Here is a 48,939-nt window from a genome sequence, read left to right as displayed (position 1 = left end):
GGTGGGCGCCGGGCCTCCGGCGAGCCCGGCGCCGCCTGGGCGCCCGGCGCGCGGGGCGGTGCGCGGTACGGCCGCCCCGCGCGCCGGTCCGGCCCTAGGTGTTCTGACCACGGAGGTTGGTGACGGGGTTCACGGCCTGGCGATCTTGAAATGAGTGAGGGCCTTCTGGCTCGGTGTGGATTGCGACATCTGCACCGGCTCCCAGAAAGGCCCTCATGCCACACCGTAACGCACCGCTGACCGAGACCGGACGCCTGCCTCTGGCCCGCTGCGTGGTCGAGGACGGCTGGCCGCTGCGGCGGGCCGCCGAGCGCTTCCAGGTCTCGCCGACCACGGCCAAGCGCTGGGCCGACCGCTACCGCGCGCTCGGCGAGGCCGGCATGAGCGACCGCTCCAGCCGCCCGCACCACAGCCCGCGCCGGCTGCCGTCCCGCACCGAGCGGCGGATCGTCAAGGTCCGCGTCCTGCGCCGCTGGGGACCGGCCCGCATCGCCTACCTGCTGCGACTCAACCCGGCCACCGTCCACCGGGTCCTGGTCCGCTACCGCCTCGCCCGACTCGCGCACCTCGACCGCGCCACCGGACGCCCGGTGCGGCGCTACGAACGCGCCGCACCGGGCGAACTGGTCCACGTCGACATCAAGAAGCTCGGCAACATCCCCGACGGCGGCGGCCACAAGAGCCTGGGCCGCCAGGCCGGCCGCAGGACCCGCTCCGGCGCCGGATACAGCTACCTGCACAACGCCGTGGACGACCACTCCCGCCTGGCCTACAGCGAGATCCTGACCGACGAACGCAAGGAGACCGCCGCCGCGTTCTGGGCCCGGGCGAACGCGTTCTTCGCCCGGGCCGGGATCACCGTCCAGCGCGTCATGACCGACAACGGCGCCTGCTACAAGTCACACGCCTGGCGCGACGCCCTCGCCACCGAGGGCATCGCACACAAACGCACCCGCCCCTACCGACCCCAGACCAACGGCAAGGTCGAACGCTTCAACCGCACCCTGCTCGACGAATGGGCCTACGCCAGGCCCTACCGCACCGAACAGGAACGCCGAGACGCCTACCCCACCTGGCTCCACACCTACAATCACCACCGCGGACACACCGCACTCGCAGGCAAACCACCCGCCAGCCGCATCCCCAACCTCACGGGACAGAACACCTAGGAGCCGAATCGGCCCTCGGGGCCGGATCGGCCCTCGGTGCCGGCTCAGCCCTCGGTGCCGGCCAGGTAGACCCCGAACGCCGCGCCCTGCGGATCGCGCAGCACCGCGATCCGCGGGCCCTCCGGTACGTCGGTGGCGGGCATCAGCACGTCCGCGCCGAGGCCGCTCGCCCGGGTGACGGTGTTGTCGACGTCCGCGACCGAGAAGTACGGCAGCCAGTGCGGCGGCACCTCCGGCGGGAAGCGGTCGTCCATCACCAGCATGCCGCCGAAGTCCCCACCGTGCACGCCCCATTGGGTGTACTGGTCGGAGCGGCTCACGGACCAGCCGAACACCTCCGGGTAGAACGCCGCGGAGGTCACCGGATCGCGGGTGAGCAGCTCCACCCAGCCGAGCGCACCGGGCTCGTTGAGCACCCCGGCGCCCTGGAAGGCGCGGGCCTGCCAGAGCGAGAAGACCGCCCCGGACGGGTCCGCTGCCACCGCGAACCGGCCCAGGTCGAACACCTCGGCCGGCTCCATCAGGACCCGGCCGCCCGCGTCCTTGACCAGGGCGACGACGACGTCGGTGTCGGGCACGGCGAAGGACACCGTCCAGGCGGTGGGCTGGTCCGGCGTGAACAGCGGGGTGAGTCCGGCGGCCGGGGCGTCGCCGAGGAACATCTGGGTGTAGCCGCCGGCCTCGGGCCGGGGGTCGGTCTCGGCACGCCAGCCGAACAGCTCGCGGTAGAAGGCCTTGGCGGCGGCCGGGTCCGAGGTGCCCAGCTCGACCCAGCAGGGGCCGTCCATGGTCACTGAATTCTGCTTCATGGCCTCTACTCTCGACTCTCTCTGAACGTTCTTCGACGGGATCTGATGAATCGTCACGAATCTTGTTTTTCAAGCGATTTCAAGAACGACCTTGCCCCGGGCGTGCCCGGATTCGACGGCGGAGACCGCCTCGACCGCCCGGTCCAGCGGATAGCGGCCGGTGACGTGCGGGTCCAGCTCGCCGGCGGCGACCAGGGCGGCCAGATCGGCGAGGGTCTCCGGGGTGGTCGAGCGGGTGACGTAACGGCCGCCGAGCTCCGCGACGGTGACCGGGTCGGCCGTACTGACCAGCTCCACCCGGCCCTTGAGCGGGCCGGCGGCCTCCCGGAGGGCGACACCGCCGACCAGGTCCAGGACGCCGTCGACGCCGTCGGGCGCGGCAGCGGCGATCCGCTCGGCGACACCCTCGCCGTAGCGCACCTGGACCGCACCGAGGGACTCCACGTGCTGCCGGTTGGCGTCGCTCGCCGTGCCGATGACGGTCAGGCCGCGACTGCGGGCGATCTGGGCGGCCGCGCTGCCGACGCCACCGGCGATGCCGAGGATGAGCACCGTCCGGCCCGCCCCGAGGCCGAGGTCGCGCACGGCGTCGTCCGCCGTGGCCACCGAGACGGACAGTACGGCGGCCCGGTCGAAGCCGACGCCGCCGGGTTTGAGCGCGCTCGCGTCGGCGCGCAGCAGCGTCTGCTCGGCGAACGCGCCGGCGGCCGCGAGGCCGAACACCTCGTCGCCGGGGGTGAACCCGGTGACGCCCGGGCCGACCTGTTGCACCACCCCGGAGGCCTCCTGGCCCATGACGGCCGGAAGGGTCCGCTCCCGGCCGAGCAGGCCGCGGCGGATCTTCCAGTCCACCGGGTTCACGCCCGCGGCGCGGACCGCGATCGCCAGCTGTCCGGGGCCGGCCTCCAGGACCGGGCGCTCCATGAACTCCTGTGTCTCCGGCCCGCCGTAGTCGACGAAGCCGAACGCCTTGGCCATCGCTGATCCCATTCCTCGGTCGCGGCTCCTGCTCCCCCGGGGCCCCAGGCCAGCATGCGGGGACGGGCGGGGCGGGGGCGGGCGCTGGTGGGCCGAACGGGGGCCGCGGGTGCGAGCCGGGGGCAGGGGCCGAGACGGCGAACAGATGACAGCAGACAGATAACAGATTTCGAAATCTGTCATCTGTCCGCTGTCTGCTGTCATCTGTTACCTGTTATCCGTCGGCTGTCGGCCGACCCGCACCCGCACCCGCACCCGCACCCGCCGGCCGTCAGCTCCGTACGGCCCGGGCCACGGGGATCCACAGCTCCGCCTCGGCGTCGGGCGACCCCGGGACGAAACGGGTCTGCAGGATCTCCGGGCCCGGCCGGGCCTCGTACGGGTTGGACGGGAACCACTGCGCGGCCACGTCCCCCCACATCTCCTGCAGGGCCTGCGGGAACGGCCCGCTGTTGGTGAACACGGCCCACATCCCGGCCGGGACGTGCAGGACGTCCAGGTCGTCCGGGACGACGGCGTCCTCGCGCGCCACCACCGCGTGCCAGTAGTCGAGTTCGGAGCCCTCCTCCCGGTTGGCGGAGAAGTCGTCGCTCACCGACACGATGCCGACCGGATCCCGGCCGGTGAGCTCCGCGATCCGCTCGACGGTGTCCTTGCCGAGCCCCCTGATGAACTCGGCGATCCCCGGGTTGACGCCCTGGTAGATCAGGGTGACCCGGGCCTTCCTGCCGACGATCCGGAAGTCCGGCTTCTCGACGATCCGGTATTCCATGCTGCTGCTTCCCTCCACGACGAGTCGGAAGGACATCCGGGGCTGGGAGGTGAGCACCGCACCGCTGCGCCGGGCCTCGCCGGGGCCGACCCCGTGCATCGCCCGGAAGGCCCGGGCGAACGCCTCGCCCGAGGTGTAGCCGTACCTGACCGCGATGTCGAGCAACGTCCTTTCGCCGTCGAGGACTTCCGCCCCGGCGACGGTGAGTCGCCGACGGCGGACGTACTCCGACAGCGGCATCCCGGCGAGCATCGAGAACAGCCGCCGGAAGTGGTACTCCGACGTCATCGCGATCCGCGCCAGGGCGGCCACGTCGATCTCGCGGTCCAGGTTCCGGTCGATCTCGTCCATCGCCCGGTTGAGGTGTTCGAGCACTCCTGCCCCCGTCCTTCCCTTGCTGATCTCCACCGTAGGAAGGACCCACCCTGCCGTACCCGACGATCGGTGCCCGCTCCGGTCGGGTACGGCAGGACCCGACCGGAGCGGCAGCAGTGCGGCGGGGTGGCTCAGACCAGGCCCTGGGCCAGCATCGCGTCCGCGACCAGCTCGAAGCCGGCGATGTTGGCGCCCACCACGTAGTCGCCCGGGTGGCCGTAGCGCTCGGCGGTGGTGAAGCAGGAGTCGTGGATGTGCTTCATGATCCCGGCGAGCCGCTCCTCCGTGGCGGCGAAGGTCCAGGAGTCGCGCGACGCGTTCTGCTGCATCTCCAGCGCGCTGGTCGCCACGCCGCCCGCGTTGGCCGCCTTGCCGGGGCCGAAGGCCACTCCGGCCGCCTGGAACACCCGCACCGCCTCCGGCGTGGTGGGCATGTTGGCGCCCTCGGCGACCGCCTGCACGCCGTTGCGGACCAGGGCCAGCGCGTCCGCCTCGGTCAGCTCGTTCTGGGTGGCGCAGGGCAGCGCGACGTCGCAGGGCACGCTCCACACGCCCGGGCCCTCGACGAACCGGACGTGCCCGCCGCGCAGCCGGGCGTAGTCGGCGACACGGCCGCGCCGGACCTCCTTGACCTCCTTGAGCAGGTCGAGGTCGATGCCCTTCTCGTCCACCACGTAGCCGGAGGAATCGGAGCAGGTGAGCACCGTCGCGCCGAGCTGCTGGGCCTTCTCGATGGCGTAGACGGCCACGTTGCCGGAGCCGGAGACGGCGACCCGCCGCCCGTCCAGGCCCTCGCCGCGGCTGCGCAGCATCTCGGCGGTGAACATCACGCAGCCGTAGCCGGTCGCCTCGGTCCGGACCTGTGCGCCGCCCCAGCCGAGGCCCTTGCCGGTGAGGACGCCGCTCTCGTAACGGTTGGTGATCCGCTTGTACTGGCCGAAGAGGTAGCCGATCTCCCGGCCGCCGACGCCGATGTCCCCCGCCGGGACGTCGGTGTGCTCGCCCAGGTGGCGGTGCAGCTCGGTCATGAAGGACTGGCAGAACCGCATGATCTCGGCGTCCGAGCGGCCCTTGGGGTCGAAGTCGGAGCCGCCCTTGCCGCCGCCGATGGCGAGCCCGGTGAGCGCGTTCTTGAAGATCTGCTCGAAGCCCAGGAACTTGACGATGCCGAGGTTCACGGAGGCGTGGAAGCGCAGCCCGCCCTTGTAGGGGCCGAGGGCGCTGCTGAACTCGACCCGGAAGCCGCGGTTGACGTGGACGGCGCCGGAGTCGTCCGTCCACGGCACCCGGAACATGAGCTGCCGCTCGGGTTCGCAGATCCGCTCGATGATCCGGGCGTCGACGAGCTCGGGGCGCTGGGCGAGGACCGGGCCGAGGGTCTCCAGGACCTCGTGGACGGCCTGGTGGAACTCCGCTTCGCCCCTGTTCCGGCGGACGACCTCCGCGTAGAGCGCCTCGATGACGCGCTGTTCGGCGTCGAAGGGGTGCGGGGAGGCGGCGGCGTGAGGGTTGGTGGGCATCAGATCAGGACCTTCCGTGGTCGTCGGTGGTCGTGCGCGAGGCGTTCCCGTGCCCAGGAAACGGGGGAAGTCTCGCAGTGTCCAGGACCCGGCTCCCGGGACATCCACATGCTGAAACCCCCTCACCTCGCGGACCGTACGATCCGGCAGCGCCCTCGGGTCCGCATGGAGCCCGGCTGAACCCCCGCGTCCGGGAAGGGCTCACGCCGACGGGAACGGGTCGCGAACAGGTCGGGAACAGGTGGGGCGCGGGCGCTGTTGTGCGCCTGCGTGCACCCGGTGGGCACGGACGGTACCCAGTTGTTCAAATTGGAACGACCGAGTACGGTCGACACCCGGCTCACCCGGAGCCGCCCGGTCCACCCCTCATCGACGGAGGCCCACCCATGCCGCAGCCCGGCCCCGCCACGGTGCGCTCGCGCGTGCGCATCCCGCTGTCCTTCCCCGACGGCTACCGCGCCGAGGCGGAGGTCTTCACCTTCCACGGCCTCGCCGACGGCGCCGAGCACCTGGCGCTCGCGTTCGGCGAGGTGCCGGAGGGCGGCACCCCGCTGGTGCGCCTGCACTCGGAGTGCCTGACCGGGGACGTCTTCGGCTCCGACCGCTGCGACTGCGGCCCGCAGCTGCGCGAGTCCGTCGAGCGGATCGCCGAGGCGGGCGGGTTCCTGCTGTACCTGCGGCAGGAGGGCCGGGGCATCGGCCTCTACAACAAGCTCGACGCCTACGCCCTGCAGGACTCCGGCCTGGACACCTACGACGCCAACACCGCGCTCGGCCTGCCCGAGGACGGCCGTGACTACACCGCGGCGGCCCAGATGCTCGCCGCGCTCGGCGCCGCAACCGTCGACCTGCTGAGCAACAACCCGGACAAGGCCGCCCAGCTGGCCGACCTCGGCGTCACCGTCCGGCACCGGGTGCCGACCGGCGTGCACCAGAACGCCAGCAACGTCCGCTACCTGCGGGCCAAGGCGGAGCGGACCGGGCACTCGATCGAGCTCTCCCTGCTGGTCGGCTGAGCCCGCGGCCCCGCCCGGACCCGACCCGCCCGGACCCCGCCCGGACCCGCCCCCCGCCCAACCCGTCCGGACTCCCACCCGGGAAGCGTCCCCGGGAAGCACCCCCGCAGCGGCGCCGGCCCGAGGACCGCAACCGCCGTCAGCGCCCCGTGCGCAGCACCGCCCGCTGGATGCCGAGGCAGGCGAGCGGGAGCGCGACCAGGACGGCCGCCCAGAACGCGCCGTGCCCCCAGAGCTCCGCGACGGACCGGTACAGCGGCCCGGCCACCGGGATGCGCAGGGCCTCCATCGGTCCGAGCGGCGGGGGCAGCGCCCCGAGCAGCAGCGTGCCGAGCACCCAGAGGGCGAAGAGCCAACGGGCCGTCCGGGCGCGGGCGAGGGTGGACGCGATCGACACCGCGGCCAGCAGCAGGGTGAAGCCGGCCTGGTAGGCGGCGCCGACCTGGCCGGTTCCCCAGGACGCCGGGGTGGTGTGGTGCCCGACGGCGGCCAGCCGCACCTCGACGGCCGACCCGAGCAGGAGCACCAGGACCACCGTGCCGCCGAGCGCGAACCGGACGCGGTCGCGCACCCCCGCCGGGCCGGGCCGCCAGTCCCGGGAGGCCGCCGGCCGGCCGGCGGTGCCCCCGCCGCCACCCCCCGCGCCGCGAGGCGCGCCACTCGCCGCCCCGCCCGACGCCCGTCCCGTCGCCCCGCCCGTCGCGCCGGACGGACGGGGGGCCCGCCCCGGCGCCCGCCCGGCGCCGTCGTCCCGGGCGGTCCGGGCCGCCCGCATCAGCCGGGTGGCACGTTCGGCCAGCACCAGCGCCAGCACGACGCCGACGGTGGCCGCCACCCCGGCCCAGCTCCCCATCCCGCCCTCGAAGGTCACCACCCGGTCGACCACCGCCGGCGGCGGCTTGAGCACCGTCATCGGCGGCCCCAACCGCAGGTAGCCGATCGCCGCGGCCCCGGCGGCGACCAGCGCGACCGTGCCCCGGCCGACCCGGGCGGGGAAGGCGACCAGGATGAGGGCCGCGGCGAGCGCCGCGCCCAGCTGCGGGGCCACCGACCGGGCCGCGTGGTCGCCGGCGGTGCGCAGGTGGCCGCCGAAGAGGCTGTTCGGGAAGACCTTCAGCTGGTTCCCGGCGTCCACGCTGAGCCGTGCCAGCGCGCCCGCCCAGAGCAGCAGGGCGAGGGCGACGAGCAGCAGCAGGGCCGCGGCGGCCCGGCGGGGCAGGCCGGAGCGGGCGTCCGCCCACCAGGCGCGGACCCGCGGGGCCGCCCGGTCTCGGAGCCGGCGGGCGGCGGCCGCCGCCCGGTCGGTCCGGGTCGCTCCGCCCGTGCGGGTCGCCGCTGCGCCGCGTTCGGTCGCGCCGGCCGGCCCGGGCGCGCCCGCCCCGACCGTGCCGCGCCGGGCCCGCAGCGCCTCGGCGGCGACCAGGGCCGCGCATCCGGACACCTCCCCCGGGTCCGCCGCCACGGCGCGCCGGCGCAGCAGCGACCAGCGGCGCCGCACGTCGTCCGCCCGCCCGCCGCGCACCGCCGTCCAGGCGGCCAGCACGGCGTCCGCCACGGCGGCCGCGACCACGGCCAGCAGCACGGAGAGCCGGCCCGGCAGGGGCAGCCGGTGCAGCGCGCCGGGCAGCGGGGAGAGCCGGGCCAGCAGCCGGGCGTGCTCCTGGGGCTGGACGGTCAGCCAGACGGCGAGCCGGTACGCCTCGGCCCGCTCGTCCGCGCCGAGGCCGTCGCCGCTGCGCCGGCCGCCGCCGAGCTCGTGGGCGGCGCGGTCCGCCTCGGCCACCACCTGAGGGACCCGGCCGAGCCCGAGCAGCCGCCCGCAGTGCTCGCCGGAGCACTCGGCGTGGTCGCAGTCGTAGCGGGCGGCGACGGCCGGCACCGAGGCGGCGAGCAGCTCGTCGACGAAGGCGACGCCGTCGGGCCCGGCGGCGATCCGGGTGAGGCCGTCCGCGTCGACCGGCCGCTCGCGGTAGACCGGGACGGCGGACGGCGCGAAGGCGGCGCCGAAGGCGAGGACGGCGAGCGCGGCCGCCGCCGCCCGGCGCGCACCGCGGGCGGTGTCGACCGCCCGCAGGTAGTGCAGGTCGAAGAGGGTGTCCCGGACCTCGTCGCGCAGCCAGGCCAGCAGCTGCTGCGCGCCGCCGTCGACGAGCCACTCCGCCGCCTCCCCGGAGCGGTTCAGCATGCTCCGGGCCAGGACGGACGGGGCGTGGTACGGGTCGCCGAGGAAGGTCACCGGGCGGTGCGCGGGGCCGCCGCCGGGGCCCGGGGCGGGCCGCTGGGGCCGCACCACCACCGGGCTCTCGCCCGCCAGCCAGCGGGTGACCTGCGGGGCCCGCCAGCGGTGCGCCGGGTTCCTGGTCAGCAGGCCCTGGAGCAGCAGCAGCCGGCGCGGATCGGCGACGGCGGACAGGTCCGTCCCCTCGCCGAAGACCAGGTCGTACTGGAGCACCTCGTCGCTCACCAGCAGGCCGTCCGCGTCGAGGTAGTGGGGCCGGCCGGAGTACAGCTCGTACAGCACGTTGCCCAGGCCCCACCAGGGCCCGGCGGGGTGGTTGGCGCCGGCGAGCTGTTCGGGCGCCATGTAGGCGACGGTCACCTGCATCTCGGGGGTGAAGCTGCGGCTGGCGGTGAGCCGGGCGATGCCGCCGAAGTCCGCGATCACGAACTCCCCGGGGCCCGCGCCGCCGGGCCGGACCAGGATGTTGGAGGGCTTGAAGTCCACCGGGTTGCGCTCGATCCGGCGCTGCCAGAAGTCCAGCATGTCCACGAGCTCGCGGACGATGCGGTCGGTCTCCCGCCCGTCGGTGTGCCGGCCCTGCCGGTGCAGCTCGGCGACGTGGTCGGCCAGGGTGACCGGCAGGTACTCCATGGCCACCCAGGCGCAGCCCACCCCGGCGTGCTCGACCTGGCCGTAGTCGACGATCTCGGGCACGTGCCGCCGGTGGGCCGGGTCGCGCAGGTGCTCCAGCAGCTCGGCGTCCATGCCCTGCCCGGCCCGGGTGACCTTCACCGCGGCGTCGCCGCCGCCGTCGGTGCGCCGTACGTGCCAGACCGTCCCCTCGGTGCCCGATCCGGCGACCTCGTAGGGCTCGTAGCGGTTGAGCAGGGCCGCGGGGAAGGCCCCGCCGAAGTGGCCGCCGCGGGCGGGGGCCGGGCGCCGGGTGACGGTCGGCGGGGTGGCGCCGCGTGGCGGGGTGACCCTGGTCGGCGCGTCGGGCGGGGTGCGGAAGCGTCCGAGCCTGGTCGGCGGGTCCGGTGCGCCGTCCTCCCGGCCGCCCCAGGGCCGCCGGTCCACCCTCGTCCGCGGGCCCGTCCCCGTCCCCGTCGGCACGCCATCGGCCATCCGCCACTCTCCCGCCCGCCGCCGCAACCTTGACGCATCATCATGTCGCGGCTTCGGGACAGCGGTTACCGCTTTTCACCGGGCCTGTGGCCAAGCCGTTACGCGCCGCCGTGGCGCCAGACGTCGCCGATGGGGGCGGTGGCCGCGGCGGCGCCGGTCGGCGGCAGGCCGTAGGCGTCCTCCAGCGTGCGCAGCAGCCGGTAGTGGTCGATCCGCTCGCCGTAGTGCCCGGGGGCGACCGGCCCGCCCACCACGACGGTGGGGATGCGGTTGGCCGGGCTCCCGTCGTCCTCGTCCCAGGTGACCACCAGCAGGCTGTTGTGGGTGGCGGCCCAGTCGGCGTAGCCGGCCAGGTTCTCCCGGAGCCAGTCGTCGCCCTGCCGGACGGTGCCGTCGTGCATGTCGTGGGTGAGGTCCGGGACGACGAAGGACACCGTCGGCAGCGCCGCGTAGTCGTGCGGGAACGCGGAGAACGGCTGGTTGACCTCGGACGGCAGGTCGGCGAAGTCCACCCACGGGTTGTGCCTGCGGGCGTAGCCGCCGCTGTCGCAGACGGTGGAGCCGTCGGCCGGCAGGCCCTCGGAGTAGCCGGCGAAGGACAGTCCGGCGGTGCGCAGCGCGGAACCGAGGTTCGCGCCGCCGAAGGTCTGCGGGCAGGAGTCGTCGGTGACGCCCTGCACCGAACCGGAGAAGAGCGCCAGGTAGTTGGGCTGGCTGGGGTGCGCCACGGCGAAGGAGCCGGTGAACAGGGCGCCGCGGTCGGCGAGCGCGTTGATGAAGGGCGCCTGGTCGGTCCGGCCGATGACGTCGGGGTAGGACCGGTTCTCCTCCATCACGACCACGACGTGGTCGGGGCGGGGCACCGCGCCCCCGGCGCCCGACGAGGAGACGGTGGCCGGCGAGGAGACGGTGGCCGCGCAGCCCGCCAGCAGCAGGGCGGCGGCGGCCGCGCCGACGGCCCCGCCCGTTCGGCGGCGCCGGTCGGCGGCCCGCGGCACCGCCCGGATCACCTCTCCAGCCTGGTCGCCCCCGACGGGCGCGGCAAGCGCTGCCGCCCGGCGGAGCTGCTCCGGCACCGCCGAACCGCCCGGGCCTCAGGCGTCCCTGAAGCCGATGACGCGCTTGACCGCGCCGCGCACCCGCCGGTCGGCCGCCGTCAGCGGCAGGCGCTCGCGGTAGTACGCCGGGTTGCGCACCGCGCGGGCGCCGAAGCTCTCCTTGAACTCGGCCAGCGAGGAGTCCGGCCGGGCGTCGCCCATGTCGTAGCAGCGGCTCCCGGCCGCGCAGGCGTCCTCGACGGCGAGGCGGTGCAGCAGGTGGTTGGCGCGGACCGGGTTGGCCAGGGCCCGGTCCATCGCGCCCCGCCAGTACTTGGTGTGGTCCCCGTGCCGCAGGACGACGATCGCGGCGGCCGGCTCCCCGCCGCAGCGCGCCAGCCAGATCGCGCAGGAGGGGCCGAAGCGTTCGGCGACCGCCTCCAGCAGGCGCGGCGGCTCCTCCCGGCGGTGGCGCCACCGGGCCAGGGCGGGCGGCTCGTGCTGCTGCGCCGCCCACCGCTCGACCGACTCCCGGTAGAGGCGCTGGAAGAGCGGAACCAGCCGGCCGGTCCGGTCGACCTCCACCTCCACCCCCGCGCGCTCGGCCTGCCGCACGCCCCGGCGGACCCGGGCGTGGAAGCGGCGGGCCCAGACCTCCTCGAACCCGCCGTCGAGGTCGAGCAGGAAGGTGGTGCGGTCGTAGGCCGCGAAGGCGCCGGGGGCGGCCTCGCCCCAGACCGGGGAGGCCCGGGGGCTGAACCGCACGGCGACCCGGACGGCCGGCCGGTGCGCGAGGTCCTCCAGGACGGCCCTGGCCTCCCGCAGGTCCGGTGCCCCGTCCGGCACGAGGGCCCCGCCGACGCCCCAGCCGGGCCAGGACTCCTCCGCCAGCAGCCGGGTGCCCCGGCGCCGGTGACGCACCAGCGGGACGAGGATCCGGCGGCCGCCGTCGAAGCGGTACAGCCGGCTCGCGTCCTCCAGCGGCCAGGCCTCGCAGAGGCAGTCGAGCCACGTCGGGGTCTGCGTCACCAGTGCGCCGCCGTCCCGCCCGAGCAGCTCCCACCACAGGGCGCGCGGCACCGGGCTGGTCACCCGCACACCGGCGGGCGGATTCCTGGGCATGGCACGGGGGCTCCTCTCCGGTCGTCGGGCCGGGGTCCCGCCTCCCAGGCTAGGGACGTCCGGGCGTTCCCGCCGGTCCGCCCGCTCCTCGCCCCCGAACCCGCCCCCGGGGGAGCACGGTGGCCGGGCGGCGGCCGGGCGGCGGCCGGGCCCCCGGTCATAGGATGGGCAGGCCGGCCGTACCGGCAGAGCGCCGCGACCGGGCCGGGGAGGCCGAGGACGGGAGCTGCTGGTGGTGAGCAACGGATCCGGCGGCCCGCCCGCCGCCACCCGGTCCCTGCGGTCGCGGGGCAGGGCCGTCCTCACCGCCGCCAGGAACTACGACCCGCTGCTGCGCAACGCCCATCTGCTGACCGTCAGTTCACTCCTGACCTCGGCCTTCGGCGCCCTGTACTGGGCGCTGGCCGCCCACTGGTACGACGCGGCCACCGTCGGCCGCAACGTCGCCGCCGTCTCGGCCATGATGTTCCTCGGCGGAATCGGCCAACTGAACCTCGCCAACGCGATGGTGCGCTTCGTGCCCTCCGCCGGCCGGCGCGCCGGGCGCCTCGTGGGGCTGGCCTACGCCGTGGCCTCGTCGGTCACCCTGGTGCTCGCCGCCGGGTTCGTGCTGCTGATCCCCTGGCTCTCGCCCGGGCTGGACTTCCTGCACAGCTGGGGCCTGGGGCTGTTCTTCGTCGTGGCGACCGCCGGCTACGCCGTGTTCAACCTGCAGGACGGCGTCCTGACCGGCCTGCGGCGGGCGGACTGGGTGGCCCTGGAGAACGGGCTGTTCGCGGTCGAGAAGATCGGACTGCTGGCCGTCCTCGTCGCCTTCGGCGCGGAGAACGGGATCCTGGTGTCCTGGATGGCCGGCCTCGCGCTCGCCCTCGTGGTGACGAACGCCTTCGTCTTCCGCCGCGCCCTGCCCCGGCACCAGCGCGCCGCACCGCAGGCCGCCGCGGACACCTCGAGACCGACCTTCGGCTACCTGGCCGCGGACTACGCCGGTGCGATGTGCTGGCTGGCGGCGGTCAACCTGCCGCCCGTGATGGTGCTCAACCACCTCGGCGCCGCCGACAGCGCGTACTTCTCGCTGGCCTGGACGGCGCCCTTCGCGCTGTACTGCTTCAGCTCCAACATGGGCTACTCGCTGGTCGTGGAGTCCGCCCGGGACATCACCCGGCTCGACGACTACCGGCGGGTGCTGCGCCACTCCGGTCGGGTGCTGGTGGCGGCGGTGGTGCTGCTGATCGCCGTCGGGCCGTGGGCGCTGCGGGTGTTCGGCGCGGACTACGCCCGCCACGGCACGGTCGTGCTCTGGCTGCTCGCGCTCTCCGCGCTGCCGAACCTGCTCACCACCACCGTCGTCGCCCTGTCCCGGGCCCGGCGCCGGATGGGCGTGGTGGTGGGCGTGCTGGCGTCGCTCTCGGTCACGGTGCTGGCGCTGACCGCGCTGCTGCTGCCGGTGCTCGGCATCGACGGCGCGGGCGCGGCCTGGCTGATCGGGCAGACCCTGGTGGCGGCCGTGCTGCTGTGGCGGCGCTCCTGGTGGCTCCCCGCTCCGCCGCCCGGGGGCGGGGGCGCCCCGACCGGTCCGGCGGCGGCCGCGCGCGGCCGCGAGGGGTGACTGAGGGGGCAGCCTGGACGCCTGGTGCCTAGAGTGGATAGGCACAGCGCCTGCACGGTCCCGAGGGCGCTTCCCCGCTTTCGGGAGCTTACGGGAGTCCACGAATGAACGATGTGCGGACCGCGGCGGCCGACGGTGCACCGGCACCGGTGGACCTGCACCTGACGGTGCCGGAGCTGACCGGCCGTCTCCTCGTATGCGCCGCCGACGGGCAGTGGCTCGACGCCTTCCTGCTGAGCGCCGGTGTGGTCCAGGTGGTCGAGGACGTGCTGGAGGGCACCGCGTGGCGGCCCCGCCGGCTGCTGGACCACCTGGCGAAGGGCGCCCGGCCGGGCGCGGTCGGGGCGGCCCGGGCCGGACTGCGCGGGGCCACGGGGCTCTGGCTGGCCGTACCGCCCGCCCGTGGACTGCGCGCCTGGTGCGGGCGGTTCGCGACGCTGCGCGACCGGCTCGCCGAACTGGCGCTCCAGGACGGGGCGGCCACCGGCCGGCCGCACGGGGAGGGCCCGGACGGCGCCGACCCCGGCCCCACCCGCCCGGACACCGCCGGCCCGGACACCACCCGCCCGGACGCCGTCGACCCGGACGCCGTCGACCTGGTGGCGGAACTGCGCGCCGCGGTGGCCGCGTTGGGCCGGCTGCCCGGCGCCCGGCGGCTGCTCGCCGGGGCGGTGCAGCGCCCGCCCGCCTGCTTCCGCAGCTTCGACCAGCACCCGCAGGACTGCGTCGCCCTGGCCCGGCTGGTCACCGCACGTCACCCGGACCGTCACCGCCCCCTGCTCGTCCTGGGCGTACGCACCTCCGGCAGTCACCTGGCTCCGCTGCTCGCGGCGGCGCTGCGCGGCCTCGGCCACCGGGAGGTGGTGGTCGGCACCACCCGTCCGGGCGCAGCCCTGCTGCCGGGCCGGGCGGCGCTGGTGCGCGAGCTGCGCCGCAGGTCGGGGCTGGTGCTGCTGGTCGACGACCCGCCGGTGACCGGCGGCTCCCTGGCGGGCCTCGCCGGTCTGGCCGTCCGCGGCGGTTTCGCACCGGACTCGGTCGTCCCCGTCCTGGCGTCCTTCGACGACGCGGGCGCCCTTCCGCCCGCCCTGCGCCGCCTGCCCTGCGTGACCCTCCCGGGCCGCGACTGGCACGTCCGGACGCTGCTCGGGCCCACCGCACTGGCCGCGGCGGTCGCCCGGCTGCTGCCGCCCGGCCGGCGCCTGCTGGACCTGACGGCCGACGCCCCGGGGCCGCTCTCCCGCCGCGCGCACCTGGCGGTGCCCTGCTCGGCCAGCGTGGTCGACCCGGACGGCGGTGTGCGCAGCCTGCCGCTGCTCGCCGAGTGGGCCGGGGTCGGCTACTTCGGGTCGTACGCGGCGACGGTGGCCGGTGCGCTCGCCGGACTGGTCCCGGAGCCGCTCGGGATCGCCGACGGCGTGCTGGTCCGCCCCCGGCCGGAGCACCGGCCGGCCGACCGGCACGGCGTGCCGCCCGCCGAGGTCGCCCGCTACGTCGCCGCCCGGCAGCGGCTGCTGGCCGTACCCGCCGACCGGAGCCTGCTGCTGGCCGGTCGCGACCCGGTCTGGGAGGCCTCCGCCCGCCAGCTGGCGCCGGTGGTCGGCCGGCTGCACACGCTGCTCCGTCCGCTGCTGCTGGACCGGCTGACCCGCACCCTGCTGACCCCGGCCCGCCCCTGCGTGACCGACGGCCTGACCGCGCGCCACCGCTGGACGGCGGACGGCGCGGACGGCGCGGGCAGCGGAGGTGGCAGCAGCGGGCACGGGAGCGGCGGCGGCTGGCGCAAGACCGCCTACGCCGACGGCGCCTTCGGCCACCTCAACCTGGCGAGCTACGACGCCGTCTACGACCTCGCCGGCGCCGCGCGCCGCCCCGCGCCCGGCACCACGGACCCCGCCCCGGCCCCGGACCCCGCCCCGGCCCCGGACCCCGCCCCGGCCCCGGGCCCCGCCCGGGAAACCGCCCCGGACACCCCCGCGGACGCCACGAGGGACACCACGACGGACACCGCCGCGGACCAGGCCCCCGACCGCCCCGCGGACGACGACGCCGAGCTGCTCGCCGAGTACCGCCGCCTCACCGGAGAGGACGTGTCGGACGCCCGCTGGTGCCTGCTGCGGCTGGTCCAGGCCCGGCACGCCGCCGTGCAGGACGGCCTGCCGCCCTCCGAACGGACCCGGGCCGACGCCCGGCGGGCCCAGGCGCGCGCCGTGCAGCGCTTCCTCTCCGCCGTCTACCTGGCGGACCTGGACACCGAGCCGCGGGGGCCGTGCTGCGTCCTCGACGTGGACGGGGTGCTGGAGTCCGACGTGCTCGGCTTCCCCGCCTCCTCCCCCGCCGGCGCGCTGGCGCTGCGCGCGCTGCGGGCGCACGGCTACCGCACGGTGCTCGCCACCGGGCGCTCCGGCCCCGAAGTCGCCGACCGCTGCGCCGCCTACCGGCTGGACGGCGGGGTGGCCGAGTACGGGGCGGTCCTGGTGGACGCGGTGTCCGGCAGCACCGAGGTCCTGCTCGACCACGAGCGCCGCCGGGCCGGCGACGGCGGGCTGCGCGCCCGGCTGGCCGCCCTCGACCAGCCCGCCGCCGCCGACCCGCTCTCCCGCTGGTGCGTCCGGGCCTCCGTCCGCTCGCCCCGGGACGGCCGGCGGCACGCGCCGGCGCCGCAGGCCGTCGCGGCCCTGCTCGCCGAGGAGCCGTTCGGCCGGCTGTTCACGACGGTGCCCGGCCAGGCCCAGACCGACTTCGTCCCGCGCGGCTGCGGGAAGGCCCCCGGGGCGCGGGCCCTGCTGGCCCGGCTCGGGGCGGACGGGCCGCCCGCGCTGGCGGTCGGCGACGGCGTCGCCGACGTGGAGCTGCTGGGCTGGGCGGGGCGCGGCGCGGCCCCGGCGAACGCGGAGCGGGCCGTCCGGGCGGCCGGCGTCCCGGTGACGCGGCGCGCCTACCAGGCCGGCCTCGCCGAGGCGGTGGGCCGGCTGATCGGGCACCGGCCCGGCGGCTGCCCGCTGTGCCGGGCACCGCGCCCGCCCGCCGACGCCCGCGCCCTGCTGGCGGTGCTCGCCGTGCCGGAGGCGGGCCGCTCCGGCGCGCCGCTGCGGCTGGCCCGGCTGGCCGTGGCGGCCGCGCGCACGACGCCGGCCACCCGGACCCCCCGGGCCGCCGGGGCCCCCCGGACCACCCGCACCGCGCCGCCCGCCCGGGCCGGCCGGACCGCACCCCCTGCCGCGGCCGCACCGGCCGCGCCGAACCGCCCGGGCCGGGCCGGATGAGCCCGGCGGTCCAGCGCCTGCGCCGCGCCCCGCAGCCGTACCGGGCACGGGCCCGGTCCGTGCTGGCCGCGCAGTGCGCACTCGCCGCGGAACTGGTGCTGCGCCGGGCCCGCCGACTGCCGCCCGGGCACCCGGGCGCGGGCGGGCACGCCCCCCGGCTACGGTCCTCCCCCCGGGCGCTGCTGCCGCTGCGCCGGGCCCGGCTGGTCTACCGCGTCACCGACCACTGGAAGTCCCGCAGGATCGCCCGCCGGCTGGGCCTGGACGGCACCTGCACCCTGCGGCCCGGGCCCCCGGGGCTGGCCGACGTCCTGGTGCTCTCCCTCGACGCCCCCGGCCGGGAGCGGCTGGCGGTCAAGCACGCCCGCACCGGCCACGCGGTGGCCTCCCTCGACCACGAGTGGCGGGTGCTGGAGACCCTGGCCGCCGACGCCCGGCTCGGCGGCTGGCGCGCCCTCGTCCCCGTGCCCGTCCACCAGGAGCTGACCGGGCCGCTGCCGCTGATCACCGAGAGCTGGCTGCCCGGGACCACCGCCGACGAGCTGCTGGCCGCCCCCGGCGCGGACGACGGGGTCGCCGAGCGCGCGCTCACCGCCGTGGCCGAGCTGCACCGGGCCACCGGGCGCACCGAGACCGCCACCGGCCGGCTGGTGGCCTGGGTCGACGAGCCGCTGGGCGTGCTCGGCACCGACATCCCCTGGTGCCGCACCGGGAAGGGGGCCGCCGGGCTGGCGGCCCTGCGCCACCGGCTGCGGGCCGGCCTCGCGGGCGCCGAGACCACCGTCGCCTGGACCCACGGCGACTTCCACGCCGGCAACGTCCTGTTCGACGGCCGGGGCAGCCGGGTCACCGGGATCCTCGACTGGGGCGGCGCCCGCCCGGACGGCCCCTGCGCCATCGACGCCTACACCTTCGTGATAGCCCTGGCCTGCCGCCGGGAGGGCCGCCAGCTCGGCAGCGCCGTCCGGGAGATGGTGCGCCACGGCGCACTGCCCGGGCCGGACCTCGCCCTGATCGACGGCACCCGCGACGACCTGGTGGACCTGCGCCGCAGCGGCCCGGCCGGACCGCCGGACGACGCGGTGCTGCCCCTGCTGACCTGGCTGTGGCACGTCGTCTCGAACGTGACCAAGTCCCCCCGCTACGCGCGCAGCCACTGGTGGGTCTCGCGCAACGTGACCCCGCTCCTGGAGGAGGCCGCCACATGGCGGGCGACCCGGCCGTGACGCCGGTGTCGGCGCCCGGGCGGCCGCCCGCCGCCGGGGCGACGCAGCGCCGCCCCCGCCGGTTCGGCCGGCTGCCCTCGCTGACGGGCCGCGCGCTGCTGCCGGTCTCGCTGCTGCTGTGGCTGCTCTCGCTGCGCCACGTCCACCTGGAGCGGATGGGCGACCTCGGCCTGCTGCAGGTGCTGCCGGTCCTGTACTGGACGGCGGCCGGCCTGCTGACCGCGGGCTTCCTGCTCGTGCTGCGCGACCGCCGGCTCCGCCAGTGGTGGCTCGCCGGGTACGTCCTGGCCCTGATCGCCGTCGTCCACGCGACGCCCACGCTGCTCTACGCCAACCTGCGGTACTCCTGGGCGTGGAAGCACGTCGCCGTGATCGACGCGATGCTGCGCCACGGCGGCCCCGTCCCGCAGGCCGGGACGCTGGACCCGTACAACCAGTGGCCGGGCTTCTTCGTGCTGAACGGGCTGCTGCTGCGGCTCACCGGCCTGCACTCGGCGCTCGGGTACGCGAGTTGGGGCCCGCCGCTGTTCAACGCGCTGCTGCTCGCCCCGCTGCTGCTGCTCTACCGGGCGATCAGCACCGACCGGACGCTGGTGTGGGGCGCGGCCTGGGTCTACTACTCCTGCTCCTGGGTGGGGCAGGACTACTTCTCGCCCCAGGCCTTCGCCCTGGTGCTCTTCCTCGCGGTGATCGCCGTGGTGGTCCGCCAGTTGCCCGACCGGACGGACCGGGCGGGCCGGGCGCCCGGCCCCGCGCCACCGGGCGGCTCGCACCGGTCGGCCGCCCCGGCACCGGCGACGGGGCTTGCGGCCGGCCCGGCCGGCGCGGCCGCGGGCGACGGGTGGATGCCGATCCGGTTCCTGATGGTCCTGGTGCTGGAGGCCGCGATCGTCTGCTCGCACCAGCTGACCCCGCTGATGCTGATCAGCTCGCTCGCCGCGCTCGCGATCCCCCGCCGCAACCGCCGGGTGGTGCTGCCCGCCCTGGCGGCCGCCGTGGCGATGACCGTGGTGTGGGACGCCACCGTGGCGCGCCCGTACCTGTCCGCGAACCTGGGCCAGTTCACCAAGGCGCTCACCACACCGGACTCCAACATCAGCGCCGGTCTGGCCAACCTCGGGATCGCCGCGCCGCAGCAGGTCACGGTCGACTGGATCGACCGCGGGCTGTCCGCGACGGTCGTCCTGCTGGCCGTGATCGCCTTCGTCCGCCGGCCGTGGCTGCGGCGCACCCCGCTGCCCTACCTGGCGCTGGCCCCGGTGCCCTTGCTTGCCGCGAACAGCTACGGCGGGGAGATGATCTTCCGCACCTACCTGTTCGCGCTGCCCGCCTGCGCGTTCATGCTGGCGGCGCTCGTGCTGCGGCCCTCCCCGCGGCCCCGGCTGCGCGCGGCCTGCTCGCTGGTCCTGTTCCTGGCCCTGCTCGGCGGGCTCTTCTTCGGCTACGACAGCAAGGAGCGGATGAACTGGTACGACGACCGCGAGGTCGCCGCGACCGAACAGCTCCTCAAGGCCGCGCCACCGTACTCGGTGGTGGTGTCGATGACCGGCAGCGTGCCGGGCATCTACGAGGGCTACGACCAGCACCCCGGGGTGCGGCTGGCCGAGACGACCCCGCAGACCCGGGAGCTGCTGAACCAGGACCCGCTGGGCGGGTTGGAGGCCGCGGTGGGCTTCACCCACCCCGGTGTGCCCGCGTACCTGGTCCTCAGCCGGGCGCAGGCCGCCGAGTGCCGGCTGACCGGCATCTGCCCGGCGGACCTGGAGGACCGGCTCGCGGAGGTGGTGTCCCGGACCCCCGGGTTCGACCTGGTGTACCAGAACCAGGACGCCGTGGTGTACCGCTTCGTCCCCAACCCGCTGCCCGGCCAGGAGCCGGCCGCGGGCCCGTCGCCGGCCCCGCAGCTCCCGGGCGGTGCCGTCCCCCAGCCAGGAGGCGGGCCGTGAACGGCACCTCGTCCGCAACCGCCGCCCGGGCCGGGTGGGCCCTGGCGCTGTCCGGGTGGGCGGCCCTGGCCGTCTACGCGCTCGCCGACGCCGACCCCGTCCGGGTGGCCGTGGCCGGCGCGTTCCTGCTGCTGTGCCCGGGCCTGGCCGCGGTGCGGTCGGCCCGGCCGGCGCTGGCCGCGCGCGGTGCGCCGATGGACCCGCTGGAGTACTGGGTGCTGGCGGTGGCGCTGAGCCTGGCCGTCGACACGGTGATCATCGTGGGGTTCTACCTGGCCGGCGGGCTCATCAGCGGCTGGGCGCTGGGGGCGGTGGCCGCCGCCACCACGCTGCTGGCGCTGCCGCAGTGCCGCCCGCGCGGCCGCAGACCTCCCCCGGACGGCCCGGACGGCCCGGACGGCGACGGCGGTCCGGGCGACCCCGACCGGGGCGGACGCGGCACACCCGCACGCGACCAGGGCGACCCGGACGACCAGGGCGGCGGCACGGACGGCGACCGCACGGCCGGAAGGCGGCGCCGACGATGGCGGTGGCGCAAGCGCGTCGGCGGGGCCGGCGCGGGCGCGGCGGCGCTGCTGCTGGTCGCCGCGTGCGCCGGGGGCGGCCCGGCCGCCACGGTGACGGTGTCCACCCCGCCGAGCGGCGCCGGGGCGAGCAGCCCCACCGCCGGCCCGACCGCCCCGGCGGCCCCCGGCGCCTGGCACCTGGCCTTCCAGGACGACTTCGACGGCACGACGCTCGACCACGCGAAGTGGGCCACCTGCTACGACTGGAACCAGGACGGCTGCACCAACGCCGGCAACCACGAGCTGCAGTGGTACCTCCCGCAGCAGGTCGGCGTGGGCGACGGCCGGCTGACCCTGAGCGCCGACCGCTCGGACACCCGCGGGAGCGACGGCAAGGACTACCCGTGGACCTCGGGCATGGTCTCGACCGGCCGGGACTCCTGGAACGCGCAACCGCGGCACACCTTCACCCGCGGCTACTTCGCCGCGGCGGTGCGCATCCCCCCGGAGGCCGGCATGTTCCCCGCCTTCTGGCTCCTGCCGGCCTCCCGCACCACCCCGCCCGAACTCGACGTCGCCGAGTTCATCTCCACCACCCAGTACGTGCAGATGACCGTGCACTTCACCGGGCCGGACGGCAGCCCCAAGGACCAGTGGCAGCGCTGGGGCCCGCAGGACTTCCCCGCGGGCGACCACGTGTTCGCGCTCGACTGGGAGAGCGACTCGCTCACCTGGTACGTCGACGGCGTCCAGCGCTACCGGGTCACCGACCCGTCGAAGATCCCGGACGAGCCGATGGAGCTGCTGCTCAACCTGGCCGTCGGGTACCCGAGCTCGCCGCCGCAGAACGTCTCCTCGGCGCGGATGACGGTGGACTGGGTGCGGGTCTGGCAGCACTGAGCCCCCCGGGGCCGCCCCGGGAGGCCGCACCCGTCAGGCCCGGGGCGGCCCGCCCGCCGGGCGGCCGAGCAGCGCCCGGCCCCGGCGGTACGCCCGCCAGCCCCTGGTCCGCATCCGCTCCGGGTACGGCGCCACCGGGGCGCCGACGCCCTGCACCCAGCGCCGGAACTCCGCCGCCGGGGTGTCCGCCCGGAGCATCAGCCGGGAGATCCGCAGCGGCTCGTCCCCGTCCGAGCTGAACGCGTTGCCGACCGCGCACGCCGACGTCCAGCCGGACGCCTGGACCTTCTGCCGGACGGCGGCGCTCGAGTAGCCGTGCGGGTAGGCGAACGAGGCGGCCTGGTGGCCCACCGCGTCCTCCAGTTCGTGCTTGCAGCCCCGGATCTCGTCCCATGCCTGCCGGCCGCGCACGGTGTCCAGCTGGGGGTGGGTGCGGGTGTGGCCGCCGATCTCGACGCCGAGCGCGTCCAGCGTGGCGACCTGGCGCCAGGTGAGCATCTCGGCGGGCGGCAGCAGGGTGCCCTCGCCCGCGTGCCCGGGGATGTGCACGACGCCGGTGGTGACGAACAGGGTGGCCGGCAGGTCCCGGTCGCTGAGCATCGGGGCGACCGTCCAGTAGAAGTCGGCGAACCCGTCGTCGAAGGTGAGCACCGCGCAGTGCTCGGGCAGCGGGGGGCCGCCGCGCAGGGCCGACACCAGCCGGCGCAGCGGGACGATCCGACGCCCGCCCTCCACCAGCGCGTCGAGCTGCCGGGCGAACACCCGCGGCGACACGGTGTACGGGGCGATCCAGCCGGGAGGGTCGTCGGAGACCGAGTGGTAGAGCAGCACGGGCACGGCGGTCATGACGCGCGCTCCGCGGGGACGGCGCGCACCGGCGCGTCCGGGGCGGTCGCCGGGCGGCCGGGCAGGGCGGCGGCGATCCGGCCGGCGGCGTAGCCGAGCACGGTGACGGACACGCCGGCGAGCAGCGCGGCGGCCCGGCGCGGATCGGCGCCGGCGGCCCGCAGGGAGCGGGCGAGCGCGGCCGGGATGGTCGCGGTGAGGTAGCGGCGCTCGCTCGCGAGGGCGGCGCGGCTGCCGCGGTTGCGGGCCACGGCGGCCTTGGAGCGGCCCTCCGCGAAGCAGCGGGCGCGGAAGTAGGCCCAGGTGGACCGGCCGGCCGGCACGTGGTGGCGGACCACCGCGGCGGGTTCGTGGAGCAGCAGGCCCCGGGGGTCGCGTTCGGCCAGCCGCAGGCACAGCTCGGTCTCCTCGCAGCCGAGCGGGCGGGTGCCGACCCGGCCGAGGTCGGTGCGGAAGCCGCCGGCGGCGAGCACCTCGGCGCGGCGGAAGGACATGTTGGCGCCGATGAAGTTGCGCACGGCGCTGCGGCGGGTGGGCAGGCCGCGGTAGGAGCAGCCGACCACCCAGTCGAACTCGGCGGGGAACCAGGACGGGCGCCCGCCGTCCCACCGCGGCAGGACGAGGCCGCCGACGCCCTGGACCCGCGGGTCCCGGTAGGGGGCGAGGAGGTGGCCGGTCCAGCCGGGCTCCGCGGCGGCGTCGTCGTCGAGGAAGGCGACCACCTCCTGGGAGGCGGCGGCCACGCCGGAGTTGCGGGCGCCGGACAGGCCCTGCCGCTCGTGGTTGGGCAGCACCAGGACGCCGGGGAACTCCGCCCCGGCCCGGCGCACCAGCTCCGGGCAGTGGTCGACGACCAGCAGGACCTCGTCGGGCGGCCGGTGCTGGCCGTGCAGCGAGCCGATCGCGGCGCGCAGGTCGTCCCAGCGGTCGAGGGTGTAGGCGCAGACGATGACGGACAGGCCCGGGGGGTTCACGGCCGTCTCCGTTCGTGTGTCGGGAGCCACCGCGGCAGGGTGCACAGCAGTGGCACGGCGAGGGCGGTGGCGGCGGTCGCCCAGGCGAGGGCGGCGCCGGCGAGGCCGATCGCCGACAGCAGCCAGGCGGTCAGGCCGGCGGCGGTCAGACCGGCGACGGTGAGGCCGGCGACGGTGAGGCCGAGGGCGGAGCCGCGACCGACGGTGCGACCGGGGGCGGTGCGACCGGGGGCGGTGCGGCCGAGGGCGGCCGGCACGCGCCCGTTGCGCAGCAGCCGTCCACCGGCCACCACGGCGGCCCGCAGCCGGGCCCGCAACAGGGCGGGGTACGAGCACTCGCAGGGCAGCGGCAGCGGGCAGGAGCAGGTCCCGCGCCCCCGGGCGGGGGCGGCGGCCGCGGTCCGCGCGAACACGGCCCGTCACCCCGTCGCCCGGGCGGTGGCCCGGTCCCGGTGGACGCTGCGCACGTACCCGAGCGGCCCGTACAGCATGCCCTGCAGCTCCAGCCGGGCGAGGTGCCAGCTGGGGCGGCGGCCCGCCGCGCCCGGGTCCGGCCGGGTGCGTGCGCGGCGGGCCGCGTAACGGAGGCCGCCGGGGAGGCAGCGCAACAGGGCGGGCAGCATGGCGGGTTCGTGGTGCAGCGCGGCGGCGAGGTAGGCGCCGAAGCCTGCGCCGTAGCCGAAGGCCTGGGCGGGCAGGGCGTCCATGGTGCGCCGGTGGCGGTGCCAGATGATGGCGTCGGGCGCGTAGGCGAGGGCGTGGCCGGCGACCAGGATGCGGAAGAAGGCGAGCAGGTCGTCGCCGCCGCGGGCGGGGGTGCCGGTGCCGGTGGCGGGGTCGAAGCCGCCGAGGGCGCGCAGCGGGGCGGTGCGGAAGGCCATGTTGGCGCCGGAGCCGAAGCGGCCGGCGGCGAAGGGGAAGAGCGGGTCGCCGAGGCGGTCGGCGAGGCTCCAGGTGCGGGCGGCGAAGCCCTTGGCGAAGCCGCCGTGGTTCTCCAGCGCGACCTGGGCGGGGGTGTCGAGTTCGGCGGGCAGGATCAGGCCGGTGACGCAGCCGATCCGCTCGTCCTCGGCGAAGGTCCGGGCGAGGGCGCCGATCCAGTCCGGGTCGGCGAGGGTGTCGTCGTCGGTGAAGGCGGTGATCTCCCCGGTCGCGGCGGCGAGCCCGGCGTTGTGGGCCCGGGCCAGGCCCGCCACCGGCTCGCGCAGGTAGCGGACCCGGCCCCGGTACCGGTCCCGGATCAGCCGTTCGGCGGCGTCGTCGGCGGGGGCGTTGTCCACGACGATGACCTCGGTGCGCGGATAGCCGTTCCGCAGCAGGGAGTCGAGGCAGGGTCGCAGCAGGCCCGCCCGGTTGTGGGTGGCGACGACCACGCTGACCGTGACCGGGCCCGCGGGCACCCGGGCGCGGCCGACCCGACCGGGACGCGCCGCGGGTGTCGCGGTGGACAGTGCGGGAACACGCAGTTCCCGGTGGGCGGCGTCGACCAGCGCCCGGCGCAGTTCGGCGCTCCCGCCGGCTGCTCCGGTGGCCGTGACCAAGCCGAGCGGGTGTCCGTGCAGCCGCACCAACGCCAACACGCGTCCGGCCGGGTCGACGGCACCGAGACCGCCGGGCGAGCGCAGCCCGCTCGGTTCGTCCAGGTCCAGCTCGACGACGCGGACGGGGGTGTGGAGCGAGTCACGGGCGGCGGGGCGCGGGCAGGCTGCTGCGGTGCGCCGGTCGGTGCCATTCATCAGTGCTCCCCCACGGAGGCGGCCGCCGGGGACCGGGCGCCGGGACGCTCGGCGATCAGGGTCCTCAGCACCCGGCGGCCGTCGGAGACGGCGTGCAGGTGGGAGCGACCGCTGCGGCGGGGGAGTTCCAGGCTCGGCACCTCGGCGATCCGCAGTCCAGAGCGAAGCGCGTGCGCGATCATCTCGGCCTCGATCTCGAATCCGGTGGAGCGGAGGTCGAGGGCGCTCAGGAAGGAGCGGCGGAAGGCGCAGTAGCCGTAGCACAGGTCGGTGAGGCTCGCGTCGTAGAGGCGGTTGACGACGGCGAGCAGGGCCCGGTTGCCGAGCGAGCGGATCCGGGTGAGGTCGAGCGAGCCGCCGCCGGCGATGCAGCGCGAGCCCTTGACGAAGTCGAACCCGTTGTCCAGGAAGTGCAGGTAGTGCGGGATCTCGCCGGGCCACATGGAGCCGTCGGCGTCCATCATCACGACGTACTCGCCGGTGGCGGCCGCGAAGCCGGTGCGCAGGGCGTTGCCCTTGCCGGGGCCGCTCTGCTGGACGCTGCGGACGGTGGGCAGGCAGTGCCGGGCCATCGGGACGGTGGCGTCACTGGACGCTCCGTCGACCAGGATGACCTCGTCGACGCAGGACGGGATCTGCTCGAAGACCCAGGCGATGTTGCGGGCCTCGTTGTGGGCCGGGACGACCAGGCTCACCGAGTGCCGGGCGGCCACCTGGGCCTGGGCGGCCGGGCGGGCGGAGCGGGCGGTGGCGGGCGGGTCGTCGGCACGGCGCATCGGGTGGTGCGCGGTGGCGCGGTCGGTGGCCCGGCGCTGCGGGTGGGCCTCGCCGTTGACGGGCCGGTCGACGGGCGGTTGGTAGGGCCGCTCGGACGGCCGGTCCTCGGACCGCCTGGTCTCGGACCGCCGGTCTTCGTGCCGTCCGTTCTCGGACGGGCTGTTCTCGGAGGGGCTGGTCTCGGACGGCCTGGTCTCGGAGGTCCTGCTATCGGACGGCCTGGTCTCGGACGGCGGCCCGGCGGACGGCGGTGCCACGGCGGGCACGGCGGGGTCCTGGGCCACGGAGGCGTGGTTGGTGGAGGGCAGGGTGGTGCTCATCGGGGGCGGCCTCTCGGGAGGGAGGCGACGGGCGGACGCCGGGCACGGCGCGGGCCCCTAACGGTGGCGAACGGGCCTTGGGCGCGGACGGATACGCGCGGGCGGGGCCCGGTGGGGAAGCCCGGAGCGAGGACCTCGGGGAGGCCTCGGGGCTGCCGAAACGAGGGAGGGGCTCCGTGGCGGCCGGATGGGGGTGCGCACCGCCCGGGCCCTCCCCGGCGCCTGCGGCGCCGGTCGTACGAACTGGCCTATGAACCACCGCACCTTCGGGTGCGGAGTGTGCCAGGGCCTCATCGTCCGTCGGCACGGACAGTCACGTCAAGGGGGCTTTGTCCGCTTTTTACCGTAACTTCCCATGACCCGTGGTGACACCGAGTCACCGGACCCGATCCTGCGCCGTCACGCGGCGCGACCAGGCCGCCCGGCGCCCGTCGGCCCCGCATCCGCCAGCCTCGCGCCCGTCAGCCCTGCACCGGACGGCCGCGCAGCGGACGGCCCTGCACCGGGCGGCCCTGCGGCTCCTCCGCGATCCGGCGGGCGATCTCGCCCGGCCGCACCGGCCGTCCGAAGTGCCAGCCCTGCGCCCAGTCGCAGCCGATGGTGCGCAGGCGCTCGGCGTCCTTCAAGGTCTCCACGCCCTCGGCGGTGACGGTCAGTCCGAGCGCGTGCGACATCGACACCAGGCCGCTGACGATCCGCCACCCGGTGGACTCGTCCTTCGCCGGATCGTGCAGATCGCCCACGAAGGACCCGGCGATCTTCAGCCCGGAGACCGGGAGGTCCCGCAGGTACGCCAGGTTGGACCACCCGGTGCCGAAGTCGTCCACGGCCAGCGACACGCCGAGGTCGACCAGCCCGTGCAGGGTGCGCAGCGCCTCGTCCTCCGGCCCGACGACCGTCGACTCGGTGATCTCCAGCTGCAGCCTGGCCGGGTCCAGCCCGGTGCCGTCCAGGATCCGGGCGAGGTCGGTGACCAGCGCCGCGCTGCGCGCCTGACGGACCGCCAGGTTGACGTTCAGCTGCGGGGCGGCGTCGCCGAACCGCTTGATCCAGTCCGCGGCCTGACCACAGGCCTGCTCCAGCACCCAGCGGCCGAGCGGCATGATCAGCCCGGTCTCCTCGGCGGTGGTCACGAACTCGTCCGGGCCGAGCACGCCCAGCTGCGGGTGGCGCCAGCGCACCAGCGCCTCCACCGCGGCCAGCCGGCCGTCCGCGAGCGCGTACAGCGGCTGGTAGTCGATGAAGAACTCGCCGCGGTCCAGCGCCGCCGGCATCCGCACCGACACCGCGTAGCGGCTGACCGCGCGGGCGTTCTCCTTGGGGTCGAACAGCGTCCAGCGGCCGCGGCCGGCCTCCTTGGCCCGGTACAGCGTCAGGTCCGCGGCCCGGACGGCGGCGCCCGGGGTGGTGGTGGAGACCCGCCGCTCCAGCACGCCGACGCTAGCGCCCACCGCCAGCTTGTGATCGCCGATCAGCACCGGCCCGGCCAGCGCCTTGAGCACCGTCTTCGCGGCCGCGACGGCCTCCTGCTCGCCCCGGCAGTTCTCCAGCAGCACCACGAACTCGTCGCCGCCGAGCCGGGCCACCAGGTGGCCGAGCGGGGTGAGCGCGGCCTTCAGCCGGGCGGCCACCGCGGCCAGCAACTGGTCGCCGGTGTCGTGGCCGAGGCTGTCGTTGACCACCTTGAAGCCGTCCAGGTCGACGTAGCAGAGGCCGAACCTGGCGCCCGGCTCCGGCTCCTCGAACAGCTTCTCCAGCCGCTCGAAGAACGCCGCCCGGTTGGGCAGGCCGGTCAGCGGGTCGTGGGTGGCCTGGTGGCGCAGCCGCTCCTGCAGCCGGTAGCGGTCGGTGATGTCCTCCAGCATCGCCACCTGGTACTGCGGGACGCCGTCGTCGTCCCGGATCAGTGAGACGGTCAGGTGCGTCCAGACCACCTCGCCGTCCTGGCGGTAGTACGGCTTGTCGATCTGGAAGTACTCCCGCCGGCCGCTGATCAGGTCCTCGTACGCCTCCCAGACGCCCGGGGTGTCCTCGGGGTGCACGAGGTCGCCGACCCGGCGGCCGGTCATGTCCTCCGGCCCCGCGCCGAACAGCTCCTGCAGCGCCTTGTTGACGGCCAGGATGTTGCCGTCGGTGTCCCCGATGCCGATCCCGATCGCCGCGCTCTCGAACAGCGCGCGGAACCGCGCCTCGGAGGCGCGCAGCGCCCGCTCGGCCTCCTTGCGGGCCGCGTCGGCGGCGGTGCGGATCGCCTCCTGCTCACGCAGCGTGCGCTCGCGCAGGGCCGCGGCCCAGCCGGCCGCGAAGGCTCCGGTCAGCGCCGGGCCGCGCTCGTCCCCGGACGGCTGCGCCTGCAGCAGCTCCACCGCCCGGGCCAGCAGCACCGGGTCGGTGAAGTGCGCGTCGACCAGCTCCGCGCCGGCCTGCGCGGCCAGCCGGGGCTCGAACGGCTCCTCCTGCTGGGCGCGGTGCAGCAGCCCCGCCGTCCGGGCCACCAGCCGGCCGAGCAGCCCGGGGTGGATGGCGATCCCGTGGTCGGCGGAGAGCAGCCGCGCCCAGGCCTCGTGGAAGCGCTCGGCGCTGTCGGACACCGGGGCGGCGCTCATCGGTCCACCCGGGTGGGCGAGGCGGGGGGTACCGGAGCGATGACGGGCGCGATGGCGGGCGCGATGGCGGGCGCGATGGCGGGAGCGGCGGTGGGTGCGGCGGTGACCGGCGGGGCGGGACGCGCGGGGCCCGCGGCCGGCGGGGCCGCGTGCGGACCGGTGCGACCGGCGGCCGCTGTGCCCGCTCCGCGACCGTCGGCTCCTCGTCCGGTCCGTCCGCTCAAGGGCGGAACCCCATGCCTGCCACCCCGGTCATCCGCTCGGGGTGCTCGCCGACCGCCTCCGGCTGGTCCGGGCGCCACTGCGGGAGGTAGACCACGCCCGGTTCGACCAGCTCGAAGCCGTCGAACATCGCGGTGATCTGCTCGTGCGTGCGCATGGTCAGCGGGGTCGGCGTCATCCGGTACAGCTTCTGGTGGTCCTCCGCCTGGTCCGGGCGCCCCTCCAGGGAGGCGTGCGAGAGGACCAGCGCGCTGCCGGACGGCAGCACGTCGCGGATGGTGCGGATCAGCTTCCACGGGTCCTCGTCGTCGGTGACGAAGTGCGCGACGGCCACCAGCAGCACGGCCACCGGCTCGCCCGCCGACAGCAGTCCGGCCACCTCGGGGCGGCCCAGCAGGTCGTCGACGTCGCGCAGGTCGGCCTGGACGACGGAGCACTCCGGGTCGTCCGCCAGCAGCAGGCGGCTGTGCGCCACGGCCACCGGGTCGCGGTCCACGTAGACGACCTCCGCCCCGGGCCGGATCGCCCGGGCGACCTCGTGCACCGCGCCGAAGGTCGGGATGCCGGAGCCGATGTCCAGGAAACGGGTCACGCCGCGCTCGGCGAGGAAGGAGACCGCGCGGCGCAGGAAGGCGCGGTTGGAGCGCATGATCTGCGGCAGTTCGGGCCACAGCTCCATGGCCCGGCGGGCCATCTCGCGGTCGACCTCGAAGTTGTGCGAACCCCCCAGGTAGTAGTCGTAGACCCGCGCGGCGTTCGGTTTGTCCAGGTCCGTGCCCTCCGGTACCCAGCTCGGTCGCCGCATGCCTGTGACTCCTTCACTCCGGTTGTGGGGCTGCAGCGCCTCACGACGACTGCTGTGACAGCTGAGACTACAAGCACAGAAGATCCTCCTCTGCACCCCGAACGGGTGCAAGCGGAGTGCCCCCTTCCCGGCACGCGGCGTTCGCACCCTGTTCGCCCCTCGTCCTGCCGAACCACCGGTTCCCGGCCCAGAATGGACGTGATGGCCGGAGGCATCGAGGACTACGCCCTCATCGGTGACTTGCAGACCGCCGCCCTGGTGGGCCGGGACGGATCGGTCGACTGGCTCTGCCTGCCCAGGTTCGACTCCCCCAGCTGCTTCGCCGGACTGCTCGGCGACCAGCGCCACGGCGCCTGGCGGATCGCCCCCGCGGGCGCCGCCGAGTGCCACGCCCGCCGCTACCGGGGCGACAGCCTCGTCCTGGAGAGCGAATGGCAGACCGCCGGCGGGAAGGTCCGGATCATCGACTTCATGCCGCAGCGCAGCCCCGGCGGACGCCCCGGCCCGGTGCACCACGGCGAGCAGGACGGCCGCCCCGGCCCGGGCGGGCACCGCGACCCGCAGCTGATCCGGATCGTCGAGGGCCTGGAGGGCACCGTCCCGATGCGCGGCACGCTGCGGCTGCGCTTCCTCTACGGCCGCATCGACCCGTGGGTCCGCCGCACCGGACACCACCGGGTCGCCGTCGCCGGGCCCGACTCGGCCTGGTTACGGGTGCCCGCCGGGGTCCACACCTACGGCCTGGACGGCGTCACCGTCTCGGACTTCACCGTGACCGCCGGGCTGCGCGTCCCCTTCGTCCTCACCTGGCAGCCCTCCCACCTCACCACCACCCCGCGCGCCGACCCCGAACAGGCCCTGCTCGCCACCGTCGCCCGGTGGCAGACCTGGGCCTCCGACTGCCGCTACCGCGGCGAGTGGCGGGCCGCCGTCCTGCGCTCGCTGATCACCCTCAAGGCCCTCGCCTACGCGCCCACCGGCGGCATCGTCGCCGCACCCACCGCCTCCCTGCCCGAGCGGATCGGCGGGGCCCGCAACTGGGACTACCGCTTCTGCTGGCTGCGCGACTCCTCCATGACGCTCTCCGCCCTGCTGCGCGGCGGCTTCCGCGAGGAGGCCGCCGCCTGGCGCCGCTGGCTGCTGCGCGCCATCGCCGGCGGGCGCGGCGACCTCCAGGCGGTGTACGGGGTCGCCGGGGAGCGGGTGCTCGGCGAGACCACCGCCGACTGGCTCCCCGGGTACGAGGGCTCGCGTCCCGTCCGGTTCGGCAACGCCGCCGTCGACCAGCTCCAACTCGACGTCTACGGCGAGGTGGTGGACACCCTGCACCTCGCCGTCGAGGCCGGACTGCCGATGGAGCGGCACGTCTGGACCCTGCTGCGCGCGCTGATGGACCACCTCGAACAGCACTGGCGCGAACCGGACGAGGGGCTGTGGGAGGTACGCGGCGGGCGGCAGCACTTCGTGCACTCCAAGGTGATGAGCTGGGTCGCCGCCGACCGTGCCGTCCGGCTGGCCGAGAGCACCGGGCTGCCCGCCCCGGTCGACCGCTGGCGGGCCCTGCGGGACGCCGTGCACGCGGACGTCTGCGCCAACGGCTACGACCGGCGCCGCGGCGTCTTCGTCCAGCACTACGGCGGGCGCGGCCTCGACGCGGCCACGCTGTTCGTGGTGAAGAGCGGCTTCCTGCCCCCGGACGACCCCCGGGTGGTGCGCACCGTGGACGCCGTCCGGGACGGACTCGACCACGGCGGACTCGTGCTCCGCTACCGGGCCGGGCCGCACGGCGACGGCCTGCCGGGCGGCGAAGGGGCCTTCCTGGCCTGCTCGTTCTGGCTCGCCGACGCGCTCGCCGCCACCGGGCGGGTCGACGAGGCCCGCGCCCTGTTCGCCCGGGTGGTCGCGCTCGCCAACGACCTGGGGCTGCTCGCCGAACAGTGGGACCCGCACGCCGGACGCCAACTCGGCAACACCCCACAGGCGTTCAGTCACGTGGCCCTGGTCAACACCGCCTTCACCCTGGCCGAGTCGACCCGGGGACGGTAGCGGCGGGGCACCGCTAAGGTTTGCGCGTGGACCCCAACCACTACCGGTTCCGCGGCGTGTGGCGGCTCGCGGCGCCGGCGCCGGCCGTGTACGCGGCGCTGGAGGACGTGCGGAGCTACCCTCGGTGGTGGCCGGAGGTGCTCGACGTGCGGCCCGTCGACGAGCGGTCCGGGGAGGTCGTGGTGCGCGCGCTGCTGCCGTACCGGCTGGTGATCCACCTGGAGGCGCGGCGGCGGGACCCGGCCGCCGGGGTGCTGGAGGCCACCATGCGGGGCGACCTCGACGGGTGGTCGCGGTTCACCGTCACCGGCGTCGGCGACGGCACCCGGGTGCTCTTCGAGGAGGACGCCCGGCCCGGCCGGCCCCTGCTGCGCCGCCTCGCCCTCCCGCTGCACCCGCTCTTCCGCGCCAACCACGCGGTGATGATGCGCCGGGGCCGGCGCGGACTGGCGGCGTACCTGGCGGCCGGCGGGGCGAACGGCGAACAGCGAACAGCGAACAGATGACAGCTGACAGATTTCGAAATCTGTTATCTGTCATCTGTTATCTGTTATCTGTCGGCTGTCATCTGTTCGCCGTCATCTGTTCGCCATCGGTCGTCAGCCGTCGGCCACTACCTGCCGTCCCCCCGCGGGAACAGCCACCGCCGCAGCAGCCGCGTCACCAGCGGCAGCGCCGCGTACGTCATCAGCCCGCTGATCAGCGGTGCGGTGACCAGCGGCCGGACGGCCACCGGCAGCGCCGCAAGGTGCGGGCCGAGCCACACCGCGGAGGCCACCGTCAGCGGGGCGATGGCGACGGTGGAGGCGACCGCCATCCGCCAGCGGACCGGCGGCCGGCGCTGCGCCGCACCCGGGGTGGTGGCGAACCAGCCCTCCATGCCGAGGATCTCGTGCCGGTGCACCTCGTGGTGGTGGCCGTCCGCCTTCTCGAAGCAGGCCGCCCGGGCCGGGGAGGACTGCCAGGACCGGAAGGCCGCCGCGTCCCGGAAGTGCAGCAGCAGGTGCCAGGGCTCGTCCGACCCGGCCGGGCGCAGCAGCCCCGTCCCCAGGTTGCCGTCGTGCGCGGAGGCGGCGGCGAGGATGTTCTTCGCCCAGACCTCGAACGTCTCCTCGTAGCCCGGCTCCACGCGGCGCGCCACGAACAGCGTCACCTCGTCGTGCTCCTCGGCCTGCCCGATGGCCGTCCCCCGTGCCGTCGTCGCCATGCCTGCACCCTTCTCCCCGTGCGGCTCCGCCGTGCGCGGGCCGGTCCGGCTCCCCCGCTCGCGAGCCGCCGGGCAGCCTACGGGCGGCCCGCCGTTGCCGTCCGCCGCGCCCGAACCATGGGACGCGGCGCCGCCGCCGGGCGGGAATCGCCCCGGATCTCCGCCGGGCCCGACAGAATCCAGGAGTCCGGCCCCGACGCCGGCCGCGCCCCACCCCACCGGAGGTCCGCCATGAGCACCGCCCCGCCCGAGGACTTCGGCTTCGACGCCCCCTTCGACCGGGCCGGGACGGGCAGCAGCAAATGGGCCCGCGCCGGGGCACCGGGGGTGATCGCGATGGGTCTGGCGGACATGGACCTGCCCGGCCCGCCGGCCGTGGCCGCGGCCCTGCGGAGCCGGGCCGCTCACCGGGCGTACGGGTACACGGTGTGCGACCCGGCCGGTCGGGCCCTGGTGGCCCGCTGGTACCGGGAGCGGCACGACGTCGAGGTGGATCCGGACTGGGTCCTGCTGCTGCCCTGCGGCCCGCGCACCGCGCTGCGCCTGCTGCTGGAGACCGTCCGGCCACAGGCGCCGGTGCTGTTCCCGACGCCGGAGTGGGGCGGTTTCGCGCAGATCTGCCGGGCCGCCGGGGTGGCGTACCGGGAGCTCGCCCTGACCGTCACCGGCGACGGCTACCGGTTGCCTGAGGCCGGCCAGCTCCCGCGCCCCGCCTCGGCCCTGCTGCTGAGCAGCCCGCACAATCCGTCCGCCCGGGTGTGGCCGGGCGCCGCGGTGCGCGGCCTGGCCGCCTGGGCGGCGCGGTGCGGGGCCCTGCTGGTCTCGGACGAGGTGCACGGCGACCTCACCCATCCGGGCCGGCACCACCCGGTGGCCGTCACCACCGCCCACCCCTGGGACCGGCGGCACGTCGTCTCGCTCAACTCGGTCGGCAAGACCTTCAACTGCTCCGGGATCCCGTCCGCCTTCGCGCTCGTCCCGGACCCGGCACTGCGCGCCCGCTTCACCGACACCCTGGCCGGGTTCGGGCTCTGGGAGGGCGGTCTGCTGGAGCAGACGGTGCAGGAGGCGGCGCTGCGCGAGGGCGGCCCGTGGCTGGACGCGCTGCTCGCCCACCTGGCGGCCGCCCGCGCCCGGCTGACCGAGCGGCTCGGCCCGGCCGTCCGGTCGGCGCCGCAGGCCTCCTACCTGCTCTGGCTGGACGCCGCCGCCCTCGGCCTGCCGCCCGAGGGGGCCCGGCGGGCACTGCTGGAGCGCTGCGGCCTGGAGGCCTCGGACGGCGCCGAGTTCGGCACGGGCGGGCAGGGCTCGCTGCGGCTGAACTACGCGTTGCCGGGGCCGGTGCTGGACGAGGTGCTGGAGCGGCTGGACCGCCTGTGAGCGGCCGGGAGCCCCGGCGCGGATCCGTCGCGAAACCCGTCGCGGACCTGCCGTGAACCCCGGCGCGAAACCCGGCGCGAAACCCGGCGCGCAGCCCGTCACGGGCCTGCCGCGGGCCTGCCGCGAACCGCCCGGAATCCCGGATTCACCCGATCGCCACACCCCTGACCTGCGGAAACGAACGTTCACCCGATATTTGCGGAGCGTCCCCGCATGCTCCGTAGCAGACTGGGCAGGGTAGACCGGGCCGCAATCGTGATCCCGAGGATGGTGAGTCCGGTGATACCGATGTCCCACTCCACTCAGCCCGAGCGGCAGAGCCCGCAGCCGCCCCCGACGGGGGTGACCCCGCTGACCGAGTCGGGGGCGCGAAGCCACGTGGCGGGCGTCTGCTTCAAGATCGGGCCGCCCCGCCTGGTCGGGGTCGAGGTCGAGTGGTTCGTCCACGACGACCGATGTCCCACCCGGCCCGTACGGCCGGAACTCCTGCGTGACGCACTGGCGTCGATGCCGCTCGGCGGCCCCGACGGCACCTCGCTCCCCTCCGGTTCGCGCCTGACGCTCGAACCCGGCGGGCAGGTCGAGCTCAGCTCCCCGCCCGCCACCGGCCTGGTGGCCTGCGTCGAGGACACCCGACGCGACATGACCGCCCTGCGGGCCGCCTTCGCGGCGCAGAGCCTGCGCCTCACCGGCACCGGGACGGACCCCCTCGCCCGGCCGCGCCGGATGGTGCTGGACCACCCCCGATACCTCGCGATGGAGCGCTTCTTCGACTCGGCCGGGCCCTGGGGCCGGATCATGATGACCGGCACGGCGTCGGTGCAGGTGTGCGTGGACGCCGGTGACACGGACGGCCCGCACGCGGTGCGGCGCCGCTGGCTGCTGACCCACCGGCTGGGCCCGGTGCTGGTCGCCGCCTTCGCCAACTCCCCGCTGCTGGACGGGAAGCCGACCGGCCACCGGTCGACCCGGCAGACCGTCTGGTCCCGGATGGACCCGAGCCGCACGCTCGCCCCGCAACCCGACCACGGCGACCCCGGCGAGGCCTGGGCGCAGTACGTGCTCGACGCCGAGGTGCTGTGCATGCGCCGGCCCGAGGGCCTGCCCTGGACGGCCCCGCCCGGACTGACCTTCCGCGACTGGGTCCGCGGCGGCGGCGAACGCCCGCCCACGCTGGCCGACTTGGACTACCACCGCACCACCCTGTTCCCGCCGGTGCGCCCGCGCGGCCATCTGGAGCTGCGGATGATCGACGCCCAGCCCGGCGACGGCTGGGTGGTGCCCGCCGCCCTCGTCACCGCGCTGCTGGACGACCCGGTGGCCGCGGACGCCGCGCTGGCCGCCCTGGAGCCGCTGCAGCGCGCCGACGGTCCGCGTCCGCCGCGCAGCGACGCCTGGCGCCGGGCCGCCACGCTGGCCACCTCCGACCCCGAGCTGCGCCGCGCCACCCTGGCCTGCTTCGCCGCCGCCGACGCCGCGCTGGGCCGGCTGCCCGACGCCGGACGGCTGCGCACCGCCGTCGCCGAGTTCGCCGAGCGCTACCCCGCGCGCGGCCGCTGCCCCGCCGACGACCAGCTGGACGCCCTGCGCTCCGGCACCCGACACACCCTCCCGGAGGAGGCCGCACCATGACCGACGTCCGACCCCCCGCCGCGCCCGCCGACCCGGTGGCGGGCACCGAGGCGCTGCGCGAGGCGATCGCCGCCGAACTGCTGGCCGCCCGGGCCCGGACCGCCGCGCTGACCGACTGCGTCGAGGACGCCGACCTCACGGCCCAGCACTCGCCGCTGATGTCCCCGCTGGTGTGGGACCTCGCGCACATCGGCAACCAGGAGGAGCTCTGGCTGCTGCGCAACGTCGGCGGCCGCGACCCGATGCACCCGGAGATCGACCCGCTGTACGACGCCTTCCAGCACCCCCGGGCCGAGCGGCCGAGCCTGCCGCTGCTGCCGCCCGCCGAGGCGCGGGCGTACGCGCACGACGTGCGCGGCCGGGTGCTCGACCTGCTGGCCGCCAGTCCGCTGGAGGGCGCGCCGCTGCTGGACGCCGGGTTCGCCTTCGGGATGATCGCCCAGCACGAGCAGCAGCACGACGAGACGATGCTGATCACCCATCAGCTGCGCCTGGGCGAGCCCGCGCTGGCCGCCCCCGCACCGCCGCCCGCCCCGGCGGACGCGGCCGCGCTGCCCGCCGAGGTGCTGGTCCCCGCGGGCCCGTTCACGATGGGCACGGACACCGAGCCGTGGGCGCTGGACAACGAGCGCCCGGCGCACGTGGTCGACCTGCCGGCCTTCCTGCTGGACACCACGCCGGTCACCAACGGCGCGTACCAGCGGTTCATCGCGGACGGCGGCTACGACGAGCCGCGCTGGTGGACCCCCGAGGGCTGGGAGCACCGCCGGCGCGCCGACCTGAGCGCCCCGCTGTTCTGGCGGTTCGAGGACGGCCAGTGGCTGCGCCGCCGCTTCGGTACGGTGGAGCCGGTCCCCGCGGACGAGCCGGTGCTGCACGTCAGCTGGTACGAGGCGGACGCGTACGCCCGGTGGGCCGGGCGGCGGCTGCCGACCGAGGCGGAGTGGGAGAAGGCCGCCCGGCACGACCCGGTCGGCGGTCGCTCCCGCCGCTACCCGTGGGGTGACGGAGCGCCCGGCCCGGAGCACGCCAACCTCGGCCAGCGGCATCTGCGCCCGGCCCCGGCGGGCGCTTACCCGGCGGGCGAGTCCCCGTACGGCGCACGGCAGTTGATCGGCGACGTGTGGGAGTGGACGGCCAGCGACTTCCGCCCCTACCCGGGGTTCCGGGCCTGGCCGTACGCGGAGTACTCGGAGGTCTTCTTCGGCCCGGAGTACAAGGTGCTGCGCGGCGGCTGCTTCGCGGTCGCGCCGGTCGCCTGCCGGGGCACCTTCCGGAACTGGGACTACCCCGTCCGCCGGCAGATCTTCGCCGGGTTCCGCACCGCCCGCGACCTGGAGTCGGCCTGATGTGCCGCCACATCGCCTACCTGGGCGAGCCGGTGGCGCCGCGGGAGCTGCTGGTGCACCCGCCGCACGGGCTGCACCGGCAGTCCTGGGCGCCGCGCACCCAGCAGCACGGCACGGTCAACGTCGACGGCTTCGGCCTCGGCTGGTACGCGGACGGTGACGAGGTGCCCGCACGCTACCGCCGGGCCGGGCCGATCTGGGCGGACTCCGCCTTCGCCGACCTGGCCCGGGTGATCCGCACCCGGGCCCTGCTGGCGGCGGTCCGCTCGGCGACCGAGGGCTGCGCGGCGGGCGAGAGCGCGGCCGCGCCGTTCGCCGCCGAGCGCTGGCTGTTCAGCCACAACGGCGCGGTGGCGGGCTGGCCGGGCAAGCTCGACGCGCTGGCCGCCCTGCTCCCGCCCGCCGAGCTGCTGGAGCTGGAGGCGCGTTCGGACTCGGCGCTGCTGTGGGCCCTGGTCCTGCACCGGCTGCGGGCGGGGTCCGGTCTCGGCGAGGCGCTGGCGGACACCGTCGCGGACGTCACCGCGCACACCACCGGCCGGCTCAACCTGCTGCTGACCGACGGGCGGGTCGTCGCCGCGACCACCTGGGGCGACACCCTGCACCACCGCACCCTGCCCGGGCTCGGCACCGTGGTGGCCTCCGAGCCCTACGACGACGACCCGGACTGGACGGCCGTCCCGGACGGCTCGCTGCTCCTCGCGGACGGACGCGACGTCACCGTGCACCCGCTCCCCCGCCGCCGCTGATCCCCCACACCCCCTTCATCTTCTGAACAGAGGATCACCCTGTCATGGACACTTTTGATCTCACCCGGCTGCTGCCCGCGGACCACTTCAGCACCGCGTTGCGCCACGACGTGCAGCACGGTCTGACCTCCGAACCGAAGTGGCTGCCGCCGAAGTGGTTCTACGACGCGCGGGGCAGCGAGCTGTTCGAGGAGATCACCCGGCTGCCGGAGTACTACCCGACCCGCGCCGAGCGGGCCATCCTGACCGCCCGGGCCGGCGAGATCGCCGCCGCCACCCGGGCGCACACCCTGGTGGAGCTCGGCTCAGGCTCCTCCGAGAAGACCCGGCTGCTGCTGGACGCGCTGCGCACCCTCGGCAGCCTGGAGGCCTACGTCCCGGTCGACGTCAGCGAGAGCGCGCTGACCGGGGCCGGCACCGCGCTCGCCGCGGAGTACCCGGGGCTCGCCGTGCACGGCGTGCTGGCCGACTTCACCGCCCGGCTCGGCCTGCCCCCGGAGGGCGGCCCCCGGCTGGTCGCCTTCCTCGGCGGCACCCTCGGCAACCTGCTGCCCCCGGAGCGGGCCGCCTTCCTCCGCGGCCTGCGCGCCGCCCTCGACCCGGGCGACTTCCTGCTGCTGGGCACCGACCTGGTCAAGGACCCCGCCGTACTGGTCTCCGCCTACGACGACTCGGCCGGGGTGACCGCCGAGTTCAACCTCAACGTGCTCAACGTGCTCAACCGCGAGCTCGGCGCCGACTTCGACCCGTCCGCCTTCGCCCACGTCGCCCGGTGGGACCCGGAGCAGGAGTGGATCGAGATGCGGCTGCGCTCGCTGCGCTCGCAGACCGTGAAGATCCCGGCGCTGGACCTCCCGGTGCACTTCGACCGGGGCGAGGAGCTGCGCACCGAGGTCTCGGCCAAGTTCCGCCGCGAGAGGGTGGCCGACGAGCTGGCGGCGGCCGGGCTGCGGCTGAGCCACTGGTGGACGGACGAGGAGGGCCGGTTCGGGTTGTCGCTGGCCGCGCCGCAGTGACGCCGGCGGCGGCATCCGGGGGCGGCCCGGCCGGCCGGTGGACACCTCAATTTGGTTGTTCACCTTACGAATTCTCGAAACCGGCCAATCGGGCCCCGGTGTACAAGACTTAAACGAAAAGGGGTTACGATCTCGGCTACCGAGCTCAGTGTTGAGTACCAGGAGTCAAGATCGTGAGCGTCACCCAGAAGCCCTCCGGGGCGGTCGAGGCCTCCGCGCCCGGCCGCCTCGGCTTCGTCGTCTTCATCACCGCCGCAGCCGCCCTCGGCGGCTTCCTGTTCGGCTACGACAGCTCCGTGATCAACGGCGCCGTCTCCGGGATCCAGCAGAAGTTCGGCGTCGGCGACGGCGTGACCGGCCTGATCGTCTCCTCCGCCCTGCTGGGCTCGGCGGTCGGCGCCGCACTGGCCGGCCGGTTCGCCGACCGCTACGGCCGCATCAAGGTGATGAAGGCGGGCGCGCTGCTGTTCGCGGTCAGCGCCGTCGGCTCGATGCTCCCGTTCTCCGCCTGGGACCTCGCCCTCTGGCGCGTCCTCGGCGGCGCCGCCATCGGCATCGCCTCGGTGATCGCCCCGACGTACATCGCCGAGGTCGCGCCGACCAGGTACCGGGGCCGGCTGGCCTCGTTCCAGCAGGCCGCGATCGTGCTCGGCATCGCGATCTCCCAGCTGGTCAACTGGGTGCTGGCCGACGCGGCCGGCGGCGACACCCGCGGCCGCCTGCTCGGCCTGGAGGCCTGGCAGTGGATGCTCGGGATCTGCGTCGTCCCGGCCGCCGTGTACTTCGTGCTCGCCTCGGTGATCCCGGAGTCCCCGCGCTACCTGATCCAGGCCGGCCGCCTGGACGACGCCCGGGCCGTGCTCGCCGACGTCGAGGGCCGGGACGTCGACGCCGACGCCCGGATCGCCGAGATCCAGGGGCTGATCGAGTCCGACCACCGGCCGCGCTTCCGCGACCTGCTCGACGGGCGCTTCGGCCTGCTGCCGATCGTCTGGGTCGGCATCGGCCTGTCGGTCTTCCAGCAGCTCGTCGGCATCAACGTGATCTTCTACTACTCGTCGATCCTGTGGCAGTCGGTCGGCATCGACCAGAGCAACTCGCTGCTGATCAGCTTCGTCGGCTCGGTCATCAACATCCTCGGCACGGTGGTCGCGATCCTGCTGGTGGACCGGATCGGGCGCAAGCCGCTCGCGCTGATCGGCTCGGCGGGCATGGCCGTCGCCCTGGGCGCGGCCGGCTGGGCGTTCTCCTCGGCCACCGGCAGCGGGGACAACGTCTCGCTGCCCGACCTGCAGGGCACCGTCGCGCTGGTCGCGGCCAACGCCTTCGTGCTGTTCTTCGCGATGTCCTGGGGCGTCGTGGTCTGGGTGATGCTCGGCGAGATGTTCCCGAACCGGGTCCGGGCCGCCGCGCTGTCCGTCGCCGCCTCCGCGCAGTGGCTCGCCAACTGGGCGATCACCGTGTCGTTCCCGTCGCTGTCGCGCTGGAACCTGTCCGCGACCTACCTGGTGTACGCGGCCTTCGCCGCCCTGTCGATCGTCTTCGTCGCGAAGTTCATGAAGGAGACCAAGGGCGTCCGGCTGGAGGACATGGGCTGATCCGACAGTCGGACCTTCGGCCCCCGCACCCTAGCGCCATGAGCGCGGGTGCGGGGGCCGAATCGTTCACTCCCTGCGGTGGCGCGAGCACCTCCGGTACTCCTGATCGGCAGGAGGGATGTGTCCTTGATCTTCAACCGGCTCCGCACCCGCAGACCAGCCGCCGCCCCCGCCGGCGCCTGTCCGTACGCCCACGCCCCGGCCGGGCACCCGCAGACCGCCCCGGGGCCGTCGCCGGTGATCGACCGCCGCACCGGTCCGTCGCCGTCCACCGCACCGTCGTCCACCGGAGTGCCGTCCACCGCACCTCCGTCCGTCGGAGTGCCGTCCACCGCACCTCCGTCCACCGGACCGCTGTCCACCGAACCGGCGCACGCCGGCCCGCCGCGCGCCGACTCGTCGCCGTCCCCCGACCTGCCGCCCGCCGGTCCGCCACCCTTCACCGACCAGGAGCAGGCGGCCGAGTTCATCCGGCAGTTCCACCGGGAGCAGCCCGCCGCCGGCGCCCCGGACGACCGGCTCCGGGCCGTCCGCGACGAGATCGAACGCACCGGCACCTACGAGCACACCCCGGCCGAACTGGCCTACGGCGCCAAACTCGCCTGGCGCAACGCCGCCCGCTGCATCGGCCGGCTGTACTGGCGCAGCCTGGTGGTGCGCGACCTGCGCCACCTCGGTTCGGCCGACGACATCGCCGCCGAGTGCTTCGAGCACCTGCGGCTGGCGGGCAACGGCGGGCGGATCCGCCCGGTGGTGTCGGTGTTCGCCCCCGACCGCCCGGGCCGCCCGGCCGCCCGCATCCTCAACCAGCAGCTGGTCCGCTACGCCGGCCACCGCGACGGCGGCGCCGTGGTCGGCGACCCGGCCGGCGTCGCCCTGACCGCCCGCGCCCGCGACCTCGGCTGGAAGTGCGCCGAGGACCGCTTCGAGGTGCTGCCGCTGCTGGTCCAGGAGCGGCCCGGCGAGCGGCCCGACTGGTACGGGCTGCCCGACGACACCGCGCTGGAGGTGCCGCTGAGCCACCCCGCGTACGACTGGTTCGCCGACCTCGGGCTGCGCTGGTACGCGGTGCCCGCGATCAGCGACATGACGCTGGAGATCGGCGGCGTCCGCTACCCGACCGCGCCGTTCAACGGCTGGTACATGGGCACCGAGATCGGCGCCCGCAACCTCGCCGACGCCGACCGCTACGCCATGCTCGGCACCGTCGCCGAACGGCTGGGCCTGGACACCTCCAGCGACCGCACGCTCTGGCGCGACCGCGCGCTGATCGAGCTCAACATCGCCGTGCTGCACTCCTTCCAGGAGGCCGGGGTGACGATCGCCGACCACCACACCGAGTCGGAGCGTTTCCTCAAGCACGTCGCCCAGGAGAAGCGGCTCGGGCGACCGACCCCGGCGGACTGGAGCTGGATCGTGCCACCGGTCTCCGGCGGCCTCACCCCCGTCTACCACCGCTACTACGACCCGGTGGACCCGTCGCTGCGCCCGGCCTTCGTCCCGCGCGAGCCCTGGTGAGGGCGGTCCCGGCCTGAGGGCGTCCCGGCCTGAGGGTGCTCCCGGTAAGGGCGGCGGTCCGGGTGAGGGCGGTCCCGGCCTGAGGGCGGTCCCGGTGTGAGGGCGCTCCCGGCGTGAGGGTGCCGGGCCGGGGGCGTCAGCGCCCGCTGGACCGCGCTGCGCGCTCGTGCTGCCCGTGCTGCTCGGGCTGCTCCGGGCGCTCCACGCGCTGCAGGCGTTCGAAGCGCAGGACCAGTCCGTCGAGCAGTGCCTCCAGCCCGGTCTCGAAGGCCCCTTCGTCCACCGCCCCCCGGTGCCCGGCCAGCCGGTGCGCCTCGCCGAGGTGCGGGTAGTCCGCCGCGTCGTAGACCTCGGCGTCCGCCGGGAAGCCGGCCGCGAAGGAGGCCAGCGCCGAGCCGGTGACGAAGTAGCGCATCAGCGCGCCGATCCGGGTGGCCTGGCCGCGCGGCCAGCCGGCCTCGACCAGGTGGCCGAACACGGCGTCGGCCAGGCGCAGCGCGTTCGGCCGCCGGCCGGGGCCCTGGGCCAGCACCGGCACGATGTTGGGGTGGGCGGCGAGCGCGGCGCGGTAGGAGCGGGCCCAGTCGCGCAGTGCGTCCGGCCAGGGGGTCGGCGGGGTGCCGGGCCGGACCGGACCGGCCCCGTCGGCGGTGTCGCCGGTGGCGCCGGTGTCGCCGGTGTCGCCGACGGCCGCTGTGTCGGCGGCACCAGCAGCGCCAGCTGCGCCCGGGCCGCCGAACATCGACAGGTCGACCTCGCCGATCACGCTGTCCACCACGGCGTCCAGCAGTTCGTCCTTGGTCGCGACGTGGTTGTAGAGCGAGGGCCCGCTGACCGAGAGCTCGGTGGCCAGTCGGCGGGTCGAGAGGGCGGCCAGGCCCTCGGCGTCGATCAGCCGCAGCGCGGCGGCGACGATCAGCTCGCGGCTGAGCAGCGGGGTGCGCGGGCGGGCCATCGGGATGCCTCCTCCGGTTCGTCCGGTCGGGTGGGTGGGGACCGATTCTGGCAGGTGCCCCTTCCCAGCGCGGCCCGGCCGGGGCTACAGTCCACCCGTAAAACTTGCAGCGCTAGTTTACGGGCCGGGAGGCGCCGTGAACCCGGGAACCGCCGTGGAGGAGTCACCGTGAACCTGGAGCTGTCCGAGGAGCAGAGCGCCGTCCGCGACCTAGCCGCCGAATTCGCGGACCGCGAGATCGCCCCGTACGCCGCCGACTGGGACCGCGCCGAGTCCGTCGACCGCGCGATCATCGGCAAGCTGGCCCGGCTCGGCTTCCTCGGCCTGACCATCCCCGAGGAGTACGGCGGCAGCGGTGGCGACCACCTCGCGTACTGCCTCGTCCTGGAGGAGCTCGGCCGCGGCGACTCCGCGGTGCGCGGCATCGTCTCGGTCTCGCTCGGCCTGGTCGCCAAGTCGGTCAACGCCCACGGCACCGAGGAACAGAAGCGGCACTGGCTCCCCCGGCTCACCTCCGGGGAGTCGCTCGCCTGCTTCGCGCTCACCGAACCCGGCACCGGCTCCGACGCGGCCAACCTCACCACCCGAGCCGTCCGGGACGGCTCGGACTGGCTGATCAGCGGCGCCAAGACCTTCATCACCAACGGCACCTGGGCCGACGTCGCCCTGGTCTTCGCCCGCACCGGCGGCGACGACCCCGACCGGCAGGGGCACCGCGGGATCACCGCCTTCCTCGTGCCCACCGACCTGCCCGGCTTCACCCGCACCGAGATCCACGGCAAGCTCGGCCTGCGCGGCCAGGCCACCGCCGAACTCGCCTTCGACGAGGTCCGGGTGCCGGACACCGCCCGGCTCGGCGAGGTCGGCCGGGGCTTCCGGGTGGCGATGTCCGCGCTGGCCAAGGGCCGGATGTCGGTCGCGGCCGGCTGCGTCGGCATCGCCCGCGCCTGCCTGGACGCCGCCGTCCGGTACGCGGGCGAGCGCGAGCAGTTCGGCAAGCCGATCGCCTCCCACCAGCTCGTCCAGGAACTGCTGGCCGGCATCGCGGTCGACGTCGAGGCCGCCCGGCTGCTCACCTGGAAGGTCGCCGACCACATCGACCGCGGCCTGCCCTTCGCCACCGAGTCCTCCGTCGCCAAGCTCCACGCCAGCGAGGCCGCCGTGCGCGCCGCCAACAACGCCCTCCAGGTGTTCGGCGGCTACGGCTTCATCGACGAGTACCCCGTCGGCAAGTACCTGCGCGACGCCCGCGTGATGACGCTCTACGAGGGCACCAGTCAGATCCACCAGCTGCTCATCGGCCGCGCCCTCACCGGCGTCAACGCCTTCTGACCCGCGCGGCGCCGCGGGAACCCTCCCGGGCGCGCCGCCCCGACCCGCCCGGACCCCGTGTCCCGGGCCCAGCCCCGGGCCCCACCGCCCGGACCCCGTGTCCCGGGCCTCGTGTCCAGGGCCTCGTGTCCAGGGCCCCACCGCCCGAACACCGCGCCCACCCGAGAGCCCCACACCCCCGCACCGAACATCCCCCGACCCCGCACCTCCCCACCGGAGCGATCGGCCCCACCGGACCGTTCCTCCCACCGGACCCATCGGATAGGAGCCCGACGACGTGCGTCCCGTCTACTTCGCCGCAGCCCGCCGCACACCCATCGGCCGACTGCGCGGAGCGCTCGCCACCGTCCGGCCGGACGACCTCTCGGCCACCGTGCTGCGCGCCCTGCTCGCCGACGTACCCGCCCTCGACCCCGCCCGCATCGACGACGTCTACTGGGGCGCCGCCAACCAGGCCGGCGAGGACAACCGCAACGCCGCCCGGATGGCCGTCCTGCTGGCCGGCCTCCCGGACACCGTCCCCGGAGCGACCGTCAACCGGCTCTGCGCCTCCGGCATGGAGGCCGTCACCCTCGCCGCCCGGGCCATCGGCTCCGGCGAGGCCGACGTCGTCCTGGCCGGCGGCTGCGAGTCGATGACCCGCGCCCCCTTCGTCCTCCCCCGCCCCGACGAGGCCCTGCCGCACCGGATCGAGACCCACGACACCCGGCTCGGCTGGCGGCTGACCAACCCGCGGATGGCCGAACTCCACGGCGTCCTCAGCATGGGAGAGACCGCCGAGGAGGTGGCCGGCCGCTACGGCATCGGCCGGGAGCGCCAGGACGCCTTCGCCCTGCGCAGCCACCAGCGGGCCGCCGCCGCCCGCAAGGACGGGCACTTCGACGCCGAGCTGATCCCGGTCGAGCGCCCGGACGGCGTGACGGTCGACCAGGACGAGTGCATCCGCGAGGACACCAGCCTGGAGAAGCTCGCCCGGCTCAAGCCCGCCTTCCGCCCCGGCGGCACCGTGACCGCCGGCAACGCCTCGCCGATGAACGACGGCGCGGCCGGGCTCGTCCTGGTCAGCGAGGAGGCGCTGCACGACCTCGGACTGCGCCCGCTCGGCCGGTACGTGGCCGGCGCCTCCGCCGGGGTGCACCCGGACGTCATGGGCATCGGCCCGGTGCCGGCCACCCGGAAGGTGCTCGGCCGCGCCGGCTGGTCGCTCGCCGACCTGGACACCGCCGAACTCAACGAGGCCTTCGCCGCCCAGGCCCTGGCCTCCGCCGACGGCATCGGGTTCACCCCCGAACAGGCCGACGAGCTGGTCAACCCGACCGGCGGGGCCATCGCGCTCGGCCACCCGCTGGGCGGATCCGGCGCGCGCATCCTCACCACCCTGCTGCACCGGATGCGCCGCACCGGCGCGCGGCGCGGACTGGCCACCATGTGTGTGGGCGTCGGTCAGGGCACCGCCGTCCTCGTCGAGAACGTCCTCTGAGGGAGTGACCGAAGTGACTGAAGTCAACGGGTTCGAAGGCCGCTTCGCCGGCAGGGTCGCCGTCGTCACCGGAGCCGCGCAGGGCATCGGCGCGGCCACCGCCCGCCGGCTCGCCGAGGAGGGCGCGGTCGTCGCCGTCGTCGACCTCACCGCCGAGCGGGCGGCCGGGACGGTCTCCGAGATCACCGCCAAGGGCGGCACCGCGCGGGCCTACGGCTGCGACGTGGCCGACTACGACGCGGTGGAGGCGGTGTTCGCCCAGGTCGCGGCGGACCTCGGCGGGGTGCACATCCTGGTCAACAACGCCGGGATCACCCGCGACAATCTCTTCTTCAAGATGCCGAAGGCCGACTGGGACACCGTCCTGACGGTCAACCTGACCAGCGCGTACAACTGCAGCCACGTCGCGCAGAAGTACATGGTGGCGCAGAAGTACGGCAAGATCGTCTCGCTCAGCTCGCGCTCCGCCCTGGGCAACCGGGGGCAGGCCAACTACGCGGCCGCCAAGGCCGGCATCCAGGGCCTCACCGCGACCCTGGCGATCGAACTCGGGCCGTTCAACATCAACGTCAACGCCGTCGCCCCCGGGTACATCGCCACCCCGATGACCGCCGCCACCGCGGAGCGGGTCGGCAGCACCGCCCAGGAGCACCAGGAGGAGGTCTCCGCCCGGACCCCGCTGCGCCGCGTCGGGCAGCCGGAGGAGATCGCGTCGGTGGTCGCCTTCCTGGCCAGCGAGGACGCCTCCTACGTCAGCGGGCAGACGCTGTACGTCAACGGCGGGGCGCGGTAGGCCCGGCGGCGGGGCCCGCCCCGTCCGGTGGTCCCGGCGGACCCGTCGGGTGGTCCCGGCGGACCCGTCGGGTGGTCCCGGCGGACCCGTCGGGTGGTCCCGGCGGACCCGTCGGGTGGTCCCGGCGGGCCCGCCCGCGGCGGCGGGCTTCAGCTGACGTGTCATCACATGACCGTCCGGGGAGTGCGGTTACCTTCCCCTGGGACGGCCTTTACCTTTTCGCGTGGCCGAGCATGACCATGGTCCGGTGGGACGACCCCACCAAATGACTATGGCATGATCATGCGACAGTCGATGGGATGGCCGCACCGACCCGACCGGACCAGGTCGGGCCCAGCGTCCCAAGGAGTCCCATGGGCAGCCCCGCCACCCTCCGCCGCGCCCTGGCTCTGCTCGCCGTCGGGGCCACCGCCCTCACGGCCGGCACCATCGCCGTACCGGCCGTCGGCACCGCGACCGCCGCCCCCTCGCACGACCTCACGGGCGTCCACGTCCGCCCCGCCTCCTTCGGGCACCACAACGCCCAGGCGCGCCCCGTGCCCCTGAGCACCACCCAGTGCGTCAGCCAGATCGGCATCCACTGCTACTCGCCGCTGCAGTACCGGACCGCCTACAACCTGGACCCGCTGTACCAGCAGGGCGTCACCGGCAAGGGCCGCACGATCGTCATCGTCGACTCCTTCGGCTCCCCGACCATCCAGCACGACCTGGAGGTCTTCGACAAGCAGTGGGGCATCCCCGACACCAACGTCGAGGTGGTCAAGTGGGGCAACGTCCCCGTCTTCGACCCGAAGAACCCCGACCACACCGGCTGGGCCGGCGAGACCACCCTGGACGTCGAGTACGCCCACGCCGTCGCCCCCGACGCGCACATCGTCCTGGTCGAGACCGGCGTCGCCGAGACCGAGGGCACCACCGGTCTGCCCGAGATGATGGACGCCGAGAAGGCCCTCATCAAGGAAGGCCGCGGCGACGTCATCTCGCAGAGCTTCGGCGCCACCGAGAACACCTTCCCGGGCTACGACAAGGGCGACTTCAAGTCGCTCACCGACCTGCGCTACGCCTTCCAGGCCGCCGCGGACCACAACGTCACCGTGCTCGCCGCCTCCGGCGACAACGGCGCCACCGACGCGCAGGCCAACGGCACCGACCTGTACCCGTACAAGGTCAACTCGTGGCCGTCCTCCGACCCGCTGGTCACCTCCATCGGCGGTACCCAGCTGACCCTGGACGACAGCGGCAAGCGCACCGCGGCCGACAAGGTCTGGCACGACCAGTACGGCGCCGGCGGCGGTGGCGTCTCCGGCATCTTCGAGCGCCCGTGGTACCAGGCCGGCGTCGCCAACGTCACCGGCAACCACCGCGGCACGCCCGACATCAGCATGAGCGCCGCGGTCGACGGCGCCGCCTGGACCTACGAGTCCTACGACCCGACCGCGGTCGGCTGGCACCTCACCGGCGGCACCAGCGAGGCCACCCCGCTGTTCTCCGGCGTCGTCGCCCTCGCCGACCAGCTCGCCGGCCACCGTCTCGGCCAGCTCAACTGGCGCCTCTACGGCCTCAACCTGCTCCCGAGCGACTGGAGCGGCATCGTGGACGTCAAGGACGGGGACAACGGCTGGAACGGCGTCACCGGCTACAACGCCGCCAAGGGCTACGACCTCGCCAGCGGCCTGGGCACCATCGACGGCAACAAGTTCGTCCACGCCATCGCCGGTCGGTGACGGCGCACCGCGGGTGACGATCGACAGGTGACGAGTAACAGGTAACAAGTAACAGCGGACAGATAACAGATTTCAACATCTGTTATCTGTCCGCTGTCATCTGTCTGCCGTCATCCGTTCGCCGTTCCCCGCTCGTCAGGCCGCCCGGGCCGTCCGTACGCCCGGCGGAGCCGGTGGGGCGCCGCACGTCCGATCCCGCGCAGCTCGGCGCGGTGGCGCAGCAGCGCGTAGGGGCCGAGCACGCCGACCGACATGACGTTGCGCCAGAACGCGATGG

36 protein-coding genes are annotated in these 48,939 nt (G+C 75.4%); 20 read left to right on the top strand and 16 right to left on the bottom strand.

All coding sequences use genetic code 11. The features are described 5' to 3' along the window. Positions 1-215: 215 nt before the first annotated feature. Positions 216-1,169 (top strand): IS481 family transposase, encoded by a 954-nt coding sequence (locus AB0N04_RS34585; RefSeq protein ID WP_360210656.1) that lies wholly within the window; start codon positions 216-218, stop codon positions 1,167-1,169. 44 nt (positions 1,170-1,213) lie between these two features. Here AB0N04_RS34585 and AB0N04_RS34580 read toward each other — a convergent pair whose 3' ends face one another. The 4 genes from AB0N04_RS34580 to gdhA form a co-directional block, all read right to left on the bottom strand. Next, positions 1,214-1,978: a VOC family protein gene (locus AB0N04_RS34580; protein WP_360210654.1), complete on the bottom strand. Its 765-nt coding sequence runs from the start codon at positions 1,976-1,978 to the stop codon at positions 1,214-1,216. A 69-nt stretch (positions 1,979-2,047) separates the two neighbouring features. Then, positions 2,048-2,956 carry an NADP-dependent oxidoreductase gene (locus AB0N04_RS34575; RefSeq protein WP_360210652.1) on the bottom strand — a complete coding sequence of 303 codons (909 nt, stop codon included), beginning with the start codon at positions 2,954-2,956 and terminating at the stop codon, positions 2,048-2,050. Positions 2,957-3,227: 271 nt separating this feature from the next. Next, positions 3,228-4,103: an AraC family transcriptional regulator gene (locus tag AB0N04_RS34570; RefSeq protein ID WP_360210650.1), complete on the bottom strand. Its 876-nt coding sequence runs from the start codon at positions 4,101-4,103 to the stop codon at positions 3,228-3,230. 131 nt (positions 4,104-4,234) lie between these two features. Further along, the gene (gene gdhA / locus AB0N04_RS34565) at positions 4,235-5,623 is read right to left on the bottom strand and encodes an NADP-specific glutamate dehydrogenase (RefSeq protein WP_360210648.1); all 1,389 of its coding nucleotides are present in this window, start codon (positions 5,621-5,623) and stop codon (positions 4,235-4,237) included. Positions 5,624-6,009: 386 nt separating this feature from the next. On the opposite strand from gdhA, the gene ribA reads away from it, so the two are divergent. Beyond that, entirely contained in the window at positions 6,010-6,639 is a 630-nt protein-coding gene (gene ribA, locus AB0N04_RS34560) for a GTP cyclohydrolase II (RefSeq protein ID WP_360210646.1), read from the top strand. A 139-nt stretch (positions 6,640-6,778) separates the two neighbouring features. Here ribA and AB0N04_RS34555 read toward each other — a convergent pair whose 3' ends face one another. From AB0N04_RS34555 to AB0N04_RS34545, 3 genes are all read right to left on the bottom strand, one after another. Beyond that, complete coding sequence (locus AB0N04_RS34555) at positions 6,779-9,985, bottom strand: hypothetical protein (protein WP_360210644.1); 3,207 nt, start codon at positions 9,983-9,985, stop codon at positions 6,779-6,781. A 98-nt stretch (positions 9,986-10,083) separates the two neighbouring features. Continuing rightward, positions 10,084-10,995: an alkaline phosphatase family protein gene (locus AB0N04_RS34550; protein ID WP_360210642.1), complete on the bottom strand. Its 912-nt coding sequence runs from the start codon at positions 10,993-10,995 to the stop codon at positions 10,084-10,086. Positions 10,996-11,079: 84 nt separating this feature from the next. Then, positions 11,080-12,144: a GNAT family N-acetyltransferase gene (locus AB0N04_RS34545; RefSeq protein ID WP_360210640.1), complete on the bottom strand. Its 1,065-nt coding sequence runs from the start codon at positions 12,142-12,144 to the stop codon at positions 11,080-11,082. A gap of 235 nt (positions 12,145-12,379) precedes the next feature. Between AB0N04_RS34545 and AB0N04_RS34540 the strand changes: the two genes are divergently transcribed. The 5 genes from AB0N04_RS34540 to AB0N04_RS34520 all read left to right on the top strand — a co-directional run bounded on the left by AB0N04_RS34540 (position 12,380) and on the right by AB0N04_RS34520 (position 21,597). Further along, entirely contained in the window at positions 12,380-13,753 is a 1,374-nt protein-coding gene (locus tag AB0N04_RS34540; RefSeq protein ID WP_360210638.1) for a hypothetical protein, read from the top strand. A 104-nt stretch (positions 13,754-13,857) separates the two neighbouring features. Next, a complete protein-coding gene (locus AB0N04_RS34535) occupies positions 13,858-17,019 on the top strand; it encodes an HAD hydrolase family protein (protein WP_363365642.1) in 3,162 nt (1,053 codons plus the stop codon). Next, complete coding sequence (locus tag AB0N04_RS34530; RefSeq protein WP_360220662.1) at positions 17,016-18,245, top strand: aminoglycoside phosphotransferase family protein; 1,230 nt, start codon at positions 17,016-17,018, stop codon at positions 18,243-18,245. The genes AB0N04_RS34535 and AB0N04_RS34530 overlap by 4 nt, the downstream gene beginning before the upstream one ends. Next, complete coding sequence (locus AB0N04_RS34525) at positions 18,224-20,191, top strand: glycosyltransferase (protein ID WP_360220665.1); 1,968 nt, start codon at positions 18,224-18,226, stop codon at positions 20,189-20,191. Before AB0N04_RS34530 ends, AB0N04_RS34525 begins: the two co-directional genes overlap by 22 nt. Then, positions 20,188-21,597: a glycoside hydrolase family 16 protein gene (locus tag AB0N04_RS34520; protein ID WP_360220668.1), complete on the top strand. Its 1,410-nt coding sequence runs from the start codon at positions 20,188-20,190 to the stop codon at positions 21,595-21,597. Before AB0N04_RS34525 ends, AB0N04_RS34520 begins: the two co-directional genes overlap by 4 nt. A gap of 33 nt (positions 21,598-21,630) precedes the next feature. Here the strand turns inward: AB0N04_RS34520 and AB0N04_RS34515 are convergent, their stop codons facing one another. The 7 genes from AB0N04_RS34515 to AB0N04_RS34485 all read right to left on the bottom strand — a co-directional run bounded on the left by AB0N04_RS34515 (position 21,631) and on the right by AB0N04_RS34485 (position 29,883). Then, on the bottom strand, positions 21,631-22,443 hold the full coding sequence (locus AB0N04_RS34515) for a polysaccharide deacetylase family protein (protein ID WP_360220671.1): 813 nt from the start codon (positions 22,441-22,443) through the stop codon (positions 21,631-21,633). Further along, positions 22,440-23,417 (bottom strand): glycosyltransferase family 2 protein, encoded by a 978-nt coding sequence (locus AB0N04_RS34510; RefSeq protein ID WP_360220674.1) that lies wholly within the window; start codon positions 23,415-23,417, stop codon positions 22,440-22,442. The genes AB0N04_RS34515 and AB0N04_RS34510 overlap by 4 nt, the downstream gene beginning before the upstream one ends. Then, positions 23,414-23,830, bottom strand: a complete 417-nt coding sequence (locus AB0N04_RS34505; protein ID WP_360220677.1) for a hypothetical protein — start codon at positions 23,828-23,830, stop codon at positions 23,414-23,416. Before AB0N04_RS34505 ends, AB0N04_RS34510 begins: the two co-directional genes overlap by 4 nt. 6 nt (positions 23,831-23,836) lie before the next feature. Continuing rightward, complete coding sequence (locus AB0N04_RS34500) at positions 23,837-25,153, bottom strand: glycosyltransferase (protein WP_360220680.1); 1,317 nt, start codon at positions 25,151-25,153, stop codon at positions 23,837-23,839. Then, positions 25,153-26,250 carry a glycosyltransferase gene (locus AB0N04_RS34495; RefSeq protein ID WP_360220683.1) on the bottom strand — a complete coding sequence of 366 codons (1,098 nt, stop codon included), beginning with the start codon at positions 26,248-26,250 and terminating at the stop codon, positions 25,153-25,155. The genes AB0N04_RS34500 and AB0N04_RS34495 overlap by 1 nt, the downstream gene beginning before the upstream one ends. A gap of 461 nt (positions 26,251-26,711) precedes the next feature. Next, entirely contained in the window at positions 26,712-28,856 is a 2,145-nt protein-coding gene (locus AB0N04_RS34490; protein ID WP_360220686.1) for an EAL domain-containing protein, read from the bottom strand. A gap of 220 nt (positions 28,857-29,076) precedes the next feature. Next, positions 29,077-29,883, bottom strand: a complete 807-nt coding sequence (locus AB0N04_RS34485; RefSeq protein WP_360220689.1) for an SAM-dependent methyltransferase — start codon at positions 29,881-29,883, stop codon at positions 29,077-29,079. A gap of 201 nt (positions 29,884-30,084) precedes the next feature. Here AB0N04_RS34485 and AB0N04_RS34480 point away from each other — a divergent pair, with 201 nt between their 5' ends. Both AB0N04_RS34480 and AB0N04_RS34475 read left to right on the top strand, forming a co-directional pair. Then, positions 30,085-31,929, top strand: a complete 1,845-nt coding sequence (locus AB0N04_RS34480) for a glycoside hydrolase family 15 protein (protein WP_360220692.1) — start codon at positions 30,085-30,087, stop codon at positions 31,927-31,929. A gap of 26 nt (positions 31,930-31,955) precedes the next feature. Further along, positions 31,956-32,435, top strand: a complete 480-nt coding sequence (locus tag AB0N04_RS34475; RefSeq protein ID WP_360220695.1) for an SRPBCC family protein — start codon at positions 31,956-31,958, stop codon at positions 32,433-32,435. A gap of 107 nt (positions 32,436-32,542) precedes the next feature. On the opposite strand, the gene AB0N04_RS34470 is transcribed toward AB0N04_RS34475, so the two are convergent. Beyond that, positions 32,543-33,136 carry an antibiotic biosynthesis monooxygenase gene (locus tag AB0N04_RS34470; protein ID WP_360220698.1) on the bottom strand — a complete coding sequence of 198 codons (594 nt, stop codon included), beginning with the start codon at positions 33,134-33,136 and terminating at the stop codon, positions 32,543-32,545. Between the two features lie 231 nt (positions 33,137-33,367). Here AB0N04_RS34470 and AB0N04_RS34465 point away from each other — a divergent pair, with 231 nt between their 5' ends. The 7 genes from AB0N04_RS34465 to AB0N04_RS34435 all read left to right on the top strand — a co-directional run bounded on the left by AB0N04_RS34465 (position 33,368) and on the right by AB0N04_RS34435 (position 42,378). Next, entirely contained in the window at positions 33,368-34,516 is a 1,149-nt protein-coding gene (locus AB0N04_RS34465; protein WP_360220701.1) for an aminotransferase class I/II-fold pyridoxal phosphate-dependent enzyme, read from the top strand. A gap of 288 nt (positions 34,517-34,804) precedes the next feature. Beyond that, a complete protein-coding gene (gene egtA, locus AB0N04_RS34460) occupies positions 34,805-36,148 on the top strand; it encodes an ergothioneine biosynthesis glutamate--cysteine ligase EgtA (protein WP_360220704.1) in 1,344 nt (447 codons plus the stop codon). Continuing rightward, positions 36,145-37,497 carry an ergothioneine biosynthesis protein EgtB gene (gene egtB, locus AB0N04_RS34455; RefSeq protein WP_360220707.1) on the top strand — a complete coding sequence of 451 codons (1,353 nt, stop codon included), beginning with the start codon at positions 36,145-36,147 and terminating at the stop codon, positions 37,495-37,497. Before egtA ends, egtB begins: the two co-directional genes overlap by 4 nt. Beyond that, positions 37,497-38,246, top strand: coding sequence for an ergothioneine biosynthesis protein EgtC (gene egtC, locus AB0N04_RS34450; RefSeq protein WP_360220710.1), 750 nt, complete (start codon positions 37,497-37,499; stop codon positions 38,244-38,246). Before egtB ends, egtC begins: the two co-directional genes overlap by 1 nt. A 44-nt stretch (positions 38,247-38,290) precedes the next feature. Next, positions 38,291-39,262 (top strand): L-histidine N(alpha)-methyltransferase, encoded by a 972-nt coding sequence (egtD, locus tag AB0N04_RS34445; RefSeq protein ID WP_360220713.1) that lies wholly within the window; start codon positions 38,291-38,293, stop codon positions 39,260-39,262. A 173-nt stretch (positions 39,263-39,435) separates the two neighbouring features. After that, positions 39,436-40,860 carry a sugar porter family MFS transporter gene (locus AB0N04_RS34440; protein WP_360220716.1) on the top strand — a complete coding sequence of 475 codons (1,425 nt, stop codon included), beginning with the start codon at positions 39,436-39,438 and terminating at the stop codon, positions 40,858-40,860. Between the two features lie 414 nt (positions 40,861-41,274). Next, positions 41,275-42,378, top strand: coding sequence for a nitric oxide synthase oxygenase (locus AB0N04_RS34435; RefSeq protein ID WP_360220734.1), 1,104 nt, complete (start codon positions 41,275-41,277; stop codon positions 42,376-42,378). Positions 42,379-42,514: 136 nt separating this feature from the next. On the opposite strand, the gene AB0N04_RS34430 is transcribed toward AB0N04_RS34435, so the two are convergent. Further along, a complete protein-coding gene (locus AB0N04_RS34430) occupies positions 42,515-43,333 on the bottom strand; it encodes a TetR/AcrR family transcriptional regulator (protein ID WP_360220719.1) in 819 nt (272 codons plus the stop codon). A 168-nt stretch (positions 43,334-43,501) separates the two neighbouring features. Here AB0N04_RS34430 and AB0N04_RS34425 point away from each other — a divergent pair, with 168 nt between their 5' ends. The 4 genes from AB0N04_RS34425 to AB0N04_RS34410 all read left to right on the top strand — a co-directional run bounded on the left by AB0N04_RS34425 (position 43,502) and on the right by AB0N04_RS34410 (position 48,662). Further along, the gene (locus tag AB0N04_RS34425) at positions 43,502-44,665 is read left to right on the top strand and encodes an acyl-CoA dehydrogenase family protein (protein ID WP_360220722.1); all 1,164 of its coding nucleotides are present in this window, start codon (positions 43,502-43,504) and stop codon (positions 44,663-44,665) included. 277 nt (positions 44,666-44,942) lie between these two features. Further along, positions 44,943-46,145 (top strand): acetyl-CoA C-acyltransferase, encoded by a 1,203-nt coding sequence (locus tag AB0N04_RS34420; RefSeq protein ID WP_360220725.1) that lies wholly within the window; start codon positions 44,943-44,945, stop codon positions 46,143-46,145. Positions 46,146-46,158: 13 nt separating this feature from the next. After that, on the top strand, positions 46,159-46,938 hold the full coding sequence (locus tag AB0N04_RS34415; RefSeq protein WP_360220728.1) for a beta-ketoacyl-ACP reductase: 780 nt from the start codon (positions 46,159-46,161) through the stop codon (positions 46,936-46,938). Between the two features lie 353 nt (positions 46,939-47,291). Continuing rightward, positions 47,292-48,662, top strand: a complete 1,371-nt coding sequence (locus AB0N04_RS34410) for a S53 family peptidase (protein ID WP_360220731.1) — start codon at positions 47,292-47,294, stop codon at positions 48,660-48,662. Positions 48,663-48,939 lie beyond the last annotated feature (277 nt).

Origin of the sequence: Kitasatospora sp. NPDC051702, from assembly GCF_040681575.1 — a bacterium.
In the GTDB taxonomy this organism is placed as follows: domain Bacteria; phylum Actinomycetota; class Actinomycetes; order Streptomycetales; family Streptomycetaceae; genus Kitasatospora.
Note: the sequence above shows the minus strand (reverse complement) of the source record. Positions and strands in the feature narration are given on the sequence as shown.

Bases quoted from the DNA above. Each gene is read 5' to 3' on its own strand.
- AB0N04_RS34585 (WP_360210656.1), top strand. From the start codon at position 216: ATGCCACACCGTAACGCACCGCTGACCGAGACCGGACGCCTGCCTCTG.
- AB0N04_RS34580 (WP_360210654.1), bottom strand. From the start codon at position 1,978: ATGAAGCAGAATTCAGTGACCATGGACGGCCCCTGCTGGGTCGAGCTG.
- AB0N04_RS34575 (WP_360210652.1), bottom strand. From the start codon at position 2,956: ATGGCCAAGGCGTTCGGCTTCGTCGACTACGGCGGGCCGGAGACACAG.
- gdhA (WP_360210648.1), bottom strand. From the start codon at position 5,623: ATGCCCACCAACCCTCACGCCGCCGCCTCCCCGCACCCCTTCGACGCC.
- ribA (WP_360210646.1), top strand. From the start codon at position 6,010: ATGCCGCAGCCCGGCCCCGCCACGGTGCGCTCGCGCGTGCGCATCCCG.
- AB0N04_RS34555 (WP_360210644.1), bottom strand. From the start codon at position 9,985: ATGGCCGATGGCGTGCCGACGGGGACGGGGACGGGCCCGCGGACGAGG.
- AB0N04_RS34545 (WP_360210640.1), bottom strand. From the start codon at position 12,144: ATGCCCAGGAATCCGCCCGCCGGTGTGCGGGTGACCAGCCCGGTGCCG.
- AB0N04_RS34535 (WP_363365642.1), top strand. From the start codon at position 13,858: ATGAACGATGTGCGGACCGCGGCGGCCGACGGTGCACCGGCACCGGTG.
- AB0N04_RS34530 (WP_360220662.1), top strand. From the start codon at position 17,016: ATGAGCCCGGCGGTCCAGCGCCTGCGCCGCGCCCCGCAGCCGTACCGG.
- AB0N04_RS34525 (WP_360220665.1), top strand. From the start codon at position 18,224: ATGGCGGGCGACCCGGCCGTGACGCCGGTGTCGGCGCCCGGGCGGCCG.
- AB0N04_RS34515 (WP_360220671.1), bottom strand. From the start codon at position 22,443: ATGACCGCCGTGCCCGTGCTGCTCTACCACTCGGTCTCCGACGACCCT.
- AB0N04_RS34500 (WP_360220680.1), bottom strand. From the start codon at position 25,153: ATGAATGGCACCGACCGGCGCACCGCAGCAGCCTGCCCGCGCCCCGCC.
- AB0N04_RS34495 (WP_360220683.1), bottom strand. From the start codon at position 26,250: ATGAGCACCACCCTGCCCTCCACCAACCACGCCTCCGTGGCCCAGGAC.
- AB0N04_RS34490 (WP_360220686.1), bottom strand. From the start codon at position 28,856: ATGAGCGCCGCCCCGGTGTCCGACAGCGCCGAGCGCTTCCACGAGGCC.
- AB0N04_RS34485 (WP_360220689.1), bottom strand. From the start codon at position 29,883: ATGCGGCGACCGAGCTGGGTACCGGAGGGCACGGACCTGGACAAACCG.
- AB0N04_RS34480 (WP_360220692.1), top strand. From the start codon at position 30,085: ATGGCCGGAGGCATCGAGGACTACGCCCTCATCGGTGACTTGCAGACC.
- AB0N04_RS34470 (WP_360220698.1), bottom strand. From the start codon at position 33,136: ATGGCGACGACGGCACGGGGGACGGCCATCGGGCAGGCCGAGGAGCAC.
- AB0N04_RS34465 (WP_360220701.1), top strand. From the start codon at position 33,368: ATGAGCACCGCCCCGCCCGAGGACTTCGGCTTCGACGCCCCCTTCGAC.
- egtA (WP_360220704.1), top strand. From the start codon at position 34,805: ATGTCCCACTCCACTCAGCCCGAGCGGCAGAGCCCGCAGCCGCCCCCG.
- egtB (WP_360220707.1), top strand. From the start codon at position 36,145: ATGACCGACGTCCGACCCCCCGCCGCGCCCGCCGACCCGGTGGCGGGC.
- egtC (WP_360220710.1), top strand. From the start codon at position 37,497: ATGTGCCGCCACATCGCCTACCTGGGCGAGCCGGTGGCGCCGCGGGAG.
- egtD (WP_360220713.1), top strand. From the start codon at position 38,291: ATGGACACTTTTGATCTCACCCGGCTGCTGCCCGCGGACCACTTCAGC.
- AB0N04_RS34430 (WP_360220719.1), bottom strand. From the start codon at position 43,333: ATGGCCCGCCCGCGCACCCCGCTGCTCAGCCGCGAGCTGATCGTCGCC.
- AB0N04_RS34410 (WP_360220731.1), top strand. From the start codon at position 47,292: ATGGGCAGCCCCGCCACCCTCCGCCGCGCCCTGGCTCTGCTCGCCGTC.